The sequence below is a fragment of the Natrialba chahannaoensis JCM 10990 genome (genome assembly GCF_000337135.1).
GTDB lineage: Archaea > Halobacteriota > Halobacteria > Halobacteriales > Natrialbaceae > Natrialba > Natrialba chahannaoensis.
The window spans coordinates 5372-63042 of sequence record NZ_AOIN01000091.1; the positions used below are offsets into that span (position 1 = coordinate 5372).

Consider the following 57671-nt stretch of genomic DNA (forward strand, 5'->3'; position numbering starts at 1 on the left):
GATGTGTATAAGAGACAGGCCACACTCAGGGCACTCGAAGCCAAAGTCCATCGCCTCGCCGAACTCGAATCGGATCGAGCAGATCTCACAGAGGTAGAACTCGTGATTGCGCTCGTACTCCTGCCGTTGTTCGAGTGCGTCGTGAAGCCGGTACATCTCCTCTTCCAGGTTCTCGGGGATGTTGTCGTACTCGAAGGTCCAGAGGTACGTCAACCAGCCCGAGTCCTCGTCACGCAGCCGCCGGTAGCTGGCGAGATCGTTCTCGTACAGGATGAACAGCGCGCGCCGAACGTCGTTCAACTCGAGATCCAACTCCTCCGCGAGCTCCTCGTCGGTCACTTCCCCGTCCGGTGGTGCCGCCGCGACGGGCATCCCCTTGGGACCGACCAGCTCGTGCAAGTACTTCTGGATGACTGGATCCTCGAGCAGGTCCTCAAAAGCCATTACCTATGCGTAACGCCATGTGGCCATTAAGTCTTTTGAGCGACGGCGCTCGGTCGGCGGACTATATGACCACTGCCACTCGTCCGTCTCGGCTGGCACACCGAGCGCTACAGCACGCCGTCGTCCTGCTCTTCCCGCTCTTCGTCCGGCCGGTGATCCCGTTCTTGCTCGACATCCGCATCTGCGGTCGCCACTTCCCATCCCAGCGTGATCGTGACCTCCTCGCGCTCGCCGCCGAGCATCGGCGAGCGTTCTTCGACTTCGATCCCGTACTCGAGTCGGTCGTCAGGCGAGAGCGTCAGGAGTTTGTTGCCGACCCGGATGTCGGCGGTGCCAGTGCCGTCGAATTCGGCCGCGATCGCCTCCAGTAGATCGGCAGCCTCCGAGCGGGAGACGTCGTCGTCGTAGGTCGTCGTTTCGCCCATATCGACACTTCCACCGAATGGACACAAATAGGTTGGCTGGGAAGCAGCAGGGCAGATTCGGCTCCGTTCCGGGGAGCGGTGAGCGTTCCTGATCGTGCTCGCTGCAGGGTGAGTGTATCGTGTTCGTCATCGTTCGACTCCACGCTCATACCCACGGCAATCCCGAGTTTCGAGAGCGACGAATGTCGGACACCTCCGATGGCGAGTGTGCGTTACGAATCGGGCGCTGCATCGCCGTCTGACTCCGCTGGCACAACCCGCTTTCCCGTCTCCATCGGCACCACCCGCTGCTCGGCGTCTTCCCAGTCGGACTCGAGTTCCGCACCCTCGAAGAGTCGGTCCAGAAAGACCGCGAGGCCGGCGACCTCGGAGTGGGGCTGGTTGGTGACGCCGACGTTCCAGTCCGCTTCCTCGTAGACGTCGAACGAGACTTTCTCGGAGCCGACGACGACGAGGACGGACTCGCCATCGCGGTGGCGCTCACGAATCTCAGCCTCGACGTCCTGGACGCGCTCGCCGTACATCGTCAGGTGGACGACCTGTCCCTCCCAGTTGCGGATAACAGCTTTCGGCGAGTCGGTAAGGTCGACCTCGAACGGGCCGCCGAAGCGGTCCGTGATGTCGGCAACGGTGTCGCGCGACTGGCCGGCGTTGTCCGGGATCCAAACGCGGTCCGCCCCGAGCGCCCGTGCTGTCAAGCCCACGTGAGTCGTCATTCGTTCGTCACGGCCGGGTCGGTGGCCGAGGCGGAGGACGGCCACATCGCGTTCTCTCTCCCCACTGCTCTCGGCCACGCTCCCGCCCTCGGCTGCGCTTCCGCCTCCGGCATCCGCATCAGAGTCGGCCGTAGCGTCGTCGTGCATGCCCGTACTCTGTCTTGGGGGCGGTTAGGGGGTTTCGCTTTCGAACAATGCGCCGGCGGTACTCGGACGAGCTGGTGGCCGCTCCGTCGACGACCGCCCGCGGGACAGTCCCGCTATCTGGCCGTCATAACTGTCTGAAGATGCGCTTATGGCCGCAAGCGGCGTAGAAGCAGCCGGTGGAACAAATGTTGTTCATAGATACCATGAACCATAGTGCAGACAACTGCTGGGCCCGGGAGGAAAACGAAGAGAAGGCCACGTCGTGGGTCGACGGCATGAGCCAGCACGCCGACGAAGCCGGTGTCAATCTCCACGGCGCATACGTCACTCCGAACGAGCACGCGTTTTACCGTATTGAATTGAGGCGCTAAGGCCCCTTCCTCAACAAGCGACCGAAGGAAGCGAGTAGGGAGGGAATATAGCGCCTCAATTCAGGTAAAAATACAACTCGAGTTCGTGGCCGCAGTTACGACAGGCAGCCTCGGTCCCGCGCAACCGGGTTGGTTCGCGGTCGGCGACGAGACCGGGTCCCGCGGGAACGGCGGCATTGACGGTCGCATCGCACTCCGGGCAGCCGATCGCCATAGTCGAATACTCTGATCGAGACATGCCGCATCAGTACTGTCGGCCAGGGGTTAGTTATCACCGCCGTACCACGACGGTTTCCGACCGTTTGCCACTGTTCTGTCCGATATGCTGTGGTTTACGCGCTCGAGACACCGGATCAAACACGTCAACAACACCCTTCGCTGGTCCCTGCTCTGCCTACTGGATTCGTACTGCAACTGTGTCTGTCGAGGTTTCGTGGTGGCGGCACACAGAGTGCGGCTCCGGTGGTGACGGCACTCGAGTAGCATCTTGGGCGGGGGTGGAGGATATGGATATGGGTATGGGTGTGGATGTAGGTGTAGATGTGAGTTTCGCTGTGCGTGGAGGTGACTCTGTTGCCGTCGATGGTGTCGTGGCCGTGCACAGATTCATCAGTCAATAGTCAAACGGTCGAGCAAACAGGTGTTTGAACGTATCTGTTCGGGGAACCACCCAGACCTTTCGGGAGGAGAACCAACGAACCTTTGCTCGTGCCGTCCACAGAGACAGCTATGGAGCGACGTACGTATCTCGGTTCGCTTGGGGCGGCAAGCGTTGCTGGTCTCTCGGGTCTCGCCGGCTGTCTCGACGAGTTGAACGTCACTGGCGACGAGGACGAAGAAGAGGGAGAGTACGGCGAATACGCGGATCAAACTATCCTCGACGCCCAGACACTCCCTGGCGACCCAAGCCAGTACTCTCATCCGGTCTACGGCGAACGGTTCCCCTCGATTTCAGTTCCGGACCCACTGACCGGCGAGACCATCTCGACGGAGGATTTCGTCGGCGAGCGTGCGTTCATGATCACGTTCATCTTCACGTCCTGTCCGGACGGTGCCTGCCCCGCCCTGCTCTTGCGTCTGCGTCGAGTCCAGGCGGACGCCGCCGAACAAGGCTACAGCGACGACATCAGCCTGCTCGGTCTGACGTTCGATCCCGAACGCGATACCCCAGAGGTACTCGAGGAGTACGCCCACCAGCAAGGTGCTGATCTCGAGGCAGGGAACTGGCACTTTCTCCGGCCGGAGACGTACGAGAAGGCAGAGGAGCTGGTTAACGAGGAGATCGGGATGCGTATGCAGCGGATAGAAGACGAAGACGAGATTGCAGACGCACACGAGGGACATGGCGAAGCTAGTCCAGCGGAGACGGACGACGGGAACGGAGGTCACGATGGGCATGCTGAAGACGGCGGGCACGGTGAGGACGACGAACATGGGGAGCATGATGGCGGCGACGATCAGGACGGCCATGACGACCACGACCACGGCGAGTACACCTTCAACCACATCAACCTGATCGTGCTGGTCAACGAGGACGGAATCGTCGAACGAGCCTATCCACAGGCGCTCAGCGAGGAGCGCGGAACAAGCATCGAACAGATCGTTGAAGACGCCCGGACCGTTGCACAACACTGACCATGCGTCGCCGGGATGTCCTCGCCGGAGTTGGCAGCGCTGGCGTGCTCGCGGGAGCCGGTGCGCTCGCCGTCTACGGGGCTCCCTCACCCAGTGCACTCCTCGGCGAAGACGGTGAACGTCACGACCCGCTCGCAATCGAGACCGTCGAGGCACCGGGGAGCGAGGCCGGCGAGGTCCTGGTGCCGGCCCAGGAACAGCCGACGTTTATTGATATCTTCGGCACCTGGTGTCCGCCCTGCGTCGAACAGATGCCGGAACTCGCCACAGCGAACGAGCGGATCGGCGACCAGGTGTTGTTCATCTCGGTCACGAACGAGAGCGTCGGTGAGAACCGGTCGATCACGGAAGCCGAACTCGTCGACTGGTGGGACGAACACGACGGCAACTGGCTGCTGGGACTCGACCCGGCCGCGGAGCTGACAGAGCGGTATCTTGCCGGCGGCTATCCGACTGCAGCCGTTATCGACGCGACGGGTCGAGTCCGGTGGGCAGACGACGGCGTGCATTCGGCTGACGAGATCGTCGAGCGGATCGAAGCGGAAACCGAAGCAGAAGAGACCAGCTAAGAATGGCCACCATCGAACTCCTCTCTGCGGCGATGTTCGCTCTCACGGCAGGGATCGCGACGTTCTTCTCACCGTGTGCGTATCCGCTGTTACCCGGCTACGTCGGCTTCTACGTGAGCCAGACTGAACAAGAGGAAGCCTCGCTCGGCGGGGCGTTGAGTCGAGGGCTAATCGCCGGCGTCGGCGTGCTCGCCACGTTCGCCGTGCTGCTTGGGGCAGCGTTCTGGATCGGCCACTCGACACTCTCGAACGTGGTTCTCTTCGAACCGATCGTCGGTGCCATCCTCGTCATTTTCGGGGTACTCGTCTTATTCGATCGTGCCCCATCGCTGTCGATCGCACTCCCAAAGCGACGGTCGGGTGTGAGTGGCTTTCTGATCTTCGGCGTCGGCTACGCGCTGGCAGCAGCAGGCTGTGTCGCCCCACTGTTCGGCGCGGTGATCGCAAACGCACTCACGTTCGAACCGATGTCAGCAGCCATCGTGCTCGGGACCTACGTCGGCAGCGTCGTCGTCTTGATGGTCGCGCTGACGATTGCGACGGGAATGGGGCTCGTCGCGAGTGCAGGCTCACTAGCGGCCTACAGCGACCTGCTCAAGCGCGTAGCCGGCGCGGTGATGATCCTGGCCGGACTGGGACAGCTGTATCTGGCCATCTTCATCCTGGACGTCATTTAAGCATTCTAACCGCGCGCATTCGTTCAGGTTTGTTCCCCTTCGATGTCGAAGGCGTGACTCGGTGATCCAATACACTTTGCCGTCTGCTTATTTATATTGCCGTTCAGTATACCGGGGCGTGCGACGAGAACAGTGTCCAAACTGCCTCAAAGGAGCCGCTGTCGAAATCAACCGCAAGATAACCGATGTCGGCCTCAAACGAACGTTCGAGTGTCAGTACTGCGGAAACGACTGGACCGTCGTCTTTTAATCGCCGTCGCCCCTGTCGGCGCACTCTTCGGCAGTGAGAGTCGAGGCCGGCAACGGCAAGTCAGACACGTATGGCGCTCTCTCCCAAAATGGAGGGACGATGTATCAGGATCTGCTGCTCGCGACCGATGGCAGCGAGGGCGCAGCCCAGGCGACCGAGCATGCGATCGAACTCGCGTATCGACTCGAGAGCACGCTGCACATTCTCTCGGTCTCCGAGGAAGGACCACACAGCACCGAAAAACGCGACGAAATGCGGACTGATCCCGAGTCAGAAGCCGAATCAGCGGTTGCCAACGCAGAGCACGCAGCCACCGACGCAGGAATCGAAGTGACGACGACCACCTTACAGGGTGTCCCACAGGAGGAAATCGTCGGCTTTGCCGACGAACAGGGGATGGACATGATCATCGTCGGCACGGTCGGCCGATCAGGACTCGACAAACTTGTCGTTGGTAGCGTCGCCGAGAAGGTCGTCCAAAACGCGACGGTTCCAGTCGTCACCGTCAGAGAAACCGACACGGAGTAAGACACTCTTACTCGAGCATAGGAAAGAGATAATTAACGTGTCCGAGGCGAACGCTCCGGTGTGATCGTGCGCGCCAGCCGCTCGTGCCAGCACGACGGTCGCCGCCGTCGAACCCGGCACGTGTGGCCAGTTCGGCCGCAGAGAGCAACGCGATACCCCGTGGTGAACCACCGATGAGCGACCGTGACCGTACGGCTGCAGCCGCCACCGACGGCCCGGCAATTCTCGTGGTCGGCAACTCGCGTCGGATCAACCAAACCGCAGACATCCTCTCCTCAGCACTCGAGTCCATCGCAATTAGACAAGCCCCGAATACTGACACGGCGCGCGAATACCTCGCAACTGCGATTGAAGCGGAGGACGCTGCGGAGGTAGAAGCGACCGACCCGACCACCCCCATTCACTGTCTCGTCTGCGAGTTCGATGCCGATGCACCCAGGGAGTCGCCACTCGCTGTGCTCACTGCACTCGAGAGCGACGACGCGACGGATGGGAACGTGACCGACCTGCCGCCGATCGTTGCACTCGCGGATCCTGACGACGCGGGGGCGGCGCTCGAAGCTGGTGCGACCGACGTGATCACGCCGGCCGATCCGGCGGCGGTGGTCGCGACCCGCGTAGAGTCCGTGGCCGGCCGGCGGTACGCCGACTGGGAAGCAGAACGGACGCTGCGAGAGCACGGACATGAGCGTGGCCGACAGCAGGATCCAAGCGACGAACGCGCACAGACGATTCTCGAGAATACGACCGCGCCGATCCTGGTCCTCACGGAGACAGGTGAGATCCAAACCGCAACCCCAGCCATCGAATCACAGGCCGGCCACGCGCCGCCGGTACTCAAGGGCGAGCGGCTCAGCGCGTTCGTCCATCCCGACGATCGCGAGCGGCTTCGCCGAACTGTCGCCACCATCGCCGACGGGTCGGTGGGTGCGACTGAGCAAGTCCGGTTGCGACTCAGAACCGCCGGCGGTACCTGGCGTGTCGTCGAACTGGTCTGTGTGTCCCGGCTGTCGGATCCCGTACTCGAGGGCATCGTTGCCACGGTCGAGCCGGCAGGAACGGCACGCGATGGTGACGAGCCCGCCGGCACAGACGAGCGCGGCGCACTCGACCGGCTCCCGGTGGCCTGTTGCTCGCTCGGCCCCGACTGGGAACTCCAGTGGGCGAACGAGTCCGCCCGGCGGTTTCTCCGTGCCACTGGGGACAAGGAATCAGACGGGGTGCGAGCGCGGGGGCCACTCGAGGGCACCGTCATTTGGGACCTGCTGCCCGCGGTACTTCGGGAGACGTTCTATGAACGGTTGCACGAGGCCCGTGCGAACGAGACGACAGTCCAGTTCGAGATGCCGGCTCCGGACGAGTCGTGGGTGATGGTCGCTGCGGAGGAGCCGTCCGAGACAGACGACCAGTCCGACGACACCGGTCGGCTCCTCGTGACTGCCACGCCAGACGAGGACGGAGTCACGCTCAGTACTCACGGGTTGCGTGGCGATGCCGCAGGTGAGACGACGTCGACGGCGCTTCTCGGTGCGGACCACGAGCGACTCGCGCTCCTGTCGGAGCTCGTCGACGCACTCGAGGATGGGATTGCCGTTCTCGACGACGGCACGGTCGAGTTCGCGAACACGGCGCTGTGCGAGTTCGCGGAAACGGACTCACTGGCGGGCACCGAAATCACCTCGCTGTTCGGCAAGGGTCTCGCCGCGTCGATTGGTGAACGAGCAAACTCACCAGTTCTCCGGTGGATGGACGCCGTCGAGGGCGAACTGATCAGGTCTCGCGGCGACCGCCGACCGGTTGACGTGCTCGTGACCCCGCTCTCGGACGCCGGCCGCACGCTCTGTGTCGTTCGCGACCGCCGGCGCTCGGCCGCTGGCTCCCTCTCGCAGCTCGCGGCGACACTCGAGTCGCTCGACGCGACGGACTCACAAATGACAGTTCGTCAGACAGTCGTCGACGGCGTTCGGGCAGAAACAGGCGGCGAGTTCGCCGGCTGGTACCAACTCGAGAAGGCCGAGGAGTCTGAAGAATCCGGAGAGACTGTAGACGATGGCGTCGCGGATGACCCACGGTTTCGGCCCGTCGCAATCGCGATCGGGCCCGATGTGCCCCGAATCGATCCACCGCCGGTTGACCGGGATGCGCTGGCGTTCGCGAGGGACGGGAGCGACGGGAGCGATGAGCGCGAAGAAGGCGACGGAAAAAGAAAAGAGAGCAAAGAAGGCGCTGAGAACAGCGAAAGCGACGACTCATCCACCGTTCAAATCGTCGACGACACCACCGCTTCGACCTTTCTCTCCCGATCCGGACTCCGCGCAGCACGCGTCCTCACCGTCCCGATCACCGACGATTCGGTCGTCGTGGTAACCGGAAGCGACCCGCTCGCGTTCGACGCGCTCGACACCGAGCCCGTCGCTGCGCTGGCCGCCGCGGGGAGCGTCGCACTCGAGTCTACCCTCGCGCGCGAACGGCGTCGGGAGTGTCACCGCGAGCGTGAGCGCCTCGCAGGCGCACTGTCGTTCGCCGACGCGGTCACAGCGGCAGAGCAAGCGCTACTCACGGCCGAGAGCAGAGACGCGGTGGAGCAGGGGCTCTGTGAGGTGGTGAGCGAACTCCCAACGGCGGGTGACATGGGTAGGACCCCGTCTGTGTCTGTGTCTGCGCCTGCCGCGGCGCGCGAATACACAGCCACGACCCCGTCTCTCGTCTGGTTCGGCCGCATCGACGCCGGCTCCGAAACCGTTACCCCCCAGGCCTGGGCCGGCAGTCGCGCTGACCTCCTCGACTCAGGCGGCGACGCAGATCGGCCGTCGCTCATCATCGACTCGAGTACCGAACTGCCAAGCGCGCAGACGGGAGCGACCCAAACCCCAACCGTCGTCAACGATTTCACGGCGCTCGACGACGCCAAGTTCAACCCGACGGCGCGGGCGTGGTACCGGACGCTTCGCGACGCTGGTGTGCGCTCCGCGGTGAGCGTTCCGGTTGAGTATGGAGGGATCAGCTACGGCACGCTCACCATCTACGGTAACCGGCCGAACGCGGTCGACGAGCGCGCACGTCGCGCGTACGACCACCTCGGAGATGTTGCAGGTTACTCGATCGGCGCGCTCGCACGAACGCAGGCACTGCTCACGGATCGCGTCACCGAACTCGAGGTCGTCCTGAGCGAGTCGAGCGATCCGCTGGCGCGAGTCGCCTCCCTACTTGGGTTCGGACTCGACGTGCGTGCGGTCGTTCCCCGGTCCGGCGGTGGATCGACTGTCTACTGTGCAGCCCGGAGCGCGGATGTCGATGCTGGTATCGGTGACGGTAATAGTGCCGATGCTGATGCCGATGCCGATACGGACAGTGACGCTGCCATTGATTCGGACGAACCGCTCACCTCACGTCTCGAGTCCGCCACCACCCTCGATGGCGTGGCGAGTGCGCGACTCGTTGGCAACGAAACAGTCCAGACCGATCCCAATGACGACGGTGCCCAACCCGGCTCGCCGCTCGAGGTTGTACTCGAGTCGGAGTCGGTCGCGGATGTGCTCGCGGCACACGGCGGTGTTCTCCACTCGATGACGCCGCTCGACGGCCGGACGCGGTTGGTGCTTACGGTTCCGGGGTCGGATTCGGCGACGACACCAGTCAGATCGATCGTCGAACGCCTCGAGCAGGAGGCCGTGAGTGCCCGGTTGCTCGCCAGGCGCGAGCGGGACGCGCGGCCACGGCCCGTGCGAGCGTTCGATGCCGAACTGCGAGAGCGACTCTCCGACCGGCAATGGCGGACACTCGAGGCGGCATACTACGGCGGCTTCTTCGCGTGGCCGCGCGAGAGTACGGGCGAGGAGATCGCAGAGTCGCTTGCCGTCTCCCAGCCGACGTTTAGTCGCCACCTCCGGGCGGCACAGCGAAAGCTGTTCGAGTTGTTATTCGACCAATCTGAGTGATGGTCGGCGAACGTCCTCCAGTGGGACGAACCGCATGCGAGCGTCTCTGTTTCCGAGGTGTAATACCGTATTACCGGGCAGAATCCAAGGTGAGGTCCATCTCAGCAGGGATCGTCCAGCAAACAATTCTCTGTTTCTTTCACCCTCGAACAGTCACGGGAATCGACTGCTGAATAGGTATAGCATCGTGGTTCTGATCGATGTGGCTATCTAGCTGGCACGTCCATGTGGGTCGCGTCGCATCTCGTAGCCAATGAGTGATCGTCCGGTAACGACAACTTACGGCACCCATCCACACGGATGGGGGAGTGATGCGTGAGCCTCGATCTCACCGACGCCGAACCGTCGGCTGAGACCGAGTCGGAACCGAAGACGACGACCGACAGCCCCACCTCGCCGCCGGAGGGGAACCGATGCGACGGCCTCCGATCGCAGGCGGACGGCGGCGTCGTGGCACAGCTTCGCCTCGAGCATGCCGACCTCGTGCTCCGGCCGACGCTTCGGCGGGCACTCGAGAACACCGTCGAACCAGAATACTGGACCACAACGGATCGCACCGTTCTCTTCGTCACCGTCTACGGCTCCGAGTTCGACGGCTTCGAGGGCGCACTCGCGGAGGACCCTACGATTACTGACCCCGTACTCGTCGATCGCTACCCCGACAGGCGAGTCTACCGGGTCACACTGACCGAGCGCGCGCTGACGTTCATGCCGATCGTTACCGAGACGGACGGCCGAGTACTCGAGATCACCAGCACGCGCGATGGCTGGCTCGTCCAGTTGCGATTCCCGGACCGAGACTCGCTGGTCTCGTTCAACGACGAATGTCGCACGCGCGGGATGTCCGTCGCCGTCGAGCATCTCCGTGTCTCGGACGACGAGGACGACGGCGTCGTCGCGCTCACGGAAAAACAGCAGGAACTCCTGCTCGTCGCCTACCAGGAAGGTTATTTCGACGTGCCGCGCGGGATTTCACAGGACGAACTCGCGGACCGCCTCGGTGTCTCGAAGTCCGCGGTGTCACAGCGCCTTCGTCGTGCAATCGGCGAACTCTGTGGCGCGACGATCGCGTAGCGACGCTGCGGGTCGGTGGGTGTTCGTACGGATACTCTTTTTTGTAGTGATCAGCAGTCAGCGACCATCGAACCTCCAGTAGCGATCTGTGACTAGTGACCGGCGAGTCGTGACGACTATCGACAACTATCGACGAACAAGCATGGAACGAGAGACAGGAACAGGAATAGGAACAGGAATAGGAACANGTAGCGATCTGTGACTAGTGACCGGCGAGTCGTGACGACTATCGACAACTATCGACGAACAAGCATGGAACGAGAGACAGGAACAGGAATAGGAACAGGAATAGGAACAGGAATAGGAACAAGTAGTACTCGAGTACGAAAGTGCGACGGTGCAACGATGCGACGATACGACACTGAGACGGGTCGAAGGAAGAGAAAACCGTTACTCGTCGTCGCCGTCGTCTCGCATCTCGCCGAGCTGGGAGACGAGTTCGTCGGTGGAGACATCGGATTCGAAGGACATCTGTCCGTCGTGGTCGTTCTGGTGGACGTTGACTGCTTCCACGTCTTCGTCGTCCTCAGTCGTCTGTTGCTGCTGCTCGGATTCGTCGTAGCTACCAAAACCCATAGGCTATCTGGGGCGAGGTTCCTGATAGGTGTGGCGGTTCGAAACCGCTCTGCAACGCGTTCGCACGTGTTTTTCCGTTGAATGGTCGATTCACTCCAGTCGGAGGTACTGCCGGTCGTACTCCGGTTCGCCCTGTCGCGGATGGATCGTGATGAACGACTCCGGCGGCAACTCGGCGAGGCGCGCTGGCAGGTCCTCGAGTTCGGAGTGCCAACCGACGTCGCCGCGGCGCGGGGCAATGGAGACGATCAGGTCATCCTCTTCGGTCTGGCTCTCAAGTCGCGGCAGGAGCCGCCCCCAGTTGTCGATCTCGTCGAACTCGGCGGGGGTATCCTCTTCGACGAGCCCGAACAGCTGTTCGTACTGGTGTGCAGAGCCCTCGACGACGATCACGTTCAGTTCGGCACCGAGAGTGGAGGCAAGCCGCTTGACGATGTGGACGGCCTCGTAGAACCCCTCGTGGTGGTCTGCGCCGATCGGGACGACGACGAAGAGCCGGCGCGTCGTGTTGATCGGGTGGCCGAGCCGAGAGATCAGGACGGGGAGTGTCGTCTGCTCTAAGACCTGGTCGATGATGCTGCCGAAGATGCGGTGGCGGAAGCTTTCGCCCGCGTCCCAGCCCATGAGGATCTGGTTTGCCTGTACCTCGACGGCACCCTGGACGACACCGGAAGCGACGTTGTGGTTGACGCGGGTCTCGGTCTCGACGGGGACCTCCGCGGCGCTGCCAGCGGCTGCAAGCTCGTCGAGTTCGGACTGGACGCCGGCGACCTGCTGTTCCGTCGGTGAGGAGCCGTCCGGCTGGACGACAGTCATCACGTTGATCGGCTCACTGCTGCGCTCACCTTTGAGCACGAACGCGAGTTCGAGGAGCCGTTGCTGGAGGTCAGCGTGGTGTGAGAGTGGCAGCAGGATCGAGGGGTCACGGCCGTCGTCGTCGTCTTCCCCGACCTCGCTCTCGTAGGCGAGATCCGTTGCGGCGCGTTCAGTGATCCACGGACTCAAAATTGCAGTCACGAGCAACAGCAACACGACGGCGTTGAGGATTTCAGACGTAAACAGCCCCATATCGAAACCGATCAGCGTGATCGCCAACGCGGCTGCGGCTTGTCCGGTCGACAGTCCGAAGATGACGTTTCGCTCGTTCGGTGTGTACCCCTGTATCGTTGCGACAAGCAGTGCCGCTGCCCCCTTCGTGACGACCATGATCCCGACGATCAGGGCTGTGATCTGCAGTGTCTCTGGGCCGGCCATGATAACGGTGGGGTCGACGAGCATCCCGACGTGCAACAGGAAGAACGGAATGAAGAAGGCGTTCCCGACGAACTCGATCCGGTTCATTAGTGTCCCGCCCTGCGGGATGAGCTGGTTGATCGCGATTCCGGCGACGAACGCACCGAGAATGGCGTCCAATCCGAGAATCTCTGCGAGCGTCGCTGCAGCGAAGATAGCGACCATGACGAAGAGGAACTCGAAGTAACTCTCCTGACTAAAGTTCTGGAAGAACCACCGCGAGACCGGTGGAACGACGAGCCAGGCGCTCCCGAACAGGAGGACGATCGAGAGGGCGACCTCACCGAACAGCAGGAACGAGAACCCGTCCTCGACAGCGCCAGTCACGACCGCGAGGACCACGAGCGCGAGCGTGTCCGTGAAGAGAATTCCGCCGAAAACGGCCGCAACGGCCCGGTTTTTCGTTACGCCGAGCCGGTTGACGATCGGGTACGCGAGCAGGGTGTGCGAGGCGAACACCGCCGATAGCAGGAGGGCACCTTCGAGACTGAGTCCGAGAACCGTATGCGTCGCGAACGTGCCAACGGTAAATGGGATGAAGAAACTCGCCAAACCGAACAGTGTCGCGTTTTCCGGAGCCTCCTTGAACGTCCGAATGTCGAGTTCCAGCCCGACAGTGAACAGCAGATAGACGAGGCCGACCTCACCGAGCAACTCGATCGCGTCCGAATGCTCGACGATCTCGAGTGCGTCCGGTCCGATAATTGCACCGAAGAGAACGATGCCGACGATACCGGGTTGACCGAGTCGTTTGATCAGTAGTGGACCGACGAGAAACACGATCATCGCAGCCGTAAAGACGAAAATCGGCTCCTCGACCGGGAGTGACACCGATTCGACGACGAGTGGTGAGAGCATCGATAGATCGACTGGGTAGCGTAGGGCGACAGCAACTGCTCAGTGATTCCGGCAAGTTATGCAACTTTTGTCGGCGTTCGGTGGGAGACAGCGTACTCATCGCGACAAACTAGTGGGGGTGCTAATAAAATGCAGGATTTCGTTCGGGGAATATCGATACGTGCCCAGTTTTCGGACTGGGAATGGCTCAGAAACTGGATACTCGACCGATTTCAATGATGACATCGACCTAATCGTCTCTTTTTTCAGGCAGTTACGGCTGGCACGAAGCAGTGGGTGGCTGGGAACAGGACACCAACTGACCGTTGTCGCGACACGGGCCGTGGGCACTCCATACCGTTGGTTGGGCGACGAATACAGCGTCGTTCGGCACGCCATACTCGAGTTGATCTCTCGCGTTTGGTTGACATACTCCTGAAATTGTGAGGATTTGGTGCGGATGTTCGGAGCGATTGGGTGCGAAGAGAACGATTCTCAGGAAATCGTTCACGAACGTAGAACGATCGAGGCTACGACGCTGTGGACGGTGTAGCGAGGAACTGGCAGCAACTGTGTCTGGGGGCCGTTCAGTAGTCAATCTATAGTAATGGGTTCGGCTTGCTTGAGAAGCAACCATGTCCGCACACCGTTTCAACGCCCGCCGGGCCGCGACGGATGGTCGATCGATCCGCCGCCGATCGACCGTTCAGTCTCGGTCCTGTGTCCGGTCCGACTCCCGGTCTCAGTCCCTCGATGTCTGCGATGCTCACGAGACCGGAGACAGTCAGGAACCGTTCGACGCAGCCACGCACTCGCTGAAGATGAAAAGAGTGATCGACTAATGTGTGGAATTATCGGCCACGTCGGCACCGACGACGCACTGGATACGCTCCTGACCGGCCTGGAGAATCTCGAGTATCGCGGCTACGACTCCGCCGGAATCGCCGTCCAGAACGGCGCTGGCATCGCCGTCCAGAAACGCTCTGGCAAGGTCGAGGAGCTAAAGAATTCGATCGGAGACAAACATATCGAGGGTAACGTCGGCATCGGCCACACCCGCTGGTCTACCCACGGGCCGCCGACCGACGAAAACGCCCATCCACACACCGACGGCACCGAAGACGTCGCCGTCGTCCACAACGGCATCATCGAGAACTACGCCGAACTCAAAGACTGGCTCCGCGCACGCGGCCACGAGTTCACGAGCGACACCGACACCGAAGTCATCCCCCACCTCATCCAGCACCACCTCGACGAGGGAATGGAGAGTGAAGCTGCCTTCCGGCGCGCCATCGACGAACTCGAGGGGAGCTACGCCGTGACTGCGATGCTCGACGGGGAACACGTCCTCTACGCGGCCCGCAAGGGGTCCCCGCTCGTCGTCGGCGTCGAGGACGATGAGTTCTTCCTCGCCAGCGACGTGCCGGCGTTTCTCGAGTACACCGACACTGTCGCCTATCTAGAGGACGGCGACGTGGCGATCATCGACGAAGCGGGTGTCGAGTTCACCGATCTCGCGGGCGATTCGATCTCGCGCGACCTCGAGACGGTTGAGTGGGACCCTGAGCAGGCCGGCAAGGGAGAGTACGATCACTTCATGCTGAAGGAGATCCACGAACAGCCAACTGCACTCGCCCAGGCCATCGAGGGGCGGATCGACCCCACTAACGGACGAATCGCGCTGGAGGACTTCCCACCGGGAACGTTCGACGGCGTCGAAAACGTGCAGCTCATCGCGTGCGGTACCTCCTACCACGCGGCTCTGTACGGCTCGCTTGCGCTGAACCAGGCCGGCATCCGCGCGACGGCGCTGCTCGCAAACGAGTACAGCGTGACGGCACCGCCGGTCGACGACGACACGCTCGTGATCGCGGTTTCCCAAAGCGGCGAGACGGCAGACACCCTGAGTGCCCTCCGGCAGGCAACCGCCGCGGGTGCCGACACACTCACCGTCACGAACGTCGTCGGCTCGACCGCCGCCCGCGAAGCCGACGAGACGCTGTTCATTCGCGCCGGCCCCGAAATCGGCGTCGCTGCAACCAAGACGTTCTCCTCGCAGGCCGTCATGCTCACGCTGCTCGCCCAGCGGATCGCCGCCGACTCCCGCGGCGAGCCCCCGGCAGACCTGCAGTCGCTCCTCCCCGATCTGGCCCAGATGCCGAGCCAACTCGAGGACTTACTCGCCACCGACGACGCCGCACACATTGCGCGCCAGTACCAGGGCAGCCAGTCGTACTTCTTCATCGGCCGCGGTCTCGGCTATCCGGTCGCACTCGAGGGCGCGCTCAAATTCAAGGAGATTACCTACGAGCACGCGGAGGGCTTTGCCTCGGGCGAACTCAAGCATGGCCCGCTCGCGCTGGTGACACCCGATACGCCGGTGTTTGCGGTCTTCACCGGCGAAGAGGACGAGAAGACGCTGAAAAACGCCGAGGAAGCTCAGACACGCGGTGCGCCGGTCATCGCAGTCTGCCCTGAGGGACACCGCGCAGTCGAGGTCGCAGACGAGCATCTCGAGATTCCTGACACTGACGACGAACTGGCGGGGCTACTCGCGAACGTGCAACTTCAGCTTGTCTCCTATCACGCAGCGGAGTTGCTCGATCGGCCGATCGACAAGCCGCGCAACCTCGCCAAGAGCGTCACCGTCGAGTAGGCGGGGCGCTGGTTCACTGGTTCGTTTGACTGTCGTGCGTTGGGACGGTCTCGCAGAAACCGATCGCCACCGGAGCCGAGGCCACCCCCGTAGCCCCAGCTCCGTGCAGCGCCGGGTGATCGAGACCCGCACTCGAACGATGTCGAACTCGAGTCGGCTGGAAGAGCGGCGATCGAGCAACGGTGTGGTACTGACCGGCACTCCTCCACTGTGACTAGCCGAAGCAGGTTCATAAAATCGGCCCCTGGGAGCGTCGGCTTCGGTGGTTGTGGCAGTTTCAGTGATCTAATTAGTGTTCGAAGGAGAAACAGATTCGCCTTACCGATCCCGCTCGACTACTTCACCGGGCTTTGACGTCGCACCGGCGTCGAGTTTTAGCCCAGGTGTCAGACTCGTATTGATCCCCGTCTTGACCTCGTCGCCGGCGACGACGCCGAACTTCCGGCGTCCCGTCGAAATCCGTTCGCCCTTGACGGTGAACTTGATCGCCTCGTCGTCGTGGCGGAGATTGGCAACCGTCGTCCCCGCACCGAAGTTGACGTTACGGCCGAGCACGCTGTCGCCGACGTAGGAGAGGTGGCTGACAGATGTTCCACGAGAGAGGACGCTGTTTTTGATCTCGACCGCGTTGCCGACCGACGCATCCTCGTCGACGAGCGTGGCACCACGGACGTACGCGTTTGGCCCAACCGTCGCACCCGAGCGAACCAGTGCCGGACCCTCGATCACGACTCCCGGCTTCACCGTTGCACCCTCCTCGACGACGACATCGCCCTCAAGTTGGGCCGCGTCGCTGACCTCACCCTCGATGCGCCGGTCGAGCTCGCCGAGCTTCCACTCGTTGGCCTCGAGGAGTTCCCACGGACGGCCAACGTCCATCCAGCGGTCGGTCGTGACCGGTGTGACCGCAAACTCGTCGATGACGCGGGCGAGCACGTCCGTGATCTCGTGTTCACCACGTTCGCTTGTGGGGACCTCGAGCCACTCGCGGGCGCGCTCTGGGAAGGCGTACGCGCCGGCATTGGCGAGATTCGTCGGCGGCTCGGCGGGTTTCTCGACAATGTCGACGATGGTGTCGTCCTCGGTACTCAGTACGCCGTAGTTGCTTGGGTTCTCGACCTCGACGGCACAGACAGCCGGACAGGCGTCAAAGAGCGCGTCGATCGCAGCGGGGTCGTAGAGATTGTCGCCGTTGAGGACCGCGAAGGGACCATCGAGGTGTTCGCTGGCGGCGTTGACGGCATCCGCGGTGCCGTCCTGCCCCTCCTGAATGGCGTAGGTGACCGGGACGCCACGATAGCTGTCCTCGAAATATTCTCTGACGGTGTCGGCCTCGTAGCCCACGACGAGGACGAGTTCCTCGGCCCCGGCGTCGATCGCGGCGTCGACGGTGTGTGCGACAAGCGGTCGGTCGGCGACTGGCAACATCGGTTTCGGGACAGATCCGGAGAGCGGCCGAATCCTGGTGCCCTCTCCCGCTGCGAGAACGACTGCTTTCATGACGCTGACCTACGGCGATGCAGGGGTTAAATATACAGGATCTAATCGCACGAACGGAGCGCGAGAAAAAACCGTTCACGAGAGGCGGGATGGGCGATACGTCCGTCGTGTCGTCGTTGTGCTGGCCGCAAGTCGTTCCGATTGGGTGATAAAATCGTTTGGTCGGGTGTCGTGTACGACTACTCTGGACCCGACGGTGACTCGATCGGCGAGTGGGTCCAACGAACATCGGCTGATCGAGAAATTCCGTCAAAATCACCCGGTGAAACGAGCTATTACCTTCAGGAAATATTGAATTTCGCGACGTAGAACTGGTTACAGTGTCGATTTCCACAACTACGTGGAACCGGGTAAATTCGGCATAAACGCCGGCACGACCGTATAGAACTCGAGTTATGCGGTCTATATTAAATACCGTTCTGTGGCTACGGCCTGATGATGTCGACGGAACCAACTGATGCGAAGTGGACGCCGATGACGTCTCGCCAGCAAACGAGCTCCCCCCGCTGTGTCAACTGCGGCAACCAGGTCACCCGTCAGTTCGCCCGTGTCTTTGGTGACAATCGCGACGTTGTCCACGCCTGCCCCGACTGTGCGACGTACCGCGAGATGAAGACCTCCGATTTCATCCCCAAAGAGCAGCGCTAGACGCACAAATACGTCGAAAAACGCGAGCATACGCCAGAAGTTTCGACTCCGTGGCAGGATCGCCCGTCTGCGTTCCCGTCCCACCATCCGGTTGGGAGGCTCGTGCTCATCGACTTCCCACTTCCGTCTGATGGACGGTCCACCGTCCCCTTTCATTTTCTCGCTTCCTCCTCCCTCCCTTCCACCACTGTTTCCTTTCCCCCCTTTCTCAGTTCACACTCTCGTCTCTCACCGCCGTTTCACACTCCATACTCTCCACTCTCAGCACGGTTCCCACTCAACCCCAAAACGAGACGTCAGGCCGAGCGAGGCAAATACCAGGAGAGTCAGCCGAGCCGGCAGGCCGAGAACCGCCCGAACACACCGCTGTCCCGCTACTGGTCGACTACCTCGACCCCGTCAATCGCCCCCTCGACTAGTGCCTGTGCCTCGTCGAAGACGCGCTCTGCGGCCGCTGCAGAGCGGGCCTCGGCCGTCACCCGGACGAGCGGCTCCGTCCCACTCGCACGGAGCAAGAACCAGCCCTCGTCCGTTTCCACGCGGACTCCGTCCAGCGTGTCCACATCATCGTAGGCCTCGGTCACGCGCTCCTGTACGGCCGCCATCACCGCTTCCTTCTCGGCCACCTCGATCGACGTGCGGCGGATCGGATACTGCTCGATCTCACCCGCGAGTTTGGAAAGCGGCCCCACTGTATCGACGAACTCCACCAGCTTGCAGGCCGCGAGCGGGCCGTCGGGACAGAGCGTCTCCGCTGGCCAGATCCAGGCCCCGCTGGGTTCGCCGCCGAAAGTCACGTCGCCCTCGGTCGCTCGCTCCGCGACGTAGACGTCACCGACCTGCGTCCGCGTGACTGACGCGCCAACGGCTGCGAGCGCGTCGTCGACTGCGAGACTTGTATCGACCGGCGCGGCGACCCGCTCCCCGTCGCTCGCCGCTTTGCGCGCGAACAGGGCGAGCAACGCATCCTTCGGGACGAACGTCCCCGTCTCGTCGATCGCCATCATCCGATCCGCGTCGCCGTCATGGCCAATTCCGAGATCCGCACCGGTGTGCTCGACCATCGCGGCAAGGGACTCGAGTGTCTCCGCGTTCGGCTCGCTCGGCCGACCAGGGAACGAGCCGTCGGGCTGGCCGTTCAGCGTTTCGACGATGCAGCCGAGGTCGTCGAGGACGGAGGCGGTGATTCCGCCGGCTCCGTTGCCGATGTCGACGATCACGTGCGGGGTGCCCTCGATGGAGACCGCTAATTCGAGCTGTGCTGCGTGGAGTTCGGTCGCATCCTCGTACTGACGGCGCGTGCCGAGTTCGTCCCAGGCGGCGAGATCGTAGTCAGACTCCAGGATTCGGCGTTCGATTTCATCGCGCTGGTCGGGACCGAACGCCTTCCCAGAAGGCGTCCAGAGTTTGAGACCGTTGTCTGTCTCCGGGTTGTGCGAGGCCGTCACGACGATGCCGGCGTCCGCATCGAGGTGATCGATCGCGCGAGCGACGGTCGGCGTCGCCGCGACTCCGACCTCGATAACGTCCGCACCGCACTCCCGCAAGCCGGCCGCAACCGCGTCAGCTAGCAACACGCCGCTCTCGCGGACATCTCGTCCGAGGACGACCGTCTCGTACCCATCCGAGGCAACCGCTCGGCCGACGGCGAGTGCAAGGTCTGCCGTTACCTCCTCGCCGACCGTCCCGCGGATGCCACTCGTTCCGAACATACCGATCATGACGCGATCCAGCGCCTTACTATGTTGTGGTTAACAGCGCTCACTCCACAAACTACTGGCATCGATCGTTTATCTGCGAAGAACGGAGGGCCAACTTTCGGTTAGCACAACCCTATGATTCTGAACCGTCGAAACGGTATAGAAGTGCCCCACGGTACGCCAAGATAGTTGACTATGAGTGCTACAGACTCCGAACCCGAACCCGAACCAGAACAAGACCCAGAGCCGGAACTTGATTCCGAATCCAAACCCGAATCCGAACCGCACCCGAACACCGCCCTCACCGGCCTCCCCCCAAGCGCCAAACTCGTCTACAAGGTACTCGAGTACGAGGGCTCGCTCACCCAGGAGGAACTCGCCGCGGAGTCGCGGCTGTGCTCGCGGACGGTTCGGTACGCGCTCGGCAAACTAGAGAAGGCAGAGCAGGTCGACAGTCGGGTCTGTTTGCAGGATGCGCGACAGTCGAAGTACCAAATCGTCGAGTAACGGCGGTTGAGCGGCGATCACCGGTACTTCCGATATCGATCCACCACCAGATCGAACCCGAACGCCCCCGACGTGATCACGTAGTTCGTTACTAGCCGGGGATTGAACTTTGCCTTGTAGCGGTTGATGCTCGGTACACCTGCCCCGACGAGATCGTAGTACTCGAGTCCGTCCCGGAGGCCATCGCGCATGACGTGCCAATCGAGGAGATCGTTGATGTCGAGATCGGTGGAGATGGTAGTGTCCGCATCGGGCCTCACACCGCCCTGCCACCGGTAGCGGGTCGTCTCGGATTCGACGACGAGGATGCCGCCAAGGAACTCGCCGTCGACGAGACAGACGTAAGGGCGGATCGAGCCGTCGGGAAGCGCCCGGTGCAGTGACCGGGCGAAGTCGGGGCTGAGGTGGAACGCACGACCTTGGTTCTCGTAGCGGGCGGCGACCTGGTCGACGATTCGTTCGACCTCGTCGGTGTCGCCCTCCTCGATGGTGTAGGCGTCCTCGTCGGCGTTTCGAATGTTGCTCCGTGCATCGCTGCTGAACCGGTCGAGGAGATCGTCTTCCGAACCCTCGAGGTCGACGATGTAGGTGTACTCCGGCTCCACGTCGAACTCGTTCCAGACGAACGGGCGAACGTCGGCGAACTCGGCTGCGACGAACCGCGTGTACAGCGGCGAGAGTTCGGTTTCAAGCCACTCGAAGCAGCCCTCGAGAAAGCGCTCGATCCGCTGGTCAGCTTTGCGCTGTTTGAGCTTGTCGACGTTCAACAGCGCGGGGCCGAGGTAACACGACCACGACTGCGGGGCTGGCGAGAACGCACCCGTAACCGGCCCGCTGGTGAACTCGAAGATTGGGAAGATGCCGACCGCCTCCTGACCTTTGAAGCCGACGAGCAGGTGCGGCGTCGTCCCCGTATCCTGTGCCTGTAACCGAATCGCATCCGCCCGAAAGAACGGGTTCGTCCCGTCCGAGCGCTCGACGTACCGGTCCCACTCTGCGGCGTCCTGCCACGGGTCAAGTTCGGTGACCTCGAGACTCATAGGTACCCCAGGTCCGAGAGGCGGTCCTCGACCGCCCTGTCGTCGGTCACAGTGATCGGGTCGGATTCGTAGGCCGGATACGCCGTCCGCGAACTCTCTTCGATCACTGGGAGTGCGGTCCCGTCCATCTCGGCGTCGATGGGCACGTCGAACAGCGAACAGATCGTCGGCGCGATATCGAGAATCGTCGCATCCGCGACGCCGGCACGCTCGTCGAACGCCTCGCCCGTCGCCGCGACCACACCGGTTTGCTTGTGGTTCCACGGCTCCATCGGCTCGCCGAACTGCGCCTGGCCGAGGGAAACGTCGACGGCCGTGTCGAAGTCTGCCGGGACGGTGACGATATCCGGTGCGTGCTCGATGTATGGGCCGTCGAAGTAGGCCTCCCGTGGCGCGACCGCATCGAACATCGGTTCACCGTCCGGCGTTCGTACATCCGCCAGCGCGTCGATCACCTCATCTCGCACCCGTTCGTAGTCGGTCGCCGGCACCTGCCCGTTCGGCTCGCGCCCCTCGAGGTTGATCCGCAACCCGAGTTCGCTCTTCGAGCGCATGTAGACCATCGAATTCGGGAAGTCCACCTGTTCGCTTGCCGCACGGATCATGTCGTTTGGCACCCGCCGACCGATCGGTTCCTTGAGCCCGACGTACTCGAGTGCGTTGGCGACTCGCTGCGTTGTAATCCCGACCCTGGCGGCAGCGTTCATCGCTCGTTCTACCGGGCCTGCCTCGTGATCGCTGGCATCCTCGCCTTCGAGAAGATCGTTCTGCCAGGCGGTCGACCAGTTGGGCATTCCTTCGCCGCCCTTCTGGCCGTCCAGATAGCCCTGGTCGCGCAGGAACTCGTTGACACGGAACTCGGGGCCGGAAACAGGACCCATCCCGTGATCGCTGACGACCAGAACGTTGTCGGGGTCGGTCTCCTCGAGCGTTTCGGCGAGTTGGTTGTCGACCTCGCGGTAGACCGCCTCGATCGCCTTCTTGTCGCCTGGGCGCTCGTGGAAGACGGAGTCGGTGAGCTGGAACTGGAGGAAGCCAAAGCCGGGTTCGAACCGCCGACAGAGGTAGCGAAACGCCTTCCCACGGAGTTCGAGCGTTCGCTCGTAGCCCTCGATCGATCGGTCGGGTTCGGGACCGCTCTGCGGGTAGATTCGGTAGTCACCGCAGGCGAGTTTCACGTCCTCGAGTATCCCTTCCGGGTGGCAGTCAGGGTCTTCAGGTGCGGTCATCCCCGGAATCAGCGCGCCGTCGAACTCCCCCGCGGGATGGGTGACTGGCATGTTGACGACGACACTCGAGATGTCGTGGTCGGAGAGCAGTTCCCAGACGGGCCGTTCGCGCACGTGCGTTGCGTTCACTACGTCCCAGTCGTAGCCATCGAACGAGAGAAAGTCGAAGACACCGTGTTTGCCGGGGTTCTTCCCGGTGTACATCGACGGCCAAGCGCTAGCCGTCCACGGCGGAATCTGGGACTCGAGTGGTCCGCTGGCGCTGTCTTCGAACAGTTGCTGGAGCGTCGGAACCTGGCCGTCTTCGAACAGTCGATGAAGAATCGGTCGGCAGCCGGCGTCGAGACCGACGACCAGCAATCGAAGCCCAGGTTCGTCTGTCGAATCGTCCATGGGTGACATGTTTCGGCGTTTGGGCTTTGTTATGCGAGCGCTTGGCCGGCTGTAAGCCTGGTCTGCAGGCGGCAACGGTCGACGATCGAGGACCGCCTCCAGCACTGTAAGATCGGCTTTCGCGACCGCTGTCGCCTGTATCGGCTGCATCACTAAGCCCCTCATTGGCGACCATGTGCGTATGGTGTGTGTATTGATAACAAGGAGATCGGGCTGGCTTCCGAATCGATGATCAGCGACACGCCATCACTGCTCGTGGCGTCGGCGGTGTCCACACCTGGCCGCGACTCGCTGGTCGCGTCCTCGGGGATCCCGACTACAAAACGGCGACGCGACTCTGACACGAACTCGTGACACTGCCGGTACACCAGCACGTTGATCCGGCTGCACTCGAGTGGGTCAGTGACGTGCTTCAGTGGGAGTGAGTTTCTCGCTGGTCTCGTGCATGACCCCCCTGTGATTGCTCACTGTCGTCTCTGTCGACGATCTCGTTTCCCTGTTCCGTCTGCTCGTCGGAACGCTCTGCATCGTACTCGTCCGTCGCCAACGCGTGCAACTTCGCCCGCACTGGTCCCTCGAGTTCGTACGACCGCACGTCCGTGCGATCGAGGATCGACTCCGTCCGGAGCTCCGAAAGCAGGCTCTGGACTGCCACCGTCGATCGGTCAACCTTGGTCGCGATCTGCTCCGTCTCGAGTGCCCCCTCGCGTGCGAGCACCTCCAGAACGTGCGCGGCAGTTTCGACGGTACAGCGAGAACCTTCGCTGGCACGGTGGAGTCGATCGCCGATCCAGGTGGTCTCGAAGAGGGTGACGACATCGCGCAGGTCGTACTCGTCCTGACCGTTGGCGACGATGAAGCGGGTGTGGGTGTCGTCACGGGCATCGCCGTCCGCCTCGTCCTCGCTGTCGACTGTCACGTAGCCGAGTTCGACCGGCGTGCCGCCCGCCTGGACGATCGTGTCAGTCGACGACTCCGTTTCAGCGGCGGAATCTGTGTCTGAATCAGCAGCGACACCATCAGACACAGTTTCGTCACTCCGAAGCTCCCGTTCCAGCTCTCGCACTCGCGAGCGCAACTGATCCCGCTGGGACCGCAACTGCTCTATCGTTTCCGACCGCGACTCGAGTGTCCCCGTGAGTGACTCGATGCGTTCCTCGCGGGACTCGAGTTGCTTGCGTACCTCGTCGCGCTCGGTCTCCAACGCATCTCGCTCGTCCGCCAGTTCATCCCGTTCATCCTCCAGTTCGACCACCTCTTCGTGCAATCGCCGCAACTCCTCATCGCTTCCGCCGCCGAGTTGCGTCTGCACCGTACTCCGACCGCTCAGCGCGTCGGCCATCTGCTTTGCCGCACTCGAGACGTCGCGGGCCGACTCGAGTTCGTCCTCTAAGGTCTCGATTCGTTTCTCCTTCTTCTCGAGTTCGTTCTCGAGTTCGTGGATGCGGTCCTGTTCGCGGTCCTTGCGCTCTGAGATGTCCTGTAAGTCGCCGACGAGGGCGTCGGAGACAGACTTGAGTTCGGGGCGTTCGAAGTCGTCGAGACCGGGCGTCGCGCCGGCGTCGAAAGTGCGCTTGCGCCGGAACTGGATCTTGCGGACGTCGATATCGGTCCAGTCAGTCTGGACGAACGCCTGGCCGTCGTCGAGGTCGGAGACCATCTCCGAGTACTCGGTGTCGATAATCCGGCCGACGACCTTGGTGTCGTTGTCCCAGGTCAGCCGGTGCCAGACGAGCCAGTTCGCCTGCGTGATGAAGTCCTTCTTGACGTCGGCGGGGCGCTGGCTGATGCCGAGGATACCGAGGCCGTGCTTGCGGCCACGCTTGCTGATCTTGATCAGGAGGTTGCCGGTTTCACCGACACCGCCGCCCTCGGGGATGTACTCGTGGACCTCCTCGACGACGAGGAGGAATGGCTTCTTGAGTTTCTTCTCCTTGACGAACAGCTGGCGGGCGATCTTGCGCAACAGCTCGTTTGCAACGTCCTCGTCCAGATAGCCCGAAACGTCGAGGATGACGGGGACGTTCTCCTCCAGGGCGAGGGTCGCCATCTGTTCGGCGTGCTCGGGCCCGATCTGGATATCACACTCCTCGTCGGCCCCGGCGTGGAGCATTTCGTACTCTTCCTTGAGGCCGTAGTACTCGCCGTCGGTGTCGACGATCAGCAGCGGGAAGCCAGCCTCGAGCAACTCCTCCGCGATGACGGAGGCGGTGTTCGACTTTCCCGATCCAGACTTGCCGGTGACGAACCCGCGGCCGGTCAGCAGTTCGACGACCGGCAGGTGTAGATCCGTGCCGTCGGCCGTTTTACCTACAAGCACCTCGCGTTGCTCACTCACCGCCATCCCACCCCGACTGCGCGCGACTTGATCATTATCAGTACAGTCCGAACACGTGACCTTGAATATTGGCCTCGACGGAATACCACCATTTGTTATCGATTACGAGTCAAATCCTGAGGATTGGTTGAGAAACGCATCCGTCATCGTGGCCGATATTCTCGTAACAACTGGAACTGTGTCCACACTGACTTTATCATATTCTTGCGTTCTGGTGTATGTGGGCTTCCAGTGGCCTACTGTAGTTCATTGGACAACCCAACAATCCCAATGAGTAAGCCGACGAGGATAATGACCGGAGAAAACTCTCTACCGGGCCCACCGCTGATTTCGAGCACACCTGCGAATAGGAGGACGGTCATCGAAAATCGCTGTAATGCTGCACCGTTCATACTGCATGATATTCATTCAACAAGATAAGTTCTCGGAGTGTCAATACCGATCATACAGGGACACACTTGTCTATCTACACACAGAGTTGTCGTTGTAATCTATTAACACACCTGAGAAAGGATTATGTCACTGCCGCTCAACGTATCGATCGTTCCGATGATCCCGACCACGCCACCGTGCACTCGCCATCCGGCAGCCATCGCTGTCGGCAAGGGAGTGCTTGCGTCCATCTCCAGTGTCTATCTCACTGGAAATGGACTGCTTGGTGGTGGTGGACGGGACCGCTGACGGCACCGCGCCGTCGATTCGACCCCGTCCGCACCGCGCACGTGTTCGCCGGTCGGGGTCGCCGCGACTTTTCTCAGCCTCTCCGTCTCCCCTCGGAGGCTGTCTGTCTCTGCGATGCCGGCCAGCGACACCTGCGCGGGCACACCGCTCCCGCAGCATACTGGACTGGCACCGATCGCCGCAAGAACTCGGCAGCGACGATCCGACTCGAGTTCGACTCTCGACGGGAGCCTCATGAACAGTACCCAGACTGCAGTCGTTGCAACGCTCACCGTTCGCGTACCGATCAACGCGGCCGGTAGCCTCGCCGATGGTGCGACCACCGTCGTCGAGCGAATCGACGCCGTCGATCGGCTTGAGGAGGCGACCGTTCGAGGACTCAACCCGGCACTGAACGAGACGACGGTCGACCTCCGCGTTCGGCTCGTGCTCACAGCAACTCCTGTCGACGAGCGTCCCGACGCCACAACCGTGCGAACCGAACTCGAAGATGGCGTTGGTATCAAAGCAGTCGAAGACGTGCGGACGGACACCGTCGAGACGGCAGACGCGGATAGACCGCCGACACAGACCGCTTCGGTGGTTGATTAGCCGTCAGTGGCGGTGTCCGAGCCGCCAGCGGTATCGCCATCGACAGTAGCATCTGACTCACCACTGCCATCGTCCGCAGAACGATCCCCACCGCCAGTATCGACATCCCGCTCGATAGTCTCCTCACGCACCGTCATCCCCTTTCGGCCGAGATGCTGCAACTGCCGCCGGGCGAAGTCCTCCTCGCGCGTCCCACGCGTCGCGAGCACGTAGACGAGCGCGCCACCTGCCGGCCGCATCGTCCGCCCCGCGCGCTGGGTCCCCTGCCGGCGCGAGCCACCGAGTCCGGAGGCAACGATCGCCAGATCCGCTGTCGGAAGGTCGATTCCCTCGTCACCCACGCGCGAAACGATCAGCAGGTCGCGCTCGTCGCGACGGAACTCCTCGAGTAGCCGCCGGCGCTCGTGGTGGGGGGTCTCCCCGCTGAGGAAGGGGACGTCGAGCGCGTCGGCGAGGTCACGCCCCTGGTCGAGGTAGTCGACGAAGACGAGTGCCTTCGAGTCGGCATGGGCGGAGAGCAGGTACCGCACGTCGTCGACCTTCCCACGATTTCGGGCGGCGATCCGGTACTTCTCGCGGCCGTCGGCGGAGGCGTAGGCGTTCGACTGCTCGTCGTCGCCCCACGGCACGTAGCGAATCTCGAGTTCCGGTTCGGCGACGAAGCCAGCCTCGAACAGGGCCTGCCAGTCGGTGCCGATCGGCGGCCCGACGAGTGTGAATATCTCGGTCTGGCGGTCGTCCTCCCGAATCGGACTGGCTGAGAGGCCGAGCCGGTGCCGGGACTGCAGGTGCGTACTCCGTCGGTAGACGTCTGAGGGCACGTGCTGGCACTCGTCGAACACGACGAGCCCCCACTCGCGGTCGTCGAACAGCGACCGGTGGCGATCCATCCCGGCGATCTGGTAGGTCGCGATCGTCACGGGCCGGACGTTCTTCTGCCCGCCGTGGTACTGACCGATCTGATGCGGTTCGAGCGAGGTGTACTCCTCGATGGCCTCGGCCCACTGGCGCGCAAGATCTCGGCTCGGAACCAACACCAGCGTTTCGCCGCCGACGTGGGCCATCGCGCCCATCGCGGCGACGGTCTTTCCACTTCCCGGCGGGCCGACGAAGACACCCTCGCCGGCCTCGGCGAAGCGGTCAACCCACGTCTGCTGGTAGTCGCGCAGCGAGACACCGAGTTCGATGTCCAGTTGCTCGCCGGCCTCCAGCTCGCGGTGGTCCTGCACCGGATAGCCCGCCTCGTAGAGAATCCGTTTGATCGCCGCCTCCGCACCCTCTCGGACCCACTCTTCGGTTTCGGAGATGGGTGCATGGACGTGCTCCTCGTCGAGTTTCTGGCGGGCGACGTTGCCCATCACTTCGGGGCTCTTTGCCTCCAGCACGGTGTAGCCCTCCTCGTGCGTCGCGAGCCGGAACTGGTGGGCTCGATCCCACTGGCTCTCGACCCAGTCCTCGAGTTGGTCCGAGCGCTGGCCGAGTGCCTGGCGCATGGTTCGTTCGAGTTCGTCGAAGGAGTCGTGGGGGGCCTGCCAGACGTCCTCCGGTCTGACGACGTAGCGGTAGCTCTCTTCGCCGTTGCCGTCCGCGAGGTGAGCGAACTGTGCGAGCTGGGCGCGGGTGAACTGGGACGGTCGGTCGACGATGATCTCCCGGCGCTTCGGGAAGACGACCACGCGCTCGCGATCGGTCAGGTCCTCGAGTTCGCTCGGATACCAGACGACGGGATCGGTCGAGACGGAGAGGCGCTCGAGTGTCCCCTGTTCCGTGAGCGTGTCGAGTTCCTCGCTGATCGCCTCGTGGGGCCGGTCGAGCGCGCGGGCGACGGCCCCGGCGGTGAGGACGGGGCGGCCGGCCTGCTGACAGGCGTCGTGGAAGGATTCGAGTGAGAGAGAGTGGCTGGTCGCCCCATTGGCCGGGGTCGACTCGCCGGTGTCCCCATCGTTGGAGGGAGTGTCAGACGGAGTGTCGGAGGAAGCATCTGAGGGATGCTCGCCGCTTCGTGTCGCTGACGAACGTTCGTCGGTCACTGCAGGGCCGTAACGGTGGTGAGAGTAAACCGATTTCGCCTCGCCTCGATTCGGCTACTGGAGCAGTCGCTGGTAGCAATCCGTGACAGTGCAACACTATATGGACCGCGGCGTCGTATTTTCTCGCATGTTCCGTGCGATCCTCCCCGAGGGACAGATCATGTGCGAGGACTACGACCGAACAGACGACGGGCTCAGGTTGTATGACGAGTCGGGTAATTTCATCGCGTTCGTGCCGTATGCAAACCTACACGCATTGCTCAACGAGGATGTCTACAACGAAAGTGAGCGGTCGATCATGTAGCTGGCGACTGATCGATCGCATCGAGCTGTTCCCGGTAACGGTTTCTGACGGTTACCACGGTCGTCTGCGCTGTATCAGCGACCGCGCGCTGCGGGATGGTTTCATCACAGAGCAAGCCGGCAGCGTAGATCGCTGCCGCGGCGAAGCCGGTCGGTGACTTGCCGGAGTGGAGCCCCTTGTCGGTCGTCTGGTTGATAATCTCGACCGCTCTGGTTTCGACCTCCTTGCTCACGTCGAGTTCCGAACAGAACCGCGGCACGAACTGTCGTGGGTTCGTCGGCTCGAGATTGATATCGAGTTCGTCCGCGATGTAGCGGTAGGTGCGGCCGATCTCGCGTTGATCGACCCGCGAAACGGAGGTGACCTCCTCGAGACTGCGCGGAATGCCCTCCTTTCGGCAGGCGGTGTAGAGCGCACTGGTTGCGACGCCCTCAATGGAGCGGCCGCGAATGAGGTCCTGCTCGAGTGCCCGTCGGTAGATCACGCTGGCGGTCTCCTTGACCGGTTTTGGGACACCGAGGGCGCTGACCATGCGATCGATCTCGGAGAGTGCGTACTTGAGATTGCGTTCGCCCGCGTTCTTCGTGCGAATGCGTTCTTGCCAGACGCGCAACCGGTGGAGTTGGCCGTGCTTATCGGCCGACATCGAGTGGCCGTTTGCGTCCTTGTTGCGCCAGTCGATCGTCGTCGTCAGCCCCCGGTCGTGCATGGATTGCGTAAGGGGTGCGCCGACGCGGGAGAGTTCGTCGTGTTCCTGAGCGTTGAACGCGCGCCACTCCGGTCCGTAGTCAATCGGGTCCTCAGTCAGAACGAGCCCGCATTCATCACAGACGCGCTCGCCGCGATCCGGATCGTGGACGATGGTATCCGTTTCGCAGTCTGGACATAATCCAGGCTCTGACTCCTGGACCTCGCTTCTGGTGTGGTCGATGATGGACTGCGTCATCAGTAGTGGACGGAAGCCGTGCAGTCACTGTAAGGGGTTCACATGGTTTCGAGAGAAACCCCGACTTACTGTGGCGTGCATTTTGCCCCGGCGACGGCAGGGACGAAGATAAAGCTGTTCCGTGCATGCACCGGCGACGGTCGGGTCATGGTTGCGAAAACGAGGCGCTGCCTCGGAAAAGCGAGCAACTGAACAGGCGGAGTAACTTGTTGCCGGCCCGATACGAGAACGGCCACGTACACGGACCGACGGGTCGACGTGCGTGTTCTATTCGAGAGTGCTCCCCCACTTGCACCCCATTACGAGCACAAGTAACGCTATTGTTCTCCGCGTAAAGCTCGCTTTCGAGACCAAACCGTCAGGAGATTTTATGTCGCTCGAGTCGAACGTTTCGTAGCAGTGCTGTGTCGCCGATCCGGACTCCAACATCGTCTCGCGCATCGCCAGCGACAACGTAGCAACGGCCGTACGCTGTCGGTACACAAACCCAATCGCTCGATACTACGGGGACCAACACGCGCTGTTGCTCGCCGAAACGCCAAACAACAGCGACGCGAGGGTCGCCATCCGGGAAGTTGGTCCGTACCCACTTTGCAGCCGGTGCGAAACGTGACCGTGCTTAAGAGTATCTCTGTTGGTGTACCACTTGGTGTGTCAATCGTGACTGCGAATCGCCGTTTGAGCGTACAGGGGTCGCTGTCGGTTCGACAGCCCGGTGGTGGTTTCACCACCCGAAGCTGGCTCCCCACAATCGGGACTGTTCGACCCGGTCGAACAGCCGGAGGGGCACGATAATGTCTTCCGTCGATACCTCGCTTCCGGACGAACTCTCTTCTTCCGTAAGCGATGCCGAGACCGATGACCAGCTGTCGAAAGACGTTATCTTTGAACTCCTGAAGAATCGCCGTCGCCGCGAGGTACTCACGTACTTACTCGAGGCCGACGAGACTGTCACCCTCGGCGAACTCGCCGAGCAAATCGCCGCCTGGGAGAACGATACCAGCGTCAACGCGCTGAGCTCTGATCAGCGAAAGCGCGTCTACGTCGCACTCTACCAGACCCATCTCCCGAAGATGGATGATGCCGGAATCGTCGAGTACGACCAGGATCGTGGGCTGATCTCACTGTCGGACAACGCCGACCTGCTGATGATGTATCTTGATACGGACGCACATCGACAGGATCGGTGGGACCGGTGGTATGCTGGTCTGAGTATCGGCGGCGGCGTACTCATTGCTGCGGCATTGCTCGGTGTACCCGGCCTCACTGCCCTCCCGACGCTCGCGCTCGCGGGCGGCGTCGTGCTCGCGTTCTTCGCCCTCTCGCTGGCTCACGCCGCGACGAACCGCGAGCACGAGCGGACCGTCGATGGAAAACTCTCACGCATCGAGTAGCGACTGTTGCGCTCGATCCGAACAGTGAGTAGCGGTTCCCAGACCGTTACAACTACTGATCTGTTTCGTCAACGGGTGTTCTCAGATTCGAACAGGATCAAGAAGGACTTTTATTCATCCCGTTCGTAGTAAGCAATGGCTCCCGGCGACCGTCATCCAGTACCGGGACAGTTCGCGTGCCAGCTTGCTGTTCCACGCGCGGGAGCCACCTTCTCACTACGTCGATATGTTGACACTGCCGACTCCTCACCGAGACAGAGAGACCCGTCGGTTGGATGCGTCGACTGATCGTACTCGAGAGCGGCGAGTCAGAGACGCCGCGGTTGTCATCGTCTAAAAGCGCAACACGCAAACCGCAATCGGCGCTACTGGAACGACTGCCTACTGGTTCCGTGCGTTGTACTGCACGTCGACTGCCGCCGGTCCACACAGTGTGAAGTCGTCGATTGTCCCCTCGAACCAGTATGCGTCGAGTTCGTTGTCGACAACACCACGGACGTAGCGGTCGTCGATGATATCCTCGTCGTCGATCGTTGCCGAGCGATAGTCCGACTTGACGACCGTTCCGTCGATACGGAACGAGTACGTACTCGGCTCGTCACTGTCACCCCCGTCGATGACGAGCGCGTGGGGAAGCAGTTCGGTTTCCCCGTACTCGGATGGATCGATCTCCTCGCCGTCGAGGAAAACCGCCGCCTCGCCGTCGATAAACGTGACATCGGCGAGTGCACCCGAGAAGCGGAACGTCTGCGTGGCGTTCGTCACCGAGCTCTGGACCGTCGAGCCGGAAACCGTCGTCACTTCATCATCCGGATTCTCGTCTGCGTCGAGTTCAATCGTGCCGTCGACCGTGATCTCGTAACTTGTTGGTGCGCCACGGCCCTCGATCTCGAGTACGTGTGGGAGGTCCTCACCGTAGTCAGACGGATCGACTTCCTCACCGTTGACGAAGACCGTTCCCGGTCCGTCGACGGTCAGCGTGAGCAGGTCGCCGTCGAACCGGAAAGCGTCCTTCCAATCGGCGACGACGCCGTATGCCACGCCGTCGTCGATACCCGCAGCCGCGTCGATCGTCGCACCCTCTGCCGTCGATGGCTCGACATCGCCCTCGGCTTCGAACTCGTAACGAGTCACGTCCGACTCATCACCCTCGACGAGCAGGAGGTTCTCGAGTGCGGGTCCGTCGTCGTCCTCGTCTGCGTCGTTGCCGTTCACACTATCTCCCGTCTCGTTCGTCTCGCCCGACGCGGCTTCGATGGCCGACGTTGGGGTTCCTTCGGGGACCGAGAGCTCGGGGGAACTCGAGACGTTCGATCGATTGAGGCCACCGCCCTGAACGCTACCGCTGATTGCGCCGCCGGTCATCTGGGCAGTTGCGTTACCACGCAGGATGATCGCGTGTGGGTAGCCCCCGCTTGCGAAGTGTGAATCCTCGATCGAGACGGTGCTGCCGGGCCAGACCCAGACTGGCCGGCCGCTATCTTCAGTGTAGCCGCCCCAGCCGGGACCGTAGTCGGTGTTGTCGTTGTACGCGACCGAGTCGACGATGGCGTCGTTGCCGCCGGCAACGCGGTAGGTGCTGACGCCGTTGTTCTTGCCGTAACAGTGTTCGAATCGCGCGGAGCCGCCCGAAGCGGTGTTTGAACAGTAGAAGCCGTTGTTCGGCCACCCCTGAACGTTGCAGTGACGGAATGTGACGTCACAGGAGGCGTCGCGGTGGTAGAACACCGCGCCGGGTCCGTGGACGAAACTCTCGCCTTCCTTGGTCGATCCGTCGCCGAGGTAGACGTTCTCGATCAGGACATCCCCACTCGGTGCCGTGATCGAGATCATGAACCCGTCCCCACGGTGGAGTCCCTCGAATCCGACGTTCCGGATCACGGAGTTGCCACCCTCGACGAGGAGGACGACGCTGTTGCCGTTGGTCAGGTCGATTAGTTTGTTCTCGAAGGTTTCACCCTGCCCGATGCGGATGACCTGTCCGTTGGCGGTGATCGTCTCGTAGTCGTCACTGTTTGCCGCGCCGGCGGTTGCGCCGAACGCGGTCGCTGCAGTCGTTGCCCCGGCCAGTTTCATGTACGAACGACGGTCGAGTAATCCACTATTACTCTCTGTCGTCGCGTCGTTCCCGGATGAACCGTCACCCGGTACCGAACGTTCACGTGCCATGTACTACGGGTAATACAGAACTACCGCAATAAACTTTCCCTTTCACCGAACCTAAAATTTACAGACAGTAGCTATGGTCAGATAGTTCGTTCACAAAACTATCTATGTTTTTAACCGGAAGGAGCTCATATACAGCCATCTCTGGCAGGTAATAGCTTATTACCCAAAATCACCGTAAATACCGCAGCAAAAATTGACGGGTAAAACAAAATTACCCTCAAATTCTAACACGTTCTGCATAGCCAACTATGCGTCTGGTCGCGGGACCGACACACCCCATTCAGACAGTAGACGAGATCGAAGAAGCAATCATCGTATAAGATTGATGTGATCGGTTGGCGTTCGATACCGCAGCGATAGGCCCCGCACGTGCGAAGGACGGTATCCAGTCCCCAGTATCGGTCAGGTCCAGGTCCAGGACCGGGGCCGGGCCCAAGTCCAAAATCGCGGGAAACGAACCAGTCGCTCGTCCAGTCGTGTGAAAATGGAACGCAAAATTGGACCGCAGCGGCGGGAGGGCCGTCGGTCAGCGGAGCGTCTCGGTCGACGGTCGACACCGGATAGCTATCGACGGACGACAGCCCGGAGCGACCGCCCGTGGAGGGCCGTCGTCAGCGGGTTCCAAACGGAACATCACAGTGAACCGCTCACCCCATCCCATAGCGGGTGTGCAGTTCACCGTTCGGAATCGGCAGAACGGCGGAACCGGCCTCGCCGCCACATCCCCTTGGCAGCGGTGGCCGACTTCCTGTCGCGCGTTGCGCGTTGTGCGTTGTGCGTTGTGTGTCTCTCGTCAGTTCGCGTCGCCGGCAGCCGCTTCCTCGGCACTCGTCGGCGTTCCATCCGGAATGAAGGCGGACGGATCGGTGCCAACGTCGTCGCCAAGCTGGACCGTCGAACCAGCGTTTTCACCGACGCCAGCCTGCTCGTCGTAGTCAGTGTCGGTGACGACGACATCAGTTGGGTTGCCGTTCGCACCGGCGTCGATCGCGACGTTCTGCCCGTTCATCTCGAGCTGGCAGTTGTCGACCTCGACGGTGCCGGGTGCCCAGGCCCAGATTCCACGGCCCTGGTATCCCTCCTCGTTGATGTAGACACTCGAGTTGGTGACTTTGCTTCCCGCCGTCGCGAGACGGAAGTGGGAGACATAACAGTTCGCAGCGAAACAGCGGTCGATGTGGACCGTGCCACCGCCGGCGTTGCCGGGTGCGGAGGCGTAGATCGCGTTGTCCGCGAAGCCCTGAATGTTGACGTTCTGGAAGTCAATGTGACCGGCGTGGTCGGGATCGACCCAGAAGGCAGTCTGGCCGTGACCGCTGGAGCTGCCGTTGCGCTCGTCGGAGCCATCACCGAGGTAGACGTTCTCGATGGTACTCGAGCCACCGGAGTCGGAGATACCGAACGTCGCGGAGCCGGAGCCGGAGGTGTTCTCACCGGTGAAGCCGACGTTCCGGACGGTCCAGTCCTCACCGTGTGCGGTGATGATGATGTCCTGACCGGTGGTCATGTCGATAAGCTTGTTCTCCCAGGTCTCACCGGAACCGATCGTAATCGTCTGGTTGTCGGCTTCGATGAGTTCGTAGTCCGTCTGGCCCGTTGCCGTACCGGCTACGCCAAGGGTCGTCGCTGCGGTTGCGACCGCTGCGATCGATTGGACGTAATTGCGGCGTGTTAAGCTTGAATTACGGCCGGTAGTCGGAGTATTCTCCGTATCGGACGGACGGGAATTCTGCGCCATACACAACCGTAACATCACCTTATACGCATAAACCTTTCTTTGTCCAATTGGGTTAAATTAATAGATAGTATTGTGAACAGTACAGAAGAGATCACAATGAAAGACGATTCGGTCACGAACATACGAACGAAAAACCGTCTAAACGGCTCTCATAATACCCTGTTTCCGAGTAAATAGTTTTTTAATCGACCTCTGACGGCCACTATCGGCTGTTTTGCTGGCTGCTGTCGACTATCGTTCGAACCGGAGTGTGCAATTGTTTATCGTCGAAACGATCGGTCCAGTTGCTGGTTACCCACAACACTCCGGACCGATATCCAGTTCCCTCACGCGAGAAGCGAGTGAAAACTGGACACTGACGGTACTGAACAGAAGGCGAGAAGGTCAGTCGTTCCGACTCGTGTCTACGCTGGCGCGTCACTCCCGTCCGATGAACTGACGGCGTACATTTCGAACTCACTGTTCGAGATCACCTTGTTCACGCCCGGCTGCTGTGAGGTGTGCTCGAGTGCGGCCTCGCTGTAATGGAGTTCCTGATAGACATCGATCTCTCGAGTGACGTCATACTCTGTGACGATGAAATAGTAATCGAGGTCGTTGTAGGCACTAGTGTAGTTTCCAGCCTCCCATAACTCGGGATCGACCTCACCGCTCGCCGTTCCCGCACCCGATAGTGGTGCATCACGGTTTTCGAGACCATACAGACCGTGGTCGTACCGGAACGGATCGTAGCCGAGGCCAACGTGTGGTCGGTCCTCTGCGCCGTGGTCGAAGGCGGTTTCGTAACCGCTGAATTTCTCGTCGGTGATGTGCTGCGTTGGACTGTAGATGAGTGGCGACGCGTAGATCGTCATGAGACCCAGGACGAGACAGGCACCGAGCGCCACCGCAGCGACCGCGCTCGCACCCGGTGTCGTGATGTATCGCGAGAGACCTCCAATCGCGTGTGCGATGGCAATCCCGCCAAGGATAGTCAACAGGACATAGATGAAGCCGACCTGCCGGAACGCCATCGTCGGTGTTCCGACGAAGTAAACGAGGAAAACCCCGCCAAGTGGGACGAGCGAGAGCGCGAGGTAGGTGACGAGTGTCGACGTTTCGCGGTCGGTCGCCGTCCAGCCGAGCCACATAACAAGCACGAAGAGACCGGCAACGAGGCCGATCACGGCAGCATCAAGAAAGAGAATAACGAACATTTCACCAAGGCTGCCGCCGATCTCGGTGAGTGAGCCACCGCGCTGATCGACCGTCTCACCGCCGCCGATATCGGCGGAGAACATTCCGTAAATGAGTCCAGAGACGGCGCTCCGGAACCGGTCGTTCGACACCGCCCAGACGGTGAAGATGAGGCCGAGTACGACCGCGTGCGTGTACGTCGTCGGATGGTCAACCACAGGGTGATCCTCGTACCGCCAGCGAGCGAGGTACTGCAGGCCCGCTATCGTCCCGACGAGGATGACGACGTTGATCATCTGTTGTGGGTGGACGAGCAGGAGCGTGATCCCCGTAACGTAGATGAGCAAACTGAACGGCGAGAGTCCGAACGGCAACCGTTCGATCGTCGACCGGCGGTGCAGGTAGGCGACGAACGCGAAGATGACGACCGGAACCAGAAACAGTGCGTTTGAATTCGTGTGTATCCCCATATGGGTCGCGATATTGTTGATCGGCAACACCATCCAGGAGATCACCGCGGCGACACCGACCGCGAGTCCGTTGCCAGTCAGATCCCGAACGACGAGCGGAACGAACACCAGGAACGGGATGAACAGGATAACGACGCTGAGTAACAGCGCCCGCTCGATTGGAACGCCTGCGAGGAAGTGAATCACGGTCGCAATCGAGTGCACCCCCGGGTAGAACAGTTCGTGGGGTTGTAAGCCACCGTCGACGATGTCCCGCGTCCAGCCGAGGTGCGTGAGCGCGTCGCCCATGCCGGAGAACCGATAGTCGCGGATCAACGGCAGGCTCACGATGGCCGTTACCGTCGTCGCACCAAGTGCGATCGCAATAGCCTGCTGTCGGCCGCGACAGGCAAGCGCCAACACGACCGCGATCGCGAGCGCAACCGCAAACCCGACCCAGGTCGCAGTCGGCGTTCCCGCAAAGATCGACGGCTCGTAGCCAGTCGCCGGATTCGCACGTGCAATGATGAGTCCGACGGCGAGGGCGAAAAATCCACCCGCGAACACGGCGTTGAGCGCCGATCGGTTCATCGTTTCACACCCAGAACAGGTTGGTGCCGCGTATCGATACGCATCTCTTGGCGTCACCACACTGAATCTGCGGTTTGTTATACGGAACTTATCAACAACGGTGTGAAAGTGCAGTTTCGGATCCGCTCGCAGAGGACCGCTGGGTGTTGTGAACGAACGAGCGCCAACTTCTTGACCTCGGGTACGACGGTCATACAGAACCGGAGCGACGGATACCACTACAAAACCGAACGGTGAGAGCGCCACCGCACGAATACGACTGCTGACCGAGTTGACACTGTACGACCTCGTTGTCACAAACTGGAGGGTCGACTATGCATCGATTTCACAGTTGGCGACCGATCAACGGTTCTGATGGTTTTTGTAGCCGCTCGTGGTTCGTCCAGGCGATACAACCCCCATGTCATCGATCACTGTCGACCCACCAACCGTCTCCGGCTCGACACTCGAGTGCGACATCAGCACGTCCTCAGATCTGTGCCGTTTCTTTACCGACGAACCGTTCCGGGTGAGTTACGACCGACCGCTCGAGGGCGTACCGGAAGGCATTCTCGTGATCCCCGTCCTCGCGCAAGTTTGTCCGGTCGCGTGGGCCAACGGCGCAGACGTCTACGTCGAGGAAGTGGACGCAGCGTTCGCGCACGCACTTGAAGACGTGCAGGCGTCACTGTGTGCAATGCACGGCTTCCTCGAGGGCGGGGAGCTGTACGCGAAGCAAGTAACGGAACAGGAGCCTGCGGCAGACGAAACCAATGGTACGGACGCCGACAGCGCCCTTCTTTTCACCGGCGGCGTCGATTCCACCTGCTCGTACGTCCGCCACCGCAAGGAGACCCCGACGCTCGTCAGCATCCGCGGCTGGACCATCACCATGGACCCCACAGACGACCAGGACTGGACCCACCTCCGCGATCGCGTCACCGATTTCGCTGCCGAGCGCGATCTCGACACCGCCTTCATCGAAACCAACGCCCTCTCCGCGCTCGACCACGCCATGCTGCTCGCCCACTACAAGCGCTACGTCGACGGTGCCTGGTACAGCTCCGTCGGCCACGGACTGGGCCTCCTCGGTCTCTGTGCGCCTATGGCGTACACTCGAAACATCGACGACCTCTACGTCGCCGCCACTCACTGGGACGGCATCGAACTCGAGTGGGGCTCGCGCCCAGATATCGACGACAACGTGCGCTGGACGGGGACGCAGTGTCACCACGACGCCTACGAGCTGACCCGACAGGAACGCCTCGACGCGATTGCAGAGTACGTCGCAAGCGACGCGCCCGAACTGGAACTGCAGACCTGCAACACGCGGATGGATGGCAACTGCGGGCGCTGTGAGAAGTGTTATCGGACCGCCGTCGGCCTGCGCCTGTCGGGACTCGAACCGACGGCGCATGGCTACCCGTTCGACGAGTCGGACTACCGTGAGCTACGGACCGCACTCGAGCGTGGGCGGTGGGTTCTCGGCCAGGACGAACGGTACATGTGGGAGGATATCCGCGAGCGGGTTCGCGAGACCGACCGCGAGCCAGAGTCGGCCGCCGAGCATGAGTTTTTCGAGTGGCTGGAGACGGCGGATTTGAACGCGCTCGTCTCAGAGTCGGGGCCGCCGCTCTCCCATCGAGTGCTACGCGCGGGCGCGAGGAACGCACCGACGCCGGTCTATAATGCGGCGTATCCAGCCTGGAAGGCGATGAAAACGGGATTGCATCGAGTTCGGATAGGGCGATAGGGAGAGAGTATCGGTGACGCGCAGAATTATGTCCCGGACGGTCGTAGCACACCTATGGAGTCTGCGCCTGGGAACTCGGCAGGGTCGACTCGGAACGAGATGCTCGATCTCGTGTTGTTGGCCGTCTTCTGGTTGTTCTTCGCGCTGCTTACAGCGACCGTTGCCGTCGTCGTTCTCTCGATAGCCGGCGTGGACGGGGATGCCTATTTCACGGAAGTGTACGTCGGGGTGATGCTTCTCGGGCTGGGCTGGTACGTTTTCGCCGGCAGATCGCTCCGCGCGTGAGGGTAATACACATGGATTCTGTCGATCCCAAACCGGAGACACAGGAGTTGTTACCCGTCCAGTTCCTCGTCAGGATCATCGTCCCGGTTGACCTCACCGGGCGTGATTTCGATGGGGTGAACATCGCCTTCGCCCCCACCTTCACCGGCCCGGCCGCGCTCGCCGCGGCCACCCTCTTTCTCCCCGCCGACCGGAATTTTTGTTCGGAGCGAGGAGGCGAACGACTGCACCTGATCCGCAACCGTCTGGACCTCTGACTGGAACTCCTCGACGGAGCGTTCGACGTAGTGAACGCGACGGGAGGGAATCCGGCGAACGATGTCGTTTCCCTCATCGTCCTCGTCCGTCTTGATGATCCAGTGGTCCTGGAAGTACGCAATGTGCTCGTTCGGGACCGTCTTGCTGACTGCGTCTTCGTTCGGTTCGTCATAGACGATCGTTGCCTCACCGAGGTCGCGCTCGAGTTCGAGGTCCTCGTCGACCATAGTGAATAAACGAACGCGAGTGGCGTAGCCGCTGTGCTTGCAAGGCGCTGTCCCTAGTGAATCCGGACAGTTGCGTCGTGTGGGGAGAACGAAGAATGGAGAGAAGAAAACGATGAAAAACAGCGACCTTACTCCGCTTTCTCCCGTTCTGCAGAACACTCAAAGCTTCGCCAGATGCTGAGTGTCGATCCAAGGTCCATCCGCGGGTCGCCGATTAGCACCCGCATCTCGACACAGTCATACTCGTACTCGCGCAGGTCTACCGTCCGACCCTCATCTCGAGACTGGGTGTCTAACCAGGTACGGATCCTGTACGCACCAGCCTCGGTTGGGTAGCCTTCGAACGCGCCGTCGGACCAGTTGTCGTTCCCCCACTCGGTCGTGTCTTCATCGGCTGACGGAACTTCGACTGAGTCGCGATACACACGCTCATCATCGTCGGTGATTTCCACGGAGACTGTCTGGGATTCCTGAACGTAGTTCACAACCTGAAGCTGTTCCAGTCGCATCTCGTTCGGTGAGCTCTCACCAGTTAGACAGCCAGCAAGTACCAGCGATGAACAGACACCAACTGCCCGAAGTGCCTGCCGTCTGGTGTGTGGGGACATACAGGAAAAATAACTGATCCGCGGTATAACTTTTTTCGTCCCAAGATATTTAGTGGGCAACGAGACCGACGGGAAGCAGTGATCGAGAGTTGAGTGTGCTACTCCATGTACCCAAGTCCCTTCAACCGATCCTCAACGTCGGTAAAGTCATCGTCGACCGAATCGGCTGTCTGGGGTTGGTCGACCGACGTTCGCTCGACTTTCGTCTTCGACGGAGTCGCCGATGTCTCGAAGGCGTCGAACAGCACCCGCCCGTCGACGTTCTGTGGAACCGGCTCGCCGATCCCATGTAAGAGCGTCGGCGCAACGTCGACTACGCGCGCGCCGCGGAGCGTAGCCCCGGGTTCGATCGACGGTCCGCGACAGAGGATGATCCCTTCGTTTCGGTGGCTCGCAGCGTAGGTTCCGGTGTCGCCGAACGGCTGGTCCGTAATCGCATTTCGGCAATCGTAACCATGGACACCGTTGACGACAAGATCTGGCGAGTCCGGATCGGTCGGGAACAGCTCGTCACCGTCGTCGATTCTGAGCACTGGCTCGTCGTCCTCGTCGGTGACCGACTCGAAGAGGTCCACCAGTTCCGCCTTGACCCGCGGTACCTCAGACGGCGAGACGGTGCCGTCCGCAAAGCGCTCGCTGTCGTTGATGTAACAGTTTCCTGCCCCGTGGACGAACGCCGTCGTCTCCTCGTAATTCACGTCGTAAAGCGCGTGGTCTCCCGGAATCTGCTCGGCTACCGAGTCGACCAGCTTCCGCGGCAGCGTCGAGACCAGCAACTCCTCGGAGATGCCGATTTTTCCGAGGAAATCGGTAATTCGATCCCGAGAAATCCCCAGGCTTGCGAGCGCACCCCGCGTTCCCTCGTCCTCGCGTCGCACCAGGTAGCCCTCTCGCTCCAGAATGTGATTGATGTAGACGAGTTCGTGAATCGGCCCGAAGCCGTGATCCGAGACGACGTAGAGGTCCGCCTCGTGTCGGTCGGTGTACTCGAGTACCTCGCCGAGGATGTCGTCGAGCTTTCGGTAGTGGGCGAGGATTCGGTCCATGTCCCAGATAAGGTGCTGGAACCGGTCGGGAGCGGTGTAGACGAAGAAGAACAGTCGCCAGTCGTCGCCGGCGCGGTCCATCTGGAGTTGCATGAGTTCACGCCGCGTCGCGAGCATGTCGTCGACGGCGACCTCGAAGTCGTCGAGGCGGTCGGCGTACTCGGGGTAGTCGAGACTGATCTCGTAGTCGGGAATCTGGGCCTCGATCTCGGACTGGAGGTCGGCAGGGACGGCGAACTGCTGGTCGGTCGAGGGAGTCATCATGCCGGTAACCATGCTCCCGCCATCCTCGGGATCGTGTGCGGGATAGGTCATTGGCACGTTACCGACATGGGCGGGCGGGAGGAGCTCCCAGAGTGTAGGTTGGGTGATGTCGTGACTCGTGTACATTTCGTGTGAGTACTCACTCGAGAGGTTCTGGAAGCCGTAGACACCGTGCTTGTCGGCCCAGACGCCGGTCGCGATAGAGGGCCAGGCGAGTGGTGTCGTTGGCGGGCGGGTGCTCTCGAGTGTGCCGCTCGCGCCTTCCTCGCGGAGTCTGGCGAAGTTGGGTAGTTCCCCCTCGTCGCTCCATCGTTCGATCAATCGCCACGGTACGCCGTCGAGTCCGAGCACGAATGCTTGCCCGGAGGGGTGAGTAGATCCGCTCATGATTGTCGAGAAACCTGCTGTCGTGGAGGTGGCCCGATGAGCGCTTTGTTATAGGGAACGTTCACGGACCATTCAGACGAAAATAACGTTGTTCGGTGACGTTACCGAAAGTGGGTTCGATTCTGACCGCAGCGACGGCAGCGCAAGGAGTCAGCGGCGGCTGATCTTCGAGCGTCGTGTTCGCTCACCATACCAGCCGTAGTCCGCCGACTGCAGGACAAAAGCAATCAATAACAAAACCGGCAGGTCGAATCCGTCCAGCGTATGATACGACCGCGTGGTGACCAAGATGGGTAGCGTCGTCTGCTCGTTGGATGCGGAACTTGGGTGGGGGTTTCACGACCTAGAGCCGCTTCCAGCAGAGCGCGTCGAAGCCGGACGGCGCGGCTGGTCGACGATGCTCGAGCTGTGCGAAGAGTTCGAGATTCCGGCGACCTGGGCCGTCGTCGGCCACCTCATGCTCGAAAGCTGTGACGGGATTCACGAGGATCACCCCGCACCCGAGGGCTGGTTCGAGCGCGAACGAACCGACTGGTGGGACCGTCCCGACCTCCGCTTCGGCCGCGATCTCGTCGACGACCTCCTTCAGTCCAGTGTCGACCACGAGTTTGCCAGCCACTCCTTCTCGCACGTGCTCTTCGGTGCACCCTCAACCGACCGCGAGCTCGCCGTCGCCGAACTCGAGCGCAGCCTCGAACTCGCCAACCAGTGGGGCCAACACGTCGACTCGTTTATTTACCCCCGAAACGACATCGGCCACCGGGACGTGCTCGCCGAGTTCGGTCTCAGCGCCTACCGCGGCACGTCACCGACATACGACGGCGTTCGTGGCCTGTTCGACTCGACCGTCCGCGACCAACCCATGCTCGTCGAGCCGACCGTCGATAAATACGATCTGGTGAACGTCCCCGCCTCGATGTTCCTCTTCGGCTTCGAAGGCCCCGCACGAACCGTCGCCGAATCCATCTGGCAGGACCCGATGGTGCTCCAGGCCAAGCGCGGCATCGACGAGGCCGTCCGAAACGACGGCCTCTTCCACATGTGGTTGCACCCGAACAACCTCACCCACCCCCGCGACAACCGGCGAATGCGCGCCATACTCGAGTACCTGTCCCGGCGACGAGCGGAGACGGATCTCACGGTGGAAACGATGGCCGACGTTGCCCGGCGAGTGCGTGTTCCACGCGGCGTCGACGGTGGAACGGTTGCCGCAGACGGTGGGACGATGGGCGACGATTGATGGAACCAGTTTGACGGTGCGTTCGCACTCTCAGCCGTCTGGTATCCAGTGCGTGCGGAGAGTACGGCGGCGATAACAAAGCCCGCATACGGCCGGGTATTGGCTACGATGCTCTCGTCAACGATTGGCCGACTAACCGGGACCGGTTCCGACGACCTCGCGCTCGGGGTACTCGGCGTCGGAAACATCGGCATGGTTCATCTGAAGTCTGCGCGCTCGATGCCTGGCGTCGAGGTTTGCGCGGTCGCCGACGCACTCCCCGAGAACCGCGCCCGAGCAGAGCGCGTCGGCGTTCCCCAGACGTACGACGACTATACGACCCTGCTCGAGCGCGAGGAGCTCGACGCCGCCGTGATCGCGCTGCCGCCGTTTCTCCACGCCGACGCGGTCGAACGGGCCGCAGCTGCGGGCGTCGACGTCTTCGTCGAAAAGCCCCTCGCGCGCTCGACCGAGGAGGCAGATCGCATGCTGGACACCGCACGCGAGGCCGGCATCGCCGTCGGCGTCGATCACACGCTGCGCTACCAGCCCGACATGATCGGCGTCAAGTCAGAGTTCGAGGACGGCACCGTCGGCCACGTCCCGTACGCATCGATTACCCGGCTCAACGACGGTCCCCTGGGTCGCCCACCCGTCGAGAATGCACCTCCTTCGTGGCCGCTTGATCCCGACGCTGCCGGCGGCGGCTCGCTACTCGAACTCGGCATCCATTGTTTCGACGTCCTCGAGTGGCTCTTCGGCGAGCTCGAGGTGCAGGATGCGTCGACCGATTCGACGCTCGATATTCCGGTTGAGGACGCGGCGACGGTGCTCCTGCGGGCACCAGAAACGGAGACATCGATCACGCTGCACTGTGGCTCCTACCAGTGGGAACAGCTCCCCGAAGTGAACACCAGACTCCGACTCGAGGGGATCACCGGGACGATCAGCAATCAGGACCACCTGCCGCAGAACTTCTATGCTGGTGCGGCGAAATCGGCGCTGACCAACGTCCTGGGCCGGTTCACAGGCGACGAGCCCGACGTTTTCGGACCCACGTTCTATCTGCAGGCTCACTACGAGGCGCTCTCGGCGTTCTGTGAGGCGATTCGCGACGGTGAACGGCCACCAATCGACGGCGAGGACGGCCGGCGAAGCCTCGCACTCGCCGAAACTGCCGCCGAGCTAGCCGCGGAGAAGAACACCGCAGAACTCGAGCCACTGGAGGTGACCCGGTAATGGGCCAGTCGAACACTGTTCGTGGCGCACTCGGTACCGACGCTGATGGTTCTGCCGGCTCCGATCGTTCCACCCACCCAACTCCCCACGGAAGCTGGACCCCCTCCCTCGACGAACGCCTGTCCGCACTCGAGTCCCCCGTCGGTGAGGCACTCGGTCCGGTACTCGAGTCCATCGCGGACGAGCCCGACCGGATCACCGTCGTTCCTGACGCGCACTACCCGTTCCATCCCTCGACGGGTATGGTAACAGATCCCGCCGTGGTCGGCGCGGTGCTCGATCACCTGTCCTGGCGAACCGACGCCGATCTCGCCGTCGCCGGCGTGAGCACCGAGTGCATGCCGTTCGAGCGAACAGCGGAGTATCTCGGCTATCCCGATCTCTGCGAGCGAACCGGCGCGGAACTCGTCGACCTCGCGCCGGACAGCCCCGACGGAGACTTCACGCGACAGGTTTTTCCGGTCGATGACCGCTCGGTTGCGGTTTCGGTCCCGGAACAACTCCACGAGGATACTGTCCTGGTTGTGCCGTCGCTGCGGCCGACCGACGAGGGGAACGTTGCCGGCGGGATGCGAACGCTTGGCGGGTTCGCAGACGCGGTCGCCGAGTCAGCACCGACCGCCGTCGCCGCAACGCGTGCGATCGAACCGGCCTGTTGTCTGTTCGACGCGATGACGGCCTACGGTGACGAGCCCTACGCAGCCAACGCGCTGTTCGCGGGGCCAACACCCGTCGTCGACGCGCTCGCCGCGTCGCTGTTCGGCGCGGGATTCGACGACCGCGTAATCGAACTCGCCCCCGATGCGACCGAGTCGGCGACCGGCGTAGAACCCAGATCAGGCTCGTCGCCCCAGATTCGCGTCGAAGCTGTCGGCCGCACGGCAACCGATCCCGCGGTGGATTTCGGGGCTCAACTCGACACCCTCGAAACGCGCCTGAAAGGAGGGACGCTGCCGCCATCGGACGAGACACATCCTGCCGTCTCGATCGCCTACCGACTGTACGCTGCCGTGGGCGGCGACGCGGTCCCGCCCCAACTCGAGTTGCGGGGTGGCAGCTAATGGCGACGGAGACCCCACCCGGAACGGACGCTGGTCCCGAAACGGGACAGGCGAGCACGGCGAGTGCGACGAGCGCCGAGGACAGCGAGCGTGTCGCAGCCGTCACCGGCGCGACTGGCTTCCTCGGCTCCGCGCTCTGCGAGCGCCTGCTCGCCGAGGGCTGGACCGTTCGCGGTCTCTCCCGCCCGACATCGGACCGCGGCGACCTCGACGACGTCGAGTGGTACGTCGGCGACCTCTTCGAGCCGGAAACGCTGCGCTCGCTGGTCGACGGAGCCGACGCGGTCTTTCACCTCGCGGGGATCGGCCTCTGGAGCGCCGACGCCGACACTGTCGAACGGGTCAACCGCGAGGGCACCGGGTACGTGCTCGACGCCTGCCGTGCCGGTGACGTGGGCCGACTGGTCTTCACCAGCACGGCCGGCACGCGGCGAGCTGTCGGGGACGACGAGTTCGCGACCGAAGCGGACATCGCTGAGCCGATTGGGGCCTACCAGCGCTCGAAGGCGACCGCCGAGCGCTTCGTCGACCGGTACGCCGCCGGCGACGGCGACGCCGTGACCGTCCACCCAACCTCGATCTTCGGCCCGGGCGACACCGCTTTCACGGCCCAGTTGCTCTCGATGGGGCTCGAACCAACCATGCCGGCGTACCTCCCCGGCGGACTGAGCATCGTCGGCCTTGAGGACGTGATCGACGGCATCCTCGCCGCCTACGAACACGGCGGAAACGGCGAGCACTACATCCTCGGCGGCGAAAACCTCACCTACGACCGCGCCGTCGATCGTATCGCCACGTTCGCCGGCGGCTCACCCGCTCGCCTGCCCGTTCCGGCGGCTGCCATCCACGCTGCAGGCCCGGTGGCCGAAGTCGTCGGCACCGTGACTGATCGGCAAGTGTTCCCCTTCGACCGCCAGATGGCCCGACTCGCGACCGACCGGATGTTCTACAGTTCCCGCAAAGCCCACGAGGAACTGGGCTACGAGTACCAGCCGCTGGAGGCGCATCTGCCCCCTGCACTCGAGTGGTATCGAACTGCGTGTCAGTGACGGTCTGATGGTCAAAACAGCGCGTGCGAAGACTGGAAAGAGAGACGACGACGGGAGTGTTGGCAGGCTGTTCGTCAGCTCTTCCCTACTATCTATAGTAACAACTGCAACTAGTTACACACTGATCGCACGTTCGCGGTTCTCACTCAGTTCACTCGCTCCGAACCGCGCTGCCGTCGTGCGATCAGGTGTGCAGTGACTTGCAGTGGCTACTATAGCGCACGACAATCGTCGTGTCGTACTCGAGTAGCCGCCGGCCCGCGATTCGGGACGGATGAAAGAGACGAGACTGATGGACCGGACCAGCACAGCGAGACTGGTCGGGCATGTGGGAATGAGTGACGACGCCGAAGGTGAACGTGGGGGTGAGGGAGAAGGTGAAGGTGAAGGTGAAGGCACGTTCGAGAACAAACCCAACTCGGACGGCAACCGCCTGGATCCAGAATTCGAACTCGATCCCGAGGACACACCACTTCCCAACTGCCTGCGTTGTAACCGTCCTGTCGCACGGACCACGATGATCGATCCCACCGATGCGGTCGCCGGCCCCTGCAGCTGTCGAGTCGCACCCGGGTTCAGCACCCGGAGCCAGTCTGACACCCGCGACGAGTAGCGCCCCACACCCCAACTGCAGAGTGAATACGACCGGCCGCAGCTGCTTGTGCCGGTCGCAACCGCTCGCCATCGACGACATCCGACAGCAACGGACTGGAATCCGAACTCGAGTTACAGCGAGACGCTGGGCAGTGCCTGTGGCCTTGGGTGGGTGTGATTGCTGCGTGTTGGGTCTGTGGTCACCACCACCATCAACACTATCAACACTATCAACACCATCAACACCACCACCACCATCAACACCATCAACACCACCACCACCATCAACACCATCAACACCACCACCACCATCAACACCGTCACGAAACCACCGAAACGCAGACCCAACCCCAGATCAATCGCTCGTCCGCCCGCTGCACTTCCACGGATCGTCTCCGCAACTCGAGTACCGGTTTCGTGCAGTACGACACGCCGGTCAGGTTGCGAGCGAGTAGCTACAGAAGCCGCCGAGTACTGCGAGCAAGACCGAGTACACGAGAATCAGAACGATCCAGTAGAGCGCATTCCCCTCGGCTCCAAGCAGCGTGATCGTCGTCCAACTCGCGAGCAGCGGGCTGATCTGGAACAGGTTGACCAGCGCGAAGACGAGGACTGCCGGTGCGACGAACCACTTCAGCACCGTCACCGTGTCGTCATGTTCGAGCATGTAGACTGAATGAGGTGTGGTGACGAAAACGCTACTGGTTGTGATTGGACTGGGGCAGTGACCAACTGGACAGCAACGGATACCCGAAACGACGACCACGGTATCCATCTTTTCAGAAAGCCACTCTAGCAAAGTGGCAATCTCAGTTGCCAAAGCGGCGTCCTACAGGTGGACCAGTACCCTTTTCCTTGGGTCTCACAAGCGTCTACTATACGATGGTCGTGCGCGAGTATTTCGAGTCCGACATCCGGTTCTACTACGCGGTGGGTGCCTTCATCATCCTCGTCTACTGTCTCGCAATCGCCGGCGCGGCGCTGTTGGACCTCGCGATTGTCGACCGGCGACTGCTGCCGCTCACCGTCGGCTTCTTCATGTTCATGTTCGTCTACTTCATCTCGATCAGCATCCAGTTGCTCGAGCCAGAGGACGCGTAGTCGAGAACAGTCGGTTCACCCAGTATTCCTCCTCAACTCACGCAACCCGCTCGTACACCTCGAGCAATCGGTCCGCCGTCTGCTCCACGCTAATCTCTCGCGCTACGTCCCGGCCATCCGAACGCTCACCGGACTCGAGTACCACCCGAAGCCCGTCGATCAGCGCTTCGTCACTGTCCGCGACGACGGAGTTCGAGACACCGGTGAGGCGCTCGCGAACATCGCCTACGTCGACCGCGACGACGGGGAGGTTGCACGCGAGGGCTTCCTTGACCGAGTTCGGCGACCCCTCGCTGTGCGAGGTCAACAGCAGGGCGTCGGCGGCGTTCATGTAGTCCGGCACCGTTTCGTGGGGCACGTCATAGACCGTGTGCAGGTACACTGGATCGTCGAGCAGGCCGTTGACCGCGTTGACGACCCGCCGCGCTCGCGGGTAGTTCTTCACCTCGCGCTCGGGCGTGTAGGGAAAGAGCACATGGTCGGCGTCGGGGTCCCAGCCAATCGCCTCCTGGGCCGTCTCCTGGGGCGCTGGCTGGAACTTCTCGAGGTCGATCCCGTCCGGAATAACGGCACAGTCTCGCCCGAGGTGGGTTCGCATCGCTTCGGACATGACGACCAGCTCGTCACAGAGCGGCGCACAGGCCCGACTCACGGGTTCAATCGGGCCGTACACGTCAGACCCCCAAAGAGAGAGCACAACGGGTGTGCGCCGCTGTGCGACCGCCATCGGCCCCGTCAGACCGTAGTGGGCGTGGATTAGGTCGTAACCGTTGGCCGACTCCTTCAGTACCGAGGGAAAAAACTTGAGGTACTCGAGTGGACTCCGTGACGTCCCACCGTCGACCTCGCCAGCAACCGAGAGCGTCGAGAAGGTAACGCCACGACGTTCGAGCGCGCGCATCTGCTCAGTCATGAACGGCGCGTCGGCGTTCGTCGTCAGCGTGAGGACGTGCATCTCGGGTCTACACCAAGCCGCCGTCAGCGTTTTGTTATCCGCAACTTTTTCTGAACGGTCGTCCTGAGTGAAATGTGTCGAAATCAGCAACGACAGACGTCCTACTGTACTTGTATGATTACAAAGCAGCACAAGCGTCTACCCCTGTGCGATGCGAATTCTCGTCTTTGCGAACACCCCTGCGCACGTGCACCTGTACCGTCACGCCGTCGATCGGCTCGACGCGGCCGGCCACGACGTGCTCGTGTTGACCCGGGAGTACGCCTGTACGACCGACCTACTCGAGTTCTTCGGGCTTCCCTATCGCCGCTACGGTACCCACGAGACACACGCGCCGTCGAAGCCGGAACTGGCCCGCGAACTGGGTGAGCAGTTCGGTCGGATCGGCTGGGAGTCACGGCGGTTCGATCCCGATGTCGTCTTCGGTCGCGGCCCCTACGCCGCGCTGGCGGGGACCGTCACCCGCACACCGACCGTCCTCGTCCTGGACGACGAGCCAGGCGATTTCAACCACACTGTCTCGCGGCCGTTTGCCGACTGCATACTCTCACCGGATGTCACGCGCCGCGACCTCGGCGACGACCACTACACCTTCGAGGGGTTCAAGGAGTGCGCCTACCTCCACCCCGACGTTTTCGAGGCGGATCGGGCGATTCACGAGTACCTCGCGATCGACCCCGACGGGCCATACGTGCTGGTTCGGTTCAACGCGATGGACGCGCTCCACGACGCCGGCATCGAGGGCTTCTCGCAGGCCCAGCGACGGGATCTTCTCGAGCACCTGAGCGAGCACGCGACCGTCTTCGTCTCGGACGAGAGCGGGACGATGGACTTCAACGACCTCCCTGCTCGGCCGTACGACCTCCATCCCGCACTGATCCACGACGCGATGGCGGGTGCGGACCTGCTTGTGGCCGACACGGGAACGATGGTCAACGAAGCCGGGCTGCTCGGGACACCCGCGCTGCGCTTCCAGGGTACCGACGACCACGAGTACGGTGAGTTCGCCGAACTCGAGCGCGCGGGCCTCGCGGAACAGTTCGACGACTACACGGCTGTCCGTGATCGGGCGGTTGACCTGCTGACGACAGACGCAGCCGCCGGCAAGCGCTGGCAGCAACGGCGAGCGAAGTACGTCGGCGACCTCGTCAACCTGACCGATCTCATTGTCGCCGTCGCAGAAGCCGGCGGCGAGTTGGAGGGACTCGAGTCCGACGTGCGCGAGGCGTTGCAGCCGCGCACGCCGGTACAGTAGCCCGGGTAGGGGTGTGGTGTGGATAGGGGGTGAACGGTGGCTGGCCACTGGTTGGCCACGAGCAATGATGGGGGCAACTGGCGAACAGCGAACGGAGAGAAAACGCGTTACTCGAACGAACGTGCCGGACTCGGTTCGGCAGGCTGTTCGAGGTCGGCTTCGGGTTCTGATTCGGAGCTGCTGTCGATGTCGCGTTCGGGAGTATCGACAGCGTCAGTGTCTGTCTCTGTTGTCTCTGTCTCATCTGCAACATCGTCGCCACCAGCCACGGCCACCGACTCGGACCCAGACCCGGACCCTGACTCAGTCGTCTCCGATTGCGCCGGCTGCGCGGCCGCCTCCGAACGAGTCTGCTCCCGACCAGCACTGTCCTCGTACCAGGTACACTGCAGCGCTTCGTTCTCCTCGGCGTCCATCGCGATCGCGATGCCGATCGAAACGAGCCCCACGAGGACCGTTAGGATCGACGCGAGCGCGCCGGTAAAGCCACCGCGACCACGGGCGGCCTGCGCGATCGAGCCTGCGAGACCGCTGCTCCCGATGGCGATCCCGGCCGTTCCAGTACCGTAGAACAACGCGGCCGGATGGAACCGTTCGATCACGTACTGGCGCTTGAGTCGCCAGTAGAAGCTCCCAAGCAAGAGTAACGAGACGTACCGAATGAACGGCACGTACCGGATACTGCTCTCCTCGTCGCCGTAGATTGCAGACATCGAGACGTCTGCAACCCGGCAGTCGTTGACGTTGAGGTGCGTGAGGATGTGATTGAGAAAGCCGTACTGGTCGGTGATCGCGTCCAGGTCGAGTTCCTCGATCGTCTCGCGCGAAATTGCGGTGTAGCCATTTTGCGGGTCACTGATTGTCCAGTAGCCCGAGGAGAACTTCGAGAGCCCCGAGAGGATCGCGTTGCCAACGAAACGGAACGTGGACATCCCCTCCCGGTCGTCACGATAGAGCAGCCGATTCCCCTTCGCATAGTCCGCCTCGCCCGCAACGACGGGATCGATGATCCGGTCGAGAATCGTGGGGTCCATCTGGCCGTCGCCGTTCATCACGGCGACCACGTCGATCCCGTCGGCTGCGGCGCGCTCGTAGCCGGTCTTGACCGCACCGCCGTAGCCGCAATTCTCCTCGTGGCGGATCGGGACGACGCGGCGGTTGTCGCCGCCGTCGGCGACCGCGTGGGTTGGTTCTGATTCCGACTCCGATTGTGACCCGGACTCCGTGTCCGGCTCTGGCCCCGATTTCGATCCGGACCCGGACTCTCCGTCAGATTCCGTCTCAGTATCTCGTTCGGCGTGAGCGTTCAGGCGCTCCGCAACCCGTTGAATCTCCGCCCAGCTTCCGTCAGGCGAGGCGTCATCAACCGCATAGATTCGATCCACGTACGACGGCACCGTCTCGATGACTTCGCCGACGAACGGCTCCTCGTTGTAGGACGTGACGACGACGCCAATCGAATGCCCGTTATACATCGGTCCCACCGTCGGTTCGATTCGTCGCAGTGTCGATCACGTGCTCATCCTCGCTTTTCTCCTGCCCGTCCCCCTGGGTCGCCTCGATACCGGCTCCCGTAGGGCTGTCACCCTTCTCACTACTCGCATTGTGGCTGCCGGTGTCATTCGTCGTGACCGCATCGACACCAGACCCTGGAGGCCGACCGTCCGCTGACCCGGCAAGCGTGTAGACGCGATGACCGGCCGTCTCGAGTACACCCCGATCTAGCGCGTCCCGACCGTCGATTACGACCGTCGGGTCAAGCGCGTCCCAATCAATCGCGTCGAACTCCTCGTGTGGCGTAACGACGACTGCGGCGTCAACCGACGCGGATTCGAACGCGTCGATCGAGCACGGTTGTGCGCCGTACTCGGACGGGTCGACGAGCGGATCGATGCCCGAAATGTCGACACCGCGGTCGCGAAGCTGCTCGATAACGCCGATCGCGGGCGACGCGCGCGTCTCCTCGACGCCAGGTCGGTATGTAATCCCGAGGACTGCGACCGACGCGTCGGCCAGGTCGGTCCCAGTCGCAGCCAGTTCGGACTCGAGTCGATCGACGACGACCGAGGGCATGTCCTGGTTGACTCGCCGGGCAGTTCGGGTAAGGTCCATCGACTCGTCCATCCGCGAGAGCAGGAAGTGCGGGTAGTAGGGGATACAATGACCGCCGACGCCGGGGCCGGGATCGTGTAGCTGGCACATCGGCAGGTCGTTCGCGGTCTCGATGGCTTCGCGGGCGGAAATGTCGAGATCGTCCGCCAGGCGGCCGAGTTCGTTCGCCAACCCGATGTTGACGTCGCGGTAGATCCCCTCGAAGACTTTGACGGCCTCCGCGGTCGTCGCGTCGACGACGGGGTGGACCTCGTTCTCGGAGAGTTCGTCGTAGAGTACCGTCGCGGCGCGGGTGCTCTCGTCGTCGACGCCGCCGACGACCTTGGGATACGCCCCGCGGATGTCCTGGAGCGCACGCCCGCTCGAGGTCCGCTCCGGGCAGAACGCGAGCCCGAACTGGTCGGTGTCGAGACCGCTCTCGGCGGCCAGGAAGGGCTGGATCACGTCCCGGCAGGTACCCGGCGGGAGCGTCGACTCGGCGATTACCAGGTCGCCCGGCGAGAGGCCGGCTGCGATATCCGAAGCGACGGACTCGACGGTCGTCAGGTCCGGTTCGTTGTCGTCGTCGAGCAGCGTCGGGACGATGATGACGTGAATCCGCGCCTGCGCGGCGGCAGCGCTGCCGTCAGTGGTCGCCTCGAAACGGCTCCGTTCGACCTGTTCGGCGACCAGATCGGCGAGTCCGGGTTCACCGACGACGTGGCTCTCGCCAGCGTTGATCGTCTCGACGACATCCGGGTCGACGTCGACACCGGTCACGTTCCCGGTCGTCTCGGCGTAGACGGCCGCGAGCGGCAGCCCCATCTTGCCGAGGCCGTAGACGGCAACTGGGACATCGCCGCCGGTCAGCGCCGCTCGCTGGTCCGCTTCGTCGGCCTCTGTGCCGTACAGCGCGGTCGTTCGATCCGCCGGTGGCGTGTTGTCGGCACGCATCAGGCTTCCACCTCCCGTTCACGCTCTGGACGCGGCGTTTCGCCGGCAACGAGTGCGTCGATATCCTGTACTGTCTGCAGCGCTCTAACGCCGTCTTCTGCCGTGACAGCCGGTTCGACGCCGGTCTGAACCGTCTTGACGAACGACTCGAGTTCGTGGCGCAGCGGCTCGCCGTTGTCGACGCGCGCATTTTCGACGACGCTCTCGTGACGATACCGGTTCGGGCCGTCGTCCGTGAGATACTCGGGGTAGGAGTCGCGGTAGATCAGTACCGACTGCTCTAGATAATCGACCTCGACGAGACACTCCCGGGCCGTAACGGTGAGTTTGCGCACCTTCTTCTGTGTGACGCGACTCGCCGTTAGCGAGGCGACCACGTCGTCGTACTGCATCGTCGCGGTCGCATACTGACCGTCGTCCGTGCCGATTGCGTTGATCGTCGATGGCCGCCCGTCGAGAATCGAGCTGACAATGTCGACATCGTGGACCATCAGATCGAAGATAACGTCGTCACGCGCGGTTCGGTCGACCGGCGGCCCAAGGCGCTCAGCCTCAAGGCTGATCACGTCCAGATCGTCGATCAATTCCATCACCGTCTGTACCGCCGGATTGAACCGTTCGATGTGGCCAACCTGCAGAACGAGGCCGGCCTCCCGGGCCTGTTCGGCCAGCGCACGGCCCTCCTCGACGGTCTGGGCAATCGGTTTCTCGACCAGCACGTGGACGCCGGCGTCGAGACAGGTCGAGACAGTCTCGTAGTGGGCGTGGGTCGGCACGGCGACCGTGACAACATCACACTCACTGAGCAGCGCGTCGAACTCGAGTGCGGCCGTGCCGTACTCGGTAGCGACCTGTTGGGCGACGCTCGCGTCGTGGTCGGTGACGCCGACGAGGTCGACGCCGGAGAGTTCGTTGTAGACGCGCGCGTGATTCTGTCCCATCGAGCCGACGCCGATGACGCCGGCGCGAACCGGCGTTGGTGAGGTGGCTGCGGTCGTGTGTCGTGTTCGTTCCGTACTCATAGATTGTAGTGGTCGTGGACGGCTTCGACGACAGTGCGGCGCTCCTGGGTCGAGAGAGAGGGATGAACGGGCAGCGAGAGCACCGTCTCGGCGGCGTGCTCAGCGTCGGGGAACGAGGCAGCCGCGGTGCTCACCGACTCGTAGGCCGGCTGGCGGTGGATCGGCGGATCGTAGTAGACAGACGAATCCACGTTTCGCGCCGCGAGCGACTCTGCGAGTGCGTCACGCTCGTCGGGGCTCTCGGTCCGAACTGTGTACTGGTGGTAGACGTGACCGTATCCGTCCGGCACTGTGGGGGTCTCGAGTGGCACCGCCTCAAGGTGCTCGTCGTAGTATGCCGCGTTCGCCTGGCGCGCGTCGTTGAACTCGAGGAGACGCTGGAGTTGGACGCGGCCGATGGCGGCGGCGAGGCTGGTCAGCCGGTAGTTGTGTCCGAGTTCGGTGTGGTCGTAGCCGCCCTCGCCGGGGTCGCGACCGTGGTTGACGTAGCGTCTGACGCCGTCGGCGATGTCGTCGCGGTCAGTCGTGACGACGCCGCCCTCGCCGGTCGTCATGTTCTTCGTCGGGTAGAACGAGAAGCAGGCGGCGTCGCCGAGGCCGCCGACGCGTTTGCCGTCGACGGTCGCGCCGTGGGCCTGACAGGCGTCCTCGAGGACGAACAGGTCGTGTTCGTTGGCGATGGCACAGAGTTCCGGCATCTGCGCTGGCAGGCCGTAGAGGTGGACTGGCAGCAAACCGACGATGTCGTCGCGGTCGTCGAGGACGCGCTCCACGTCGGCTGGGTCGAGCGTGTACGTTTCGGGGTCGATATCCGCGAAGACAGGCGTCGCGCCCGCAAGGCGGATCGCGTTCGCGCTCGCGACGAACGAGAACGGGGAGGTGACGACGGCATCGCCCTCCTCGACGCCGAAGGACTCGAGTGCGGCGTGCAGCGCCGTCGTTCCGTTGGAAGTGGCGACCGCGTGTTGGGTGCGACAGAAGCCAGAGAACTCTCCCTCGAAGGCCCTGACTTCTGGCCCGTCGGCAAGCATACCGTCCTCGAGGACAGCTTCCACGCGCTCGAGTACTGTGTCGCTCAGCGAGGGGTCAGCGATGGGGACGTGCTCGACTGGTTCGGCGGCCTGCTGGCCGTTGCTCGTTTCGGTTCTGGTGGGAGCACTGGCGTCAGCTTCGGTTTCGGCACCGGTGTCAGTCTCAGGGTCAGTTCCGATTCCGCCGTCGGTTGCCCGTTCCGTCGGCCGCGTCTGCTCTCGTTCACGCTCGCGTCCGCAATTGTGGTTGCGGTCGCGGTCATCGTTCGCGCCACGATTGGAGTTGCGATCCAGTTCGCGCGCTGCGTCTCGATCCGTGTGATCTGTCGAGTCCGTGGAGTGCGGGGGTGTTCGGTCTGTCATTCGAGCTGGTTCGGGCCCTCGAGTGGGGCAGGAAGCGGCCTGATCGTCGCCGGTGCACCGAGTGCGAGACTGTTCGCCGGCACGTCGTCCGTGACGAGCGCGCCGGCCGCGACGAAGGCGTTCTCACCGACCGTGACGCCGGGCAGCAGCGTCGCGTTCGCGCCGACCGAGGCACCGTCTTCGATCGTCGGGCCCTCGAGTCCGGCGTCGGTACGGACTGGATACTCGTCGTTGGTCATCACTGCGGCCGGGCCGACGAACACGTTCGAGCCGATTTGGGTGTCGGTCGGCACGTAGACGTTCGTCTGGAGGCTAACGTTCGAGCCGATGGTCGTCTGGCCGTCGATGACGGTCTTCGTGCCGACGAGCACGTCGTCGCCGATGTCGGTTGATTCGCGGACAAGAATATCGTGACCCGTGGTGAAGCCGTCGCCGACGGTCACGTCGCCGTAGACGATCGAACCGGCCCTGATCGTTGCGTCGTTGCCGAGCAGCGTCGGCTCGTCGAAATCCCCGTAGCCAACCGTCGCCTCGGGGTCGATGGTACAGTTTTCGCCGCATTCGTAGGCCGTCATCGGCAGCTCCCCTCGGTTGGTTGTGGTTGTGGTTGCGGTTGCGGTCGCGGTTGCAATCGCTGTCGAGAACGATCGTCGTACTGCCGTCGCTCGGTCCGCATCTGGCGTGGCCGGGACGCCACGGGAGTAGCGCGCTCGCAGCCGAGAAGTCCCGTCGTACACGGCCACACCCCGGACCGTCGTCGGTTCTGTCGTGTCATTGGTTACTCGATACCCGCGTGGGAATCGTCCAGATACAGCCGGTAACGAGGTTTTGTTATCCCCGTCTTGACGGGTCCGTAGCCACGAACTACAGCAACGAGAACCGATCAGTCTCTCCGTACACCAGACCAATTTCGCCCCACCGCGCTCGCTCGGCGAGCCAACAGCGACGCCTCGAATCGTTGGATTTGCCGTCTTTCACGAGCACTAACCGGTACAATTGGCTTTCGACAGGGTAGCCGTGCGATAGTAAAGGGCGAGTCCGTGTGACTCCATGCTGTGAGGTATTCGAACATCCCCGATCGCCAGCCGATTCGGGAACGTGAGGGCACCCATGTCCATGTCTGAGGACGATTTCACTCAGGCCGAGCTGTTCGACGTGTTCAGCAACGCCAGACGACGACGTACAGTGCAGTTTCTCAAACGACAGGGGAGTTCCTGCGACCTCGCTCCACTCGTCGAACAGGTCGCCGCCTGGGAGAACGATACCGATCCCGACGATGTCACGCGCACCCAGCGCCGGCGCGTCTACATTTCGCTGTACCAGACACACCTGCCGATGCTCGAAGACCACGGCATCGTCGACTGGGATCC

General features: G+C 62.3%; 51 protein-coding genes (2 of these 51 running past the window's edge). 23 read left to right on the forward strand and 28 right to left on the reverse strand.

Annotated elements, in window-relative coordinates; genetic code table 11:
- The 3 genes from C482_RS15985 to C482_RS15995 form a co-directional block, all read right to left on the reverse strand.
- On the reverse strand, window positions 1-444 hold the 5' portion of the coding sequence (locus C482_RS15985) for a transcription factor TFIIE subunit alpha (protein WP_006168784.1). It extends 21 nt beyond the left edge of the window; only the first 444 of its 465 coding nucleotides appear in the window; its start codon is at window positions 442-444; its stop codon lies off the left edge, out of view.
- Between the two features lie 107 nt (window positions 445-551).
- Window positions 552-869, reverse strand: coding sequence for an amphi-Trp domain-containing protein (locus C482_RS15990; RefSeq protein WP_006168785.1), 318 nt, complete (start codon window positions 867-869; stop codon window positions 552-554).
- A 212-nt stretch (window positions 870-1081) separates the two neighbouring features.
- On the reverse strand, window positions 1082-1732 hold the full coding sequence (locus C482_RS15995; RefSeq protein ID WP_006168787.1) for a tRNA (cytidine(56)-2'-O)-methyltransferase: 651 nt from the start codon (window positions 1730-1732) through the stop codon (window positions 1082-1084).
- Window positions 1733-1917: 185 nt separating this feature from the next.
- Here C482_RS15995 and C482_RS16000 point away from each other — a divergent pair, with 185 nt between their 5' ends.
- Window positions 1918-2103, forward strand: a complete 186-nt coding sequence (locus tag C482_RS16000) for a hypothetical protein (protein ID WP_006168788.1) — start codon at window positions 1918-1920, stop codon at window positions 2101-2103.
- Between the two features lie 55 nt (window positions 2104-2158).
- On the opposite strand, the gene C482_RS21875 is transcribed toward C482_RS16000, so the two are convergent.
- Entirely contained in the window at window positions 2159-2317 is a 159-nt protein-coding gene (locus C482_RS21875; RefSeq protein ID WP_006168789.1) for a hypothetical protein, read from the reverse strand.
- Between the two features lie 515 nt (window positions 2318-2832).
- On the opposite strand from C482_RS21875, the gene C482_RS16005 reads away from it, so the two are divergent.
- From C482_RS16005 to C482_RS16030, 6 genes are all read left to right on the forward strand, one after another.
- Window positions 2833-3738: an SCO family protein gene (locus C482_RS16005; RefSeq protein WP_006168791.1), complete on the forward strand. Its 906-nt coding sequence runs from the start codon at window positions 2833-2835 to the stop codon at window positions 3736-3738.
- A 2-nt stretch (window positions 3739-3740) separates the two neighbouring features.
- The gene (locus C482_RS16010; RefSeq protein ID WP_006168793.1) at window positions 3741-4307 is read left to right on the forward strand and encodes a TlpA family protein disulfide reductase; all 567 of its coding nucleotides are present in this window, start codon (window positions 3741-3743) and stop codon (window positions 4305-4307) included.
- Between the two features lie 2 nt (window positions 4308-4309).
- Window positions 4310-4984, forward strand: coding sequence for a cytochrome c biogenesis CcdA family protein (locus C482_RS16015; RefSeq protein WP_006168794.1), 675 nt, complete (start codon window positions 4310-4312; stop codon window positions 4982-4984).
- Window positions 4985-5333: 349 nt separating this feature from the next.
- A complete protein-coding gene (locus C482_RS16020) occupies window positions 5334-5762 on the forward strand; it encodes a universal stress protein (protein WP_006168795.1) in 429 nt (142 codons plus the stop codon).
- 173 nt (window positions 5763-5935) lie between these two features.
- Window positions 5936-9700 (forward strand): bacterio-opsin activator domain-containing protein, encoded by a 3765-nt coding sequence (locus tag C482_RS16025; protein ID WP_006168796.1) that lies wholly within the window; start codon window positions 5936-5938, stop codon window positions 9698-9700.
- Window positions 9701-10015: 315 nt separating this feature from the next.
- Window positions 10016-10774 carry a helix-turn-helix domain-containing protein gene (locus tag C482_RS16030; protein WP_006168797.1) on the forward strand — a complete coding sequence of 253 codons (759 nt, stop codon included), beginning with the start codon at window positions 10016-10018 and terminating at the stop codon, window positions 10772-10774.
- Window positions 10775-11164: 390 nt separating this feature from the next.
- Here the strand turns inward: C482_RS16030 and C482_RS16035 are convergent, their stop codons facing one another.
- Together C482_RS16035 and C482_RS16040 are read right to left on the reverse strand one after the other, a co-directional pair.
- Window positions 11165-11350, reverse strand: coding sequence for a DUF5786 family protein (locus C482_RS16035; RefSeq protein ID WP_006168798.1), 186 nt, complete (start codon window positions 11348-11350; stop codon window positions 11165-11167).
- A gap of 90 nt (window positions 11351-11440) precedes the next feature.
- Complete coding sequence (locus tag C482_RS16040) at window positions 11441-13501, reverse strand: cation:proton antiporter (protein WP_006168799.1); 2061 nt, start codon at window positions 13499-13501, stop codon at window positions 11441-11443.
- 820 nt (window positions 13502-14321) lie between these two features.
- Between C482_RS16040 and glmS the strand changes: the two genes are divergently transcribed.
- A complete protein-coding gene (gene glmS, locus C482_RS16050) occupies window positions 14322-16136 on the forward strand; it encodes a glutamine--fructose-6-phosphate transaminase (isomerizing) (protein ID WP_006168801.1) in 1815 nt (604 codons plus the stop codon).
- A gap of 318 nt (window positions 16137-16454) precedes the next feature.
- Here the strand turns inward: glmS and glmU are convergent, their stop codons facing one another.
- Window positions 16455-17636, reverse strand: coding sequence for a bifunctional sugar-1-phosphate nucleotidylyltransferase/acetyltransferase (gene glmU, locus C482_RS16055; RefSeq protein WP_006168802.1), 1182 nt, complete (start codon window positions 17634-17636; stop codon window positions 16455-16457).
- A 438-nt stretch (window positions 17637-18074) separates the two neighbouring features.
- On the opposite strand from glmU, the gene C482_RS16060 reads away from it, so the two are divergent.
- A complete protein-coding gene (locus C482_RS16060) occupies window positions 18075-18284 on the forward strand; it encodes a DUF7563 family protein (RefSeq protein ID WP_049896893.1) in 210 nt (69 codons plus the stop codon).
- 374 nt (window positions 18285-18658) lie between these two features.
- On the opposite strand, the gene glmM is transcribed toward C482_RS16060, so the two are convergent.
- A complete protein-coding gene (gene glmM / locus C482_RS16065) occupies window positions 18659-19996 on the reverse strand; it encodes a phosphoglucosamine mutase (RefSeq protein WP_049896894.1) in 1338 nt (445 codons plus the stop codon).
- Between the two features lie 183 nt (window positions 19997-20179).
- On the opposite strand from glmM, the gene C482_RS16070 reads away from it, so the two are divergent.
- On the forward strand, window positions 20180-20491 hold the full coding sequence (locus C482_RS16070) for a hypothetical protein (RefSeq protein WP_006168805.1): 312 nt from the start codon (window positions 20180-20182) through the stop codon (window positions 20489-20491).
- A 17-nt stretch (window positions 20492-20508) separates the two neighbouring features.
- On the opposite strand, the gene C482_RS16075 is transcribed toward C482_RS16070, so the two are convergent.
- The 3 genes from C482_RS16075 to C482_RS16085 all read right to left on the reverse strand — a co-directional run bounded on the left by C482_RS16075 (window position 20509) and on the right by C482_RS16085 (window position 25497).
- Window positions 20509-21531, reverse strand: coding sequence for a lipid II:glycine glycyltransferase FemX (locus C482_RS16075; protein ID WP_006168806.1), 1023 nt, complete (start codon window positions 21529-21531; stop codon window positions 20509-20511).
- Complete coding sequence (locus C482_RS16080; protein WP_006168807.1) at window positions 21528-23153, reverse strand: alkaline phosphatase family protein; 1626 nt, start codon at window positions 23151-23153, stop codon at window positions 21528-21530. The genes C482_RS16075 and C482_RS16080 overlap by 4 nt, the downstream gene beginning before the upstream one ends.
- A gap of 412 nt (window positions 23154-23565) precedes the next feature.
- A complete protein-coding gene (locus tag C482_RS16085) occupies window positions 23566-25497 on the reverse strand; it encodes a helicase HerA domain-containing protein (protein ID WP_006168808.1) in 1932 nt (643 codons plus the stop codon).
- Between the two features lie 909 nt (window positions 25498-26406).
- Between C482_RS16085 and C482_RS16090 the strand changes: the two genes are divergently transcribed.
- Complete coding sequence (locus tag C482_RS16090) at window positions 26407-26763, forward strand: hypothetical protein (RefSeq protein ID WP_049896895.1); 357 nt, start codon at window positions 26407-26409, stop codon at window positions 26761-26763.
- On the opposite strand, the gene C482_RS16095 is transcribed toward C482_RS16090, so the two are convergent.
- Window positions 26760-28793, reverse strand: coding sequence for a DEAD/DEAH box helicase (locus C482_RS16095; RefSeq protein WP_006168810.1), 2034 nt, complete (start codon window positions 28791-28793; stop codon window positions 26760-26762). The genes C482_RS16090 and C482_RS16095 overlap by 4 nt on opposite strands.
- Window positions 28794-28920: 127 nt before the next feature.
- Between C482_RS16095 and C482_RS21880 the strand changes: the two genes are divergently transcribed.
- A complete protein-coding gene (locus C482_RS21880; protein WP_006168811.1) occupies window positions 28921-29097 on the forward strand; it encodes a hypothetical protein in 177 nt (58 codons plus the stop codon).
- Here C482_RS21880 and C482_RS16105 read toward each other — a convergent pair.
- A complete protein-coding gene (locus C482_RS16105) occupies window positions 29090-30043 on the reverse strand; it encodes a transcription initiation factor IIB (protein WP_006168812.1) in 954 nt (317 codons plus the stop codon). The two genes, C482_RS21880 and C482_RS16105, sit on opposite strands and share 8 nt — an antisense overlap.
- A gap of 794 nt (window positions 30044-30837) precedes the next feature.
- Between C482_RS16105 and C482_RS16110 the strand changes: the two genes are divergently transcribed.
- Window positions 30838-31437, forward strand: a complete 600-nt coding sequence (locus tag C482_RS16110; protein ID WP_006168813.1) for a DUF7344 domain-containing protein — start codon at window positions 30838-30840, stop codon at window positions 31435-31437.
- A 381-nt stretch (window positions 31438-31818) separates the two neighbouring features.
- Here the strand turns inward: C482_RS16110 and C482_RS16115 are convergent, their stop codons facing one another.
- The 3 genes from C482_RS16115 to C482_RS16125 form a co-directional block, all read right to left on the reverse strand.
- Window positions 31819-33513, reverse strand: coding sequence for a hypothetical protein (locus tag C482_RS16115; RefSeq protein WP_006168814.1), 1695 nt, complete (start codon window positions 33511-33513; stop codon window positions 31819-31821).
- 886 nt (window positions 33514-34399) lie between these two features.
- Window positions 34400-35344: a hypothetical protein gene (locus tag C482_RS16120; protein WP_006168815.1), complete on the reverse strand. Its 945-nt coding sequence runs from the start codon at window positions 35342-35344 to the stop codon at window positions 34400-34402.
- 404 nt (window positions 35345-35748) lie between these two features.
- A complete protein-coding gene (locus C482_RS16125) occupies window positions 35749-37560 on the reverse strand; it encodes a hypothetical protein (RefSeq protein WP_006168816.1) in 1812 nt (603 codons plus the stop codon).
- A gap of 400 nt (window positions 37561-37960) precedes the next feature.
- Between C482_RS16125 and C482_RS16130 the strand changes: the two genes are divergently transcribed.
- Window positions 37961-39292 carry a hypothetical protein gene (locus tag C482_RS16130; protein ID WP_006168817.1) on the forward strand — a complete coding sequence of 444 codons (1332 nt, stop codon included), beginning with the start codon at window positions 37961-37963 and terminating at the stop codon, window positions 39290-39292.
- Window positions 39293-39346: 54 nt separating this feature from the next.
- On the forward strand, window positions 39347-39577 hold the full coding sequence (locus C482_RS16135; protein WP_006168818.1) for a hypothetical protein: 231 nt from the start codon (window positions 39347-39349) through the stop codon (window positions 39575-39577).
- A gap of 50 nt (window positions 39578-39627) precedes the next feature.
- Here the strand turns inward: C482_RS16135 and C482_RS16140 are convergent, their stop codons facing one another.
- The 3 genes from C482_RS16140 to C482_RS16150 all read right to left on the reverse strand — a co-directional run bounded on the left by C482_RS16140 (window position 39628) and on the right by C482_RS16150 (window position 42367).
- Window positions 39628-40062: a hypothetical protein gene (locus C482_RS16140; RefSeq protein ID WP_006168819.1), complete on the reverse strand. Its 435-nt coding sequence runs from the start codon at window positions 40060-40062 to the stop codon at window positions 39628-39630.
- A gap of 128 nt (window positions 40063-40190) precedes the next feature.
- A complete protein-coding gene (locus C482_RS16145; RefSeq protein WP_241431944.1) occupies window positions 40191-40670 on the reverse strand; it encodes a hypothetical protein in 480 nt (159 codons plus the stop codon).
- Window positions 40671-40768: 98 nt separating this feature from the next.
- A complete protein-coding gene (locus C482_RS16150; protein ID WP_049896874.1) occupies window positions 40769-42367 on the reverse strand; it encodes an alkaline phosphatase family protein in 1599 nt (532 codons plus the stop codon).
- A 289-nt stretch (window positions 42368-42656) separates the two neighbouring features.
- On the opposite strand from C482_RS16150, the gene C482_RS16155 reads away from it, so the two are divergent.
- The 4 genes from C482_RS16155 to C482_RS16170 all read left to right on the forward strand — a co-directional run bounded on the left by C482_RS16155 (window position 42657) and on the right by C482_RS16170 (window position 46935).
- Complete coding sequence (locus C482_RS16155; protein WP_006168822.1) at window positions 42657-43607, forward strand: polysaccharide deacetylase family protein; 951 nt, start codon at window positions 42657-42659, stop codon at window positions 43605-43607.
- A 108-nt stretch (window positions 43608-43715) separates the two neighbouring features.
- On the forward strand, window positions 43716-44825 hold the full coding sequence (locus tag C482_RS16160) for a Gfo/Idh/MocA family protein (RefSeq protein WP_006168823.1): 1110 nt from the start codon (window positions 43716-43718) through the stop codon (window positions 44823-44825).
- Window positions 44825-45886 carry a DUF362 domain-containing protein gene (locus C482_RS16165; protein WP_006168824.1) on the forward strand — a complete coding sequence of 354 codons (1062 nt, stop codon included), beginning with the start codon at window positions 44825-44827 and terminating at the stop codon, window positions 45884-45886. Before C482_RS16160 ends, C482_RS16165 begins: the two co-directional genes overlap by 1 nt.
- Complete coding sequence (locus C482_RS16170; protein WP_006168825.1) at window positions 45886-46935, forward strand: NAD-dependent epimerase/dehydratase family protein; 1050 nt, start codon at window positions 45886-45888, stop codon at window positions 46933-46935. Before C482_RS16165 ends, C482_RS16170 begins: the two co-directional genes overlap by 1 nt.
- 184 nt (window positions 46936-47119) lie before the next feature.
- On the opposite strand, the gene C482_RS21575 is transcribed toward C482_RS16170, so the two are convergent.
- Window positions 47120-47263, reverse strand: a complete 144-nt coding sequence (locus C482_RS21575; protein WP_161605609.1) for a hypothetical protein — start codon at window positions 47261-47263, stop codon at window positions 47120-47122.
- A 6-nt stretch (window positions 47264-47269) separates the two neighbouring features.
- On the opposite strand from C482_RS21575, the gene C482_RS16175 reads away from it, so the two are divergent.
- Complete coding sequence (locus C482_RS16175; protein WP_152422034.1) at window positions 47270-47548, forward strand: hypothetical protein; 279 nt, start codon at window positions 47270-47272, stop codon at window positions 47546-47548.
- Between the two features lie 113 nt (window positions 47549-47661).
- Here C482_RS16175 and C482_RS21580 read toward each other — a convergent pair whose 3' ends face one another.
- On the reverse strand, window positions 47662-47853 hold the full coding sequence (locus C482_RS21580) for a hypothetical protein (protein WP_161605610.1): 192 nt from the start codon (window positions 47851-47853) through the stop codon (window positions 47662-47664).
- Window positions 47854-47965: 112 nt separating this feature from the next.
- On the reverse strand, window positions 47966-48196 hold the full coding sequence (locus C482_RS21645) for a hypothetical protein (RefSeq protein ID WP_006168827.1): 231 nt from the start codon (window positions 48194-48196) through the stop codon (window positions 47966-47968).
- 215 nt (window positions 48197-48411) lie between these two features.
- Between C482_RS21645 and C482_RS16185 the strand changes: the two genes are divergently transcribed.
- On the forward strand, window positions 48412-48630 hold the full coding sequence (locus C482_RS16185) for a hypothetical protein (protein WP_006168828.1): 219 nt from the start codon (window positions 48412-48414) through the stop codon (window positions 48628-48630).
- Between the two features lie 37 nt (window positions 48631-48667).
- Here the strand turns inward: C482_RS16185 and C482_RS16190 are convergent, their stop codons facing one another.
- Window positions 48668-49612, reverse strand: a complete 945-nt coding sequence (locus C482_RS16190; protein WP_338043530.1) for a glycosyltransferase — start codon at window positions 49610-49612, stop codon at window positions 48668-48670.
- A gap of 124 nt (window positions 49613-49736) precedes the next feature.
- Between C482_RS16190 and C482_RS16195 the strand changes: the two genes are divergently transcribed.
- Window positions 49737-50840 (forward strand): DUF354 domain-containing protein, encoded by a 1104-nt coding sequence (locus C482_RS16195; RefSeq protein WP_006168830.1) that lies wholly within the window; start codon window positions 49737-49739, stop codon window positions 50838-50840.
- A gap of 107 nt (window positions 50841-50947) precedes the next feature.
- On the opposite strand, the gene C482_RS16200 is transcribed toward C482_RS16195, so the two are convergent.
- The 5 genes from C482_RS16200 to C482_RS16220 are packed head-to-tail and all read right to left on the reverse strand — an operon-like array spanning window position 50948 to window position 56876.
- Window positions 50948-52315 (reverse strand): glycosyltransferase family 2 protein, encoded by a 1368-nt coding sequence (locus C482_RS16200; RefSeq protein WP_006168831.1) that lies wholly within the window; start codon window positions 52313-52315, stop codon window positions 50948-50950.
- Complete coding sequence (locus C482_RS16205) at window positions 52308-53885, reverse strand: nucleotide sugar dehydrogenase (protein ID WP_006168832.1); 1578 nt, start codon at window positions 53883-53885, stop codon at window positions 52308-52310. Before C482_RS16205 ends, C482_RS16200 begins: the two co-directional genes overlap by 8 nt.
- Window positions 53885-54907, reverse strand: coding sequence for a Gfo/Idh/MocA family protein (locus C482_RS16210; RefSeq protein ID WP_006168833.1), 1023 nt, complete (start codon window positions 54905-54907; stop codon window positions 53885-53887). Before C482_RS16210 ends, C482_RS16205 begins: the two co-directional genes overlap by 1 nt.
- Window positions 54904-56301 (reverse strand): DegT/DnrJ/EryC1/StrS family aminotransferase, encoded by a 1398-nt coding sequence (locus C482_RS16215; protein WP_006168834.1) that lies wholly within the window; start codon window positions 56299-56301, stop codon window positions 54904-54906. Before C482_RS16215 ends, C482_RS16210 begins: the two co-directional genes overlap by 4 nt.
- Complete coding sequence (locus C482_RS16220; protein ID WP_049896896.1) at window positions 56298-56876, reverse strand: N-acetyltransferase; 579 nt, start codon at window positions 56874-56876, stop codon at window positions 56298-56300. Before C482_RS16220 ends, C482_RS16215 begins: the two co-directional genes overlap by 4 nt.
- A 541-nt stretch (window positions 56877-57417) precedes the next feature.
- On the opposite strand from C482_RS16220, the gene C482_RS16225 reads away from it, so the two are divergent.
- Window positions 57418-57671, forward strand: the 5' portion of a protein-coding gene (locus C482_RS16225) for a DUF7344 domain-containing protein (RefSeq protein WP_006168836.1). It continues 283 nt past the right edge of the window; 254 of the gene's 537 nt are visible here — the first part of the coding sequence; it begins with the start codon at window positions 57418-57420; its stop codon lies beyond the right edge, outside the window.

Bases quoted from the DNA above. Each gene is read 5' to 3' on its own strand.
- C482_RS15990 (WP_006168785.1), bottom strand. From the start codon at position 869: ATGGGCGAAACGACGACCTACGACGACGACGTCTCCCGCTCGGAGGCT.
- C482_RS15995 (WP_006168787.1), bottom strand. From the start codon at position 1,732: ATGCACGACGACGCTACGGCCGACTCTGATGCGGATGCCGGAGGCGGA.
- C482_RS16000 (WP_006168788.1), top strand. From the start codon at position 1,918: ATGTTGTTCATAGATACCATGAACCATAGTGCAGACAACTGCTGGGCC.
- C482_RS21875 (WP_006168789.1), bottom strand. From the start codon at position 2,317: ATGGCGATCGGCTGCCCGGAGTGCGATGCGACCGTCAATGCCGCCGTT.
- C482_RS16005 (WP_006168791.1), top strand. From the start codon at position 2,833: ATGGAGCGACGTACGTATCTCGGTTCGCTTGGGGCGGCAAGCGTTGCT.
- C482_RS16010 (WP_006168793.1), top strand. From the start codon at position 3,741: ATGCGTCGCCGGGATGTCCTCGCCGGAGTTGGCAGCGCTGGCGTGCTC.
- C482_RS16015 (WP_006168794.1), top strand. From the start codon at position 4,310: ATGGCCACCATCGAACTCCTCTCTGCGGCGATGTTCGCTCTCACGGCA.
- C482_RS16020 (WP_006168795.1), top strand. From the start codon at position 5,334: ATGTATCAGGATCTGCTGCTCGCGACCGATGGCAGCGAGGGCGCAGCC.
- C482_RS16025 (WP_006168796.1), top strand. From the start codon at position 5,936: ATGAGCGACCGTGACCGTACGGCTGCAGCCGCCACCGACGGCCCGGCA.
- C482_RS16035 (WP_006168798.1), bottom strand. From the start codon at position 11,350: ATGGGTTTTGGTAGCTACGACGAATCCGAGCAGCAGCAACAGACGACT.
- C482_RS16040 (WP_006168799.1), bottom strand. From the start codon at position 13,501: ATGCTCTCACCACTCGTCGTCGAATCGGTGTCACTCCCGGTCGAGGAG.
- glmS (WP_006168801.1), top strand. From the start codon at position 14,322: ATGTGTGGAATTATCGGCCACGTCGGCACCGACGACGCACTGGATACG.
- glmU (WP_006168802.1), bottom strand. From the start codon at position 17,636: ATGAAAGCAGTCGTTCTCGCAGCGGGAGAGGGCACCAGGATTCGGCCG.
- C482_RS16060 (WP_049896893.1), top strand. From the start codon at position 18,075: ATGTCGACGGAACCAACTGATGCGAAGTGGACGCCGATGACGTCTCGC.
- glmM (WP_049896894.1), bottom strand. From the start codon at position 19,996: ATGTTCGGAACGAGTGGCATCCGCGGGACGGTCGGCGAGGAGGTAACG.
- C482_RS16070 (WP_006168805.1), top strand. From the start codon at position 20,180: ATGAGTGCTACAGACTCCGAACCCGAACCCGAACCAGAACAAGACCCA.
- C482_RS16075 (WP_006168806.1), bottom strand. From the start codon at position 21,531: ATGAGTCTCGAGGTCACCGAACTTGACCCGTGGCAGGACGCCGCAGAG.
- C482_RS16080 (WP_006168807.1), bottom strand. From the start codon at position 23,153: ATGGACGATTCGACAGACGAACCTGGGCTTCGATTGCTGGTCGTCGGT.
- C482_RS16085 (WP_006168808.1), bottom strand. From the start codon at position 25,497: ATGGCGGTGAGTGAGCAACGCGAGGTGCTTGTAGGTAAAACGGCCGAC.
- C482_RS16090 (WP_049896895.1), top strand. From the start codon at position 26,407: ATGAACAGTACCCAGACTGCAGTCGTTGCAACGCTCACCGTTCGCGTA.
- C482_RS21880 (WP_006168811.1), top strand. From the start codon at position 28,921: ATGTTCCGTGCGATCCTCCCCGAGGGACAGATCATGTGCGAGGACTAC.
- C482_RS16105 (WP_006168812.1), bottom strand. From the start codon at position 30,043: ATGACGCAGTCCATCATCGACCACACCAGAAGCGAGGTCCAGGAGTCA.
- C482_RS16110 (WP_006168813.1), top strand. From the start codon at position 30,838: ATGTCTTCCGTCGATACCTCGCTTCCGGACGAACTCTCTTCTTCCGTA.
- C482_RS16115 (WP_006168814.1), bottom strand. From the start codon at position 33,513: ATGAAACTGGCCGGGGCAACGACTGCAGCGACCGCGTTCGGCGCAACC.
- C482_RS16120 (WP_006168815.1), bottom strand. From the start codon at position 35,344: ATGGCGCAGAATTCCCGTCCGTCCGATACGGAGAATACTCCGACTACC.
- C482_RS16125 (WP_006168816.1), bottom strand. From the start codon at position 37,560: ATGAACCGATCGGCGCTCAACGCCGTGTTCGCGGGTGGATTTTTCGCC.
- C482_RS16130 (WP_006168817.1), top strand. From the start codon at position 37,961: ATGTCATCGATCACTGTCGACCCACCAACCGTCTCCGGCTCGACACTC.
- C482_RS16135 (WP_006168818.1), top strand. From the start codon at position 39,347: ATGGAGTCTGCGCCTGGGAACTCGGCAGGGTCGACTCGGAACGAGATG.
- C482_RS16140 (WP_006168819.1), bottom strand. From the start codon at position 40,062: ATGGTCGACGAGGACCTCGAACTCGAGCGCGACCTCGGTGAGGCAACG.
- C482_RS16145 (WP_241431944.1), bottom strand. From the start codon at position 40,670: ATGTCCCCACACACCAGACGGCAGGCACTTCGGGCAGTTGGTGTCTGT.
- C482_RS16150 (WP_049896874.1), bottom strand. From the start codon at position 42,367: ATGAGCGGATCTACTCACCCCTCCGGGCAAGCATTCGTGCTCGGACTC.
- C482_RS16155 (WP_006168822.1), top strand. From the start codon at position 42,657: ATGGGTAGCGTCGTCTGCTCGTTGGATGCGGAACTTGGGTGGGGGTTT.
- C482_RS16160 (WP_006168823.1), top strand. From the start codon at position 43,716: ATGCTCTCGTCAACGATTGGCCGACTAACCGGGACCGGTTCCGACGAC.
- C482_RS16165 (WP_006168824.1), top strand. From the start codon at position 44,825: ATGGGCCAGTCGAACACTGTTCGTGGCGCACTCGGTACCGACGCTGAT.
- C482_RS16170 (WP_006168825.1), top strand. From the start codon at position 45,886: ATGGCGACGGAGACCCCACCCGGAACGGACGCTGGTCCCGAAACGGGA.
- C482_RS21575 (WP_161605609.1), bottom strand. From the start codon at position 47,263: ATGCCCGACCAGTCTCGCTGTGCTGGTCCGGTCCATCAGTCTCGTCTC.
- C482_RS16175 (WP_152422034.1), top strand. From the start codon at position 47,270: ATGAGTGACGACGCCGAAGGTGAACGTGGGGGTGAGGGAGAAGGTGAA.
- C482_RS21645 (WP_006168827.1), bottom strand. From the start codon at position 48,196: ATGCTCGAACATGACGACACGGTGACGGTGCTGAAGTGGTTCGTCGCA.
- C482_RS16185 (WP_006168828.1), top strand. From the start codon at position 48,412: ATGGTCGTGCGCGAGTATTTCGAGTCCGACATCCGGTTCTACTACGCG.
- C482_RS16195 (WP_006168830.1), top strand. From the start codon at position 49,737: ATGCGAATTCTCGTCTTTGCGAACACCCCTGCGCACGTGCACCTGTAC.
- C482_RS16200 (WP_006168831.1), bottom strand. From the start codon at position 52,315: ATGTATAACGGGCATTCGATTGGCGTCGTCGTCACGTCCTACAACGAG.
- C482_RS16205 (WP_006168832.1), bottom strand. From the start codon at position 53,885: ATGCGTGCCGACAACACGCCACCGGCGGATCGAACGACCGCGCTGTAC.
- C482_RS16210 (WP_006168833.1), bottom strand. From the start codon at position 54,907: ATGAGTACGGAACGAACACGACACACGACCGCAGCCACCTCACCAACG.
- C482_RS16215 (WP_006168834.1), bottom strand. From the start codon at position 56,301: ATGACAGACCGAACACCCCCGCACTCCACGGACTCGACAGATCACACG.
- C482_RS16220 (WP_049896896.1), bottom strand. From the start codon at position 56,876: ATGACGGCCTACGAATGCGGCGAAAACTGTACCATCGACCCCGAGGCG.